This window comes from Streptomyces sp. APSN-46.1, from assembly GCF_022815725.1.
Lineage (GTDB): Bacteria > Actinomycetota > Actinomycetes > Streptomycetales > Streptomycetaceae > Streptomyces.
This window is the reverse complement of sequence record NZ_JALGRF010000004.1, coordinates 88,133-143,415: the sequence shown is the minus strand read 5'-3', so window position 1 is coordinate 143,415 and position 55,283 is coordinate 88,133. Positions and strand designations below refer to the sequence as shown.

Below are 55,283 nucleotides of genomic sequence, written 5' to 3'. Positions count from 1 at the left end.
GGACGGCCATGGCGGTGGCGCAGTGCTCCAGCAGCGGCACCCGGGCGAGCACCTTCGCGGCCTCGCGCAGGACGAGGCACAGGGCGATGGCGTCGAGCCCGGCCCCGCCGTGTTCTTCGGCGAGGACCAGGCTCAGCAGATCGGACGTGGCCAGCTTGGCCCACAGGGGCCGGTCGAACTCCTCGGCGACGGCCCCCGGGGTGAGCGCGGGGCTGGGCACGCCGTCGGGCGCGACATCGGCGAACACGGCCTTCGCCGCCTCGACGGCGGCCCGCTGTTCCTCGGTGAAGGTGAAGTCCACTGCCTGTCCTCCCGCGCGCACCGGATCCCGCTCTTGTCTGACGGTGCGTCAAGATAGAACACGCTCTGCGAAAAGCACAGACCCGCTCACCGGTCGAAGTCGATCTCCACTTCCTCCGTCACCGGGTGCGACTGGCAGGCGAGCACGAACCCGGCCTCCGTCTCCTCCGTCTCCAGCGCGAAGTTGCGGTCCATCCGGACCTCGCCCGAGACCAGGAACGCCCGGCAGGTGCCGCACACCCCGCCCTTGCAGGCGTACGGGGCGTCCGCGCGGTTGCGGAGCACGGCGTCCAGCAGGGACTCCCCGTCCCGCACCGGCCAGGTGCCGGAGCGGCCGTCGAGCCGGGCGGTGACCCGCCCGTGGGAGGCGGTGGCCGCGGCGGCCGGGGCCGGCGGCGCGGTGTCCTCGACGTGGAAGATCTCCTCGTGCACGCGGGACCGGACGACGCCGAGCGCGCGCAGGGCCCGCTCCGCGCCCAGCACCAGCCCGTACGGGCCGCACAGGAACCAGCCCGTCACTTCGGCGACCGGCAGCAGCGCGGGCAGCAGGGCCCCCAGCCGGGCCTCGTCGAGGCGCCCGGACGGCAGCCCGGCCTCCTGCTCCTCGCGGGAGAGCACCGTGACGAGCTGGAAGCGGTCCGGGTAGCGGTCCTTGAGGTCGGCGACCTCCTCCAGGAACATCGTCGAGGCGGCCGTACGGTCGCTGCGCACCAGGCAGAACCGGGCCTCGGGGCGGGCCCGCAGCAGGGTGGCGGCGATGGACAGCACCGGGGTGATCCCGCTGCCGCCGACGATCGCCGCGTAGTGCCCGGTGGCGGGGGCGGCGGCCGGCTCCAGCACGAACCGCCCGGCCGGGACCATCACGTCCAGGACGTCCCCGACGGCGATCTCCTTGTGCGCGAACGTGGAGAACTCGCCGCCCTCCACCAGCCGTACTCCGACCCGCAGCTGGGCCGGGCCCGTGCCGTCGGGGTCCGGGGCGGGCGAGCAGATCGAGTAGGTACGGCGGATCTCCTCGCCCCCCGGGGCGATCCGGCGCAGGGTGAGGTGCTGGCCGGGCGCGTGCAGGTACTCGGCGCGCAGCTCCTCGGGCACGTCCAGGGTCAGGGCCACCGAGTCGTCGGTGAGCCGGTCGACCGCCGTCACGGTGAGCGCGTGGAACGCGCCGTGGCGTACGGGGCGCGGGGTGACCAGCGCGGCTGACGGTGTGGACGGCGAGGGCGCGGCCATCTACAGCTCCTTGAAGTGGTCGAACGGTTCGCGGCAGGCGACGCAGCGGCGCAGCGCCTTGCAGGCGGTGGAGGAGAACCGGCTGAGCAGCTCGGTGTCGGTCGATCCGCAGTGGGGGCAGCGGACCGACAGCGTCAGCGGGACCGGTCCGCCGGCCGCGTGCGGGCGCGGCGGGGCGATGCCGAACTCGGCGAGCTTGCGTCGGCCTTCGGCGCTGATGTCGTCGGTGGACCAGGCGGGGGAGAGCACGGTGGTGACCCGCACCTCGGGTATGCCGTGCTCGGTCAGCGCCCGCTCGATGTCGGCGGACATGGCCTCGATGGCCGGACAGCCGGTGTAGGTGGGGGTGAGGGTGACCTCGGCGTGCCCGTCCTCGAACATCCGCACCCCGCGCATGACGCCGAGCTCGGCGAGGGTGAGCACGGGCAGCTCGGGGTCGGGGACGGAGCCCGCGATCCGGGCCAGCTCCGCCTCCAGGCGGGTCATGTCGGTGCCGGCGGTCACCATGACGCCCCCGGATGGCTTCGGTGCAGGTGCTGCATCTCGGCGAGCAGCCGCCCGAACGGCTCGGTGTGCAGACCCTGGCGCCCGGCTCCGGCCGCCCAGGCCCCGGTGCGGGGCCCCTCGGGCAGCGCGAGCCCGGCCCGCTCCAGTACGCCGGTCAGCGCGGCCAGCCAGCGCCGCTCCAGTGCGGCCCAGTCCACCTCGACCCCGTCCACGGGCTGGAACATCTCGCCCGTGAACTTCCACAGCCCGTCGAGGGCGGTGCGCATCCGGCGCCGGCTCTCCTCGGTGCCGTCGCCGAGACGCAGGGTCCACTGCTCGGCGTGGTCGCGGTGGTACGCGGTCTCCTTGACGGCCTTGGCCGCGAGGGGCCCGAACGGGCCGTCCCCGGCGGCGAGTTCCGCGTAGAGCTCGTGCTGGTAGAAGGAGAAGTACAGCTGTCGGGCGATGGTGTGCGCGAAATCGCCGTTCGGCTGCTCGACCAGCTGGAGGTTGCGGAAGGAGCGCTCCTCGCGGAGGAACGCCAGCTCGTCCTCGTCGCCCGCCATGGAGAGCAGGACGCGGGCCTGGCCGAGCAGGTCGAGCGCGATGTTGGCGAGGGCGACCTCCTCCTCCAGGACGGGCGCGTGACCGGCCCACTCGCCGAGGCGGTGGGAGAGGATCAGCGCGTCGTCCCCGAGGGCGAGGGCGGCTGACGTACGGACGACATCGCTGCCGGTGCCGGTGCTGGTCACAGGTGGCGCACCCCCTCGGGGATCTCGTAGAAGGTGGGGTGCCGGTACGGCTTGTCGGCGGACGGAGCGAAGAACGGGTCCCGCTCGTCCGGGGAGGAGGCGGTGATCTCGGTGGAGGGCACGACCCAGATGGAGATGCCCTCGCCGCGCCGGGTGTAGAGGTCGCGGGCGTTGCGCAGGGCCATCTCCGCGTCCGGGGCGTGCAGGCTTCCCGCGTGCGTGTGCGAGAGGCCGCGCCGCGAGCGGACGAACACCTCCCACAGGGGCCAGTTCTGCGTCATACCCGTGCCTCACTTTCGGTACGTACAGGGTTTTCGGTGCGGGCGGCCTTTTCGGCGGCAGCCGTCTTTTCGGCATACGCCGCGGCGGCCTCGCGGACCCAGGCGCCTTCCTCATGGGCGGCGCGCCGCTGGTTGATGCGCTGTTCGTTGCACGGGCCGTTGCCCTTGAGCACGTCCCAGAACTCCGCCCAGTCGATGGCACCGAAGTCGTGGTGCCCGCGCTCCTCGTTCCACTTCAGGTCCGGGTCGGGCAGGGTCAGCCCCAGCGCCTCGGCCTGCGGGACGGCGATGTCCACGAAGCGCTGGCGCAGCTCGTCGTTGGAGTGCCGCTTGATCCGCCAGGCCATCGACTGCGCGGAGTGCGCCGACTCGTCGTCCGGCGGGCCGAACATCATCAGCGAGGGCCACCACCAGCGGTCGACCGCGTCCTGCGCCATCGCGTGCTGGGCCTCCGTGCCCTTGGAGAGGGCCATGAGGAGCTCGAAGCCCTGGCGCTGGTGGAAGGACTCCTCCTTGCAGATCCGGACCATGGCGCGCGCGTACGGGCCGTAGGAGCAGCGGCAGATCGGCACCTGGTTGGTGATCGCCGCGCCGTCCACGAGCCAGCCGATCGCGCCGACGTCGGCCCAGGTCAGGGTGGGGTAGTTGAAGATCGAGGAGTACTTCTGCTTGCCCGAGTGGAGCTTGTCGAGCAGCTCGTCCCGGCTGGTGCCGAGGGTTTCGGCGGCGCTGTACAGGTACAGGCCGTGGCCGGCCTCGTCCTGGACCTTGGCCATCAGGATCGCCTTGCGGCGCAGCGAGGGCGCGCGGGTGATCCAGTTGGCCTCGGGCTGCATGCCGATGATCTCGGAATGGGCGTGCTGGGCCATCTGGCGGACCAGCGAGGCCCGGTACTGCTCGGGCATCCAGTCGCGCGGTTCCACGCGCTCATCGGCCGCCACGGCGGCGTCGAAGGCCGCGGCGAGCTGCGCGCCGAGGTCGGCGCCGTCTGCCACGGCTGTCCCGGGGGCCATGTTCGGCCCCGTCTCCGGGGTCACTGCCACCATCACGGCCCCCTGTCAGAGTGTGTGTCGCCGGACGGTCGGTCCACCCGACCGACCGATCGTTCGGTTCGTGCTCTTCAATGGTGAGTCGGCGGCCCGTAGGGTGTCAACCTCTGTGGTCAACCCTGTGGATAACGGATGAGCGGGGCGGGATGGACGCGAACGAGCGCGAGCGTGCGGAAGAGGGCCTTCCAGCCGGCGCTCCGCCGTCGCCCCGGGCGCCCGGAATCGCCGGTCTGTCCACCCCGTACCGGGTCGTCACGGCCCTCGCCCTGGGCGTGGTGGCCGTCGCTGCCTGCTGGCACCTGGCACTCGTCTTCCTGCACGTCGCCCCGTCCAACACCCTGAGCAAGCGGTACTCGGCGGCCGTCGACGGCTGGATCTATCCCGAGTTCGAACAGAACTGGAAGCTCTTCGCGCCCAACCCGCTCCAGCAGAACATCGCGGTCGAGGCACGCGCGCAGGTACGGACGGACGCCGGCGAGCTGGTCACCTCCGACTGGCGGGACCTGTCCGCCGAGGACGCGGCCGCCATCCGGCACAGCCTGCTGCCGAGCCACACGGAGCAGAACGAGCTCCGCAGGGCCTGGGACTTCTACGCCGGCTCCCACGACGATGACAACAAGCCGGGCGGCGAGCGTGGCGAGCTCTCGGAGCGGTACCTGCTGAGGATCGCGGTGAACAGGCTGGCTCCGGCCCACCGGGACGGCCGGATCGTACGGATCCAGCTGCGCTCGGCGACGAGGGCGGTGGCCGCGCCGGAGTGGTCGACGGAGCGGACCGACACGCAGACCTACTACCGGGAGCTGCCGTGGTGGACGGTGTGAGCGCGGTCGGGCGGGTGCGGGCGGCCGCCGGGCGGGGGCTGGCGAAGGTCAGCGGGCAGGCGCTGGGCCCGTACCAGAGCGCGGTGGTCCGCATAGGTTTCGCCGCGACCTGGCTGTTCTTCCTGCTGCGGGAGTTCCCGCACCGCCGCGAGCTGTACGGGCCCGACGGGCCGTGGAGCTGGGAGCTGGCGGAGCGGCTGACGGCCTCGAACGAGGCGTTCACGGTGCTGATGTGGTCGGACTCCACGCTGTGGTTCGAGACCGTCTACGCCGTGTCCGTGGCGGCGAGCGTGCTGCTGATGCTGGGCTGGCGGACGCGGGCGATGTCCGTGGTGTTCATGGTCGGGGTGCTGTCGCTGCAGAACCGCAGTGTGTTCATGGGGGACGGCGGGGACAACGTCATCCACCTGATGGCGATCTACCTGGTGCTGACGCGGTGCGGGCAGGTGTGGTCGCTGGACGCGCGGCGGGCGCGGGCGTCCGGGCCGGCGGCTACGTCGGCGGGGGCGGCGGGGCCGGTGCTGTGGGGTGTGCTGGGCGCGGTGTGCGCGTACGGGGCGGTGGCCGGGCGGTTCACGACCGGGTGGCTGGTGGCCTTCGCGGCGGGGTGGGTGGTGCTGGGGCTGTGGTGGGCGGTCGACCGGTTCGAACCGGAGGGTGAGGGGCGGGCGGTACTCGACGTCCTGGCGAACCTGCTGCACAACGCGGGGATGCTGGTGATCATGGCGGAGGTGTGCCTGATCTACGCGACGGCGGGGTGGTACAAGATCCAGGGGTCGCGGTGGCAGGACGGGACCGCGCTGTACTACCCGCTGAAGCTGGACTACTTCGCCCCGTGGCCGGGGCTGTCGGGCGTGCTGGTGGGCAGCGGGGTGGTGGTGATGCTGCTGTCGTACGGGACAGTCGCGGTGCAGGTGGCGTTTCCGTTCACGCTGTTCAACCGGCGGCTCAAGAACGTGCTGCTGGCGGTGATGATGCTGGAGCACGCGGGGATCGCGGTGTTGTTGGGGTTGCCGTTCTTTTCGATGGCGATGATCGCCGCCGATGCGGTGTTTTTGCCGACCGGGTTTTTGGTGTGGGCCGGTGCCGTGGTGGTGGGGCGGAGGCGGGTCGTGGCGCCGGGCGCGCCGGTGGCTGGTCCGGTGGCCGGTTCTCCGGAGCCCAGCCCCGCCGCTGCTCCGCGCTGACCAGTCGCGGGCCGGCTCCCCTGCGGGGGGCCTCTCCCCGCCCCGCCCTTCCTCCGTTCCCCGGGGCGCCGCCCCGGACCCCGCGCCTCAAGCGCCGGCGGGGCTGGAGATGCGGGCTCCGCCCGGGACCCGCGCCTCAAGCGCCGGCGGGGCTGGAGATGCGGGCGCCGCCCGGGACCCGCGCCTCAAACGCCGGCGGGGCTGGAGATGCGGGCGCCGGCGGGCTGGAGAGGTGAATGCCGGGGGGCTGGAGATGCGGGCTCCGCCTCGGAGCCGCGCCTCAAGTGACGGCGGGGCTGAAAAGGCGGGCGGGGGCGGGGCTAGGGTCGCGGTATGAGTGAGTACCAGGGGGTTCAGGAGAACGCGCGGCGGTGGCGGGAGGCTGTTGGGCGGGGGGATCTCGTGCTGCTCGACGGGTTTCACGCGCTGAAGCACGCGCTGCGGTTCGGGGCCGACGTGCGGGCGGTCATCGCCGATGACCCCGATGCCGTACGGGCGCTCGCCGCCGAGCTGGCGCCGGATGTGGAGGGGGACGTGGCGCGGCTGGTCGGCAAGGCGGAGCTGCGCGCGCTGCTGGCCCGGGTGCATCCCACCGGGGTCGCGGCCCTCGCGGTACGGCCCGACCGGGCCGAGGGGCGGGCCCGGCTGGACCGGCGGCCCCGGACCGCGCCCGTCGTCGTGCTCGACAACCCCCGCAACCTCGGCAATGTCGGCGCCGTCGTCCGGCTCGCCGCCGGCTTCGGCGCGACCGGCGTGGTGACCCGCGGCGACCTCGACCCCTGGCACCCGAACGTGGTCCGGGCCGGGGCCGGGCTGCACTACGCCACCACCGTGGACCGGGTGGAGATCGACACCCTCCCCGCCGGGCCGCTGTACGCGCTCGACCCGGAGGGTGAGGACATCCGCGCCCTCACCCTCCCGGACGACGCCCTGCTCGCCTTCGGCTCGGAACGCCACGGCATCTCGCCCGAGCTGCGCGCCCGCGCCGATCACCTGGTGTCCCTGCCGATGCGGCCACAGGTCTCCAGCTACAACCTGGCGACGAGCGTCGCGATGGCGCTGTTCCACTGGGGTGGGCCCCACCAGGACTGACTAGGCCTGGCGGCGGACCTCCACCACGCGGAAGCGGTTCGAGACGAACGCGCCGTCGCACAGTGCCGCGTTCGCCGCCGGGTTGCCGCCCGAGCCGTGGAAGTCCGAGAAGGCCGCGGTCTGGTTGACGTAGACCCCGCCGGTCAGGTTCAGCGACAGCTGCGCCGACTCCTCCAGGCAGACCTCCTCGATCGCCCGCTCGGTGTCCGGGGAGGTGGTGTAGGCGCCTACCGTCATCGCGCCCTTGTCGCGGACCGTGCGGCGCAGGAGGTCCAACGCGTCCGCCGTGGAGTCCACGGCCACCGCGAAGGAGACCGGGCCGAAGCACTCCGAGAGGTACGGCGCCTCCGGGTCCGGCTTGGCGGCGTCCAGCTTGACCAGCACCGGAGTGCGGACGACCGCGTCGGGGAATTCGGGGTTGACCACTTCGCGGGACGGGAGCGCGACCTCGCCCAGACCGGCCGCGGCCTCCAGGCGGGCCTTCACGGCCGGGTTGACCAGCGCGCCGAGCAGGGCGTTGGCCCGGGCGTCATCGCCCAGCAGGCCCCCGACCGAGGCGGCGAGATCGGAGACGACCTCGTCGTACGTCTTGTGGCCGGCGTCCGTCTCGATGCCGTCGCGCGGGATCAGCAGGTTCTGCGGGGTGGTGCACATCTGGCCGCTGTACAGGGACAGCGAGAAGGCCAGGTTGGAGAGCATGCCCTTGTAGTTGCCCGTGGAGTCGATGACGACGGTGTTGACGCCGGCCTTCTCCGTGTACACCTGCGCCTGGCGGGCGTTGGTCTCCAGCCAGTCGCCGAACTCCGTGGACCCGGTGTAGTCGATCAGCTTGATCTCGGGGCGGACCGCGAGGGTCTTGGCGATGCCCTCGCCCGCCCGCTCCACGGCCAGCGCGACCAGGTTCGGGTCGAAGCCCGCCTCGGCGAGGACCTCGCGCGCCACCCGCACGGTCAGCGCGAGCGGGAGTACGGCGCGCGGGTGGGGCTTGACCAGCACCGCGTTGCCCGTGGCCAGGGAGGCGAACAGGCCGGGGTAGCCGTTCCACGTCGGGAAGGTGTTGCAGCCGATCATCAGCGAGATGCCGCGCGGGACCGCCGTGAAGCTCTTGCCCAGCTCCAGCGGCTCCTTCTTGCCCTGCGGCTTGGACCAGTCGGCCTGGCCCGGGACCCGGGTCTGCTCCTCGTACGCGTAGGCCACGGCCTCCAGGCCGCGGTCCTGCGCGTGGGGGCCGCCCGCCTGGAACGCCATCATGAACGCCTGGCCGCTGGTGTGCATGACCGCGTGCGCGAACTCGTGGGTGCGGGCGGAGATGCGGGCCAGGATTTCGATGCAGACCAGGGCGCGCGCCTCGGGCCCGGCGTCGCGCCAGGAGGCCATGCCCGCCTTCATCGCGGGCAGCAGTACGTCCGGGTCCACGTGCGGGTACTCGATGCCCAGCTCCGGGCCGAACGGGGACACCTCGGCGCCGGCCCAGCCGTCGGTGCCGGGCTGCCCGAGGTCGAACCGGGTGCCGCGCAACGCCTCGAAGGCGGCGAGGCCGTCGGCCGGGGCGGTCTCCCCGTAGGCCTTGGGGTGCTCGGGGTGCGGGGACCAGTAGGCGCGGCTGCGCAGGGCGGCCAGGGCCTGGTCCAGGGTGGGCCGGTGCTTGGCGGACAGCTGGGGGACGGTGAGCGCGGCGGCCATCAGGGACCAACTCCTCGTTGAGCCGGGCAAGATCAGGCTGGTTCGCAGACTGAGATCAGGCAGGGGCGGGTGAAGAAGAGCAGACTGGAGTTAGAGTAACCGAACGATCGGTCGGGACAAGAGGGCCCGGCAGACCTGTGGATAAGTCGGTGCGGGAGGATCGGGTCATGACAGCAATCGAGCGGTCCCGCACAGTGGCGGTCATCGGCGCCGGCACCATGGGGCAGGGCATCGCCCAGGTCGCCCTCCTCGCAGGTCACCGCGTGCTGATCTACGACATCAGCCCCGCTCTCGCCGCCGACGGCGTCGGCCTCGTACGGGACCGGGTCGAGCGGATGGCCGCCAAGGGGCGCCTCGACCGCGCCGAGGCGGAGGACGCGATCGGCCGGATCGACTCGGCCGGGGAGCTGGAGGACCTCGCGGACGCCGCCCTCGTCATCGAGGCCGTCGTCGAGGACGCCACTGTCAAGCGCGCGCTCTTCGCCGCACTCGAAGAGGTGGTTTCGCCGGACGCGCTCCTGGCCACCAACACCTCCTCCCTCTCCGTCACCGAGCTCGCCGCCGGTCTCGCGCACCCCGGCCGCTTCCTCGGCCTGCACTTCTTCAACCCGGCCCCGCTGCTCCCGCTGGTCGAGGTGGTCAGCGGGTTCGCGACCGACCGGGCCGCCGCCGACCGCGCGTACGGCACCGTCCTCGGCTGGGGGAAGACGCCCGTCCGCTGCGCCGACACCCCCGGCTTCATCGTCAACCGGATCGCCCGCCCCTTCTACGCCGAGGCCTTCTCGGTGTACGAGGAGCAGGGCGCCGACCCGGCCACCATCGACGCCGTGCTCCGCGAGAGCGGCGGCTTCAAGATGGGCCCGTTCCAGCTGACCGACCTGATCGGGCAGGACGTGAACGAGGCGGTCACCCGCTCCGTCTGGGACTCGTTCTTCCGGAGCCCGAAGTTCACGCCGTCCCTCGCGCAGCGCCGGCTGGTCCAGTCGGGCCGGCTCGGCCGCAAGTCGGGGCACGGCTGGTTCCCGTACGGCCCGGACGCGCGGGTGCCCGGCCCGCACACCGCGGGTCCCGAGGACGCCCCGGCCAAGGTCACCGTCGTCGGCGACCTCGGTCCGGCCGCGGGCCTGGTCGAGCTCCTGGAGGAGGCCGGGATCGCCGTGACGGCCACCGAGCACGGCGGCCCGTACATCCAGCTGCCCGGGGAGGGCCAGCTCGTCCTCGCCGACGGCAAGACCTCGATCGAGTTCGCGGACGTCGTCTACTTCGACCTCGCGCTCGACTACCGCGGTGCCACCCGCATCGCGCTCTCGGCCAGTGAGGACACCAGCGAGCGGACCCTCTCCGAGGCCGTCGGGCTCTTCCAGAAGCTCGGCAAGAACGTCTCGGTCATCGGAGACGTCCCCGGCATGATCGTCGCCCGGACGGTCGCGATGCTGATCGACCTCACCGCCGACGCCGTCGCGCGCGGGGTGGCGTCCGCAGAGGACATCGACACCGCGATGCGGCTCGGCGTCAACTACCCGCTGGGGCCGGCCGAATGGCACGACCGGCTCGGCCGCGACTGGGCGTACGACCTGCTGCACCACCTGGACGAGCGCTGCCCGGGCGGCCGTTACGCGCCCTCGCTGGCGCTGTTCAAGCTGGGTTACGCGGCCGGGGACGACGAGGGGGACGAAACGGAATGACCACCGCCAGGCGGGACACGTACACCCCGGAGACGCTGCTGACCGTAGCGGTCCAGGTCTTCAACGAGCGCGGCTACGACGGCACGTCGATGGAGCACCTCTCCAAGGCCGCGGGCATCTCCAAGTCCTCGATCTACCACCACGTGGCGGGCAAGGAGGAGCTGCTGCGGCGCGCGGTCAGCCGGGCGCTGGACGGGCTCTTCGCCGTCCTGGAGGAGCCGGGCGCGATACGCGGCCGGCCGGTCGAGCGGGTCGAGTACGTCACCCGGCGCACGGTCGAGGTACTGCTCACCGAGCTGCCGTACGTCACGCTGCTGCTGCGGGTGCGCGGCAACACCCGTACCGAGCGCTGGGCGCTGGAGCGGCGCCGCGAGTTCGACCACCAGGTGGCGGACCTCCTGAAGGCCGCCGCCGCCGACGGGGACCTGCGGGCGGACGTGGACATCCGGCTCGCCACGCGACTGCTGTTCGGCATGGTGAACTCGCTGGTCGAGTGGTACCGGCCGCACCCCGGCGCGGATCACGACGCGGATCACGGCCAGCTCGCGGACGCGGTGGTCCACATGGCGTTCGACGGGCTGCGCACCGCGCCGTAGCCTCCTTCCCCCTGGAGCCCCTGCCCGGAGCCCCTGCCCTGGGGCCCGTCCCGCCCCCCGGACGGCCTACTGCTCCTCCGCGATCGGTGGGGCGCCGCCCGGGCCCGGGGCCAGGAGATCCGTTTCCTCGAACACCAGCAGCGTGCGCGTGGACAGCACCTCCGGAATGGCCTGGAGGCGGGTCAGGACCAGCTCCCGCAAGGTCCGGTTGTCCGGGGTGTGCACCAGCAGGAGGACATCGAAGTCCCCGCTGACCAGCGCGATGTGGGCCGCGCCCGGAAGCTCGCGGAGCTTTTCCCGGACCGTCCGCCAGGAGTTCTGGACGATCTTCAGCGTGATGTACGCCGATGCGCCCTGACCTGCTCTTTCGTGGTTGACCCGGGCCGTGAAGCCCCGGATGACCCCGTCGTCGATCAGCCGGTTGATCCGGGCGTAGGCGTTCGCCCGCGACACGTGCACCTGCTCCGCCACCGACCGTATCGACGCACGGCCGTCCGCCTGGAGCAGGCGCATGATCGACCGGTCGATCGGGTCGAGCGGCCGGGCCGGTGCGGATCCCGCCGCGGCCATTTGTTCATCCGGCATTGCCCACTGCCTCCCTCTCCTGGACGTCCTGCATCCATCCCACGGTCCCGGCGCCACTTTGTCCACAGCCTGGAGCCGCCTGTAGCCAAATTGCGTAAACAACCGAACAATCGGTTGGTGAGGGGCCTCACACCCGAGGTGCTCCCCTGCCCGCTTCCCATGAGGAGGTGTACGCCGCCATGACGGTCCAAGAGCTGCCTGGTGCCGGTGCGTCCCACCGATCGACCCCGCCGCCCGCCTGGAGGCCCCGTATGGATGCCGCCCCGCTGCTCCCGGACCCCGAGCCGTACCGGGTGCTGGGCACGGCGGCGGCCGACAAGCTCGACCCGGAGCTGATGCGCCGGTGCTACGCCGAGCTGGTCCGCGGCCGCCGCTACAACGCCCAGGCCACCGCGCTGACCCGGCAGGGCCGCCTCGCCGTGTACCCCTCGACGGTCGGGCAGGAGGCCTGCGAGATCGCGGCCGCGCTGGTCCTGGAGGACCAGGACTGGCTCTTCCCGTCCTACCGCGACACCCTCGCGGCCGTGGCGCGCGGGCTGGACCCCGTACAGGCCCTGACGCTGCTGCGCGGCGACTGGCACACCGGGTACGACCCGCGGGAGCACCGGATAGCCCCGCTGTCCACCCCGCTCGCCACCCAGCTGCCGCACGCGGTGGGACTGGCGCACGCGGCCCGGCTGCGCGGGGACGACGTGGTCGCCCTGGCCATGGTCGGCGACGGCGGCACCAGCGAGGGCGACTTCCACGAGGCGCTGAACTTCGCGGCCGTCTGGCAGGCCCCCGTGGTCTTCCTCGTCCAGAACAACGGCTTCGCGATCTCCGTCCCGCTCGCCAAGCAGACCGCCGCCCCGACGCTGGCCCACAAGGCCGTCGGGTACGGGATGCCGGGCCGGCTGGTCGACGGGAACGACGTGGCCGCCATGCACGAGGTGCTGTCCGAGGCGGTCCAGCGGGCCCGCTCGGGCGGCGGTCCGACCCTGATCGAGGCGATCACGTACCGCGTCGAGGCCCACACCAACGCCGACGACGCGACCCGCTACCGCGGTGACGCCGAGGTCGAGGCGTGGAAGGCGCACGACCCGGTGGAGCTGCTGGAGCGCGAGCTCACGACGCGCGGTCTGCTGGACGAGGCGGACATCCGGGCCGCCAAGGACGCGGCCGAGGTGATGGCGGCGTCGCTGCGCGAGCGGATGAACGCCGAACCGGTGCTGAACCCGATGGACCTGTTCGGACACGTCTACGCGGAGCAGACCGGCCGGCTGCGCGAACAGGCGGAGATGCTGCGCGCCGAGCTCGAAGCGGAGGAGCAGTCTTGAGCACGGTGGCGGTGAAGCCGGTCGCCAAGCCGGCGACGATGGCGCAGGCGCTGGGCCGCGCGATGCGTGACGCGATGGCGGAGGACCCGACGGTCCACGTCATGGGCGAGGACGTCGGAACGCTGGGCGGGGTCTTCCGGATCACGGACGGTCTCGCGAAGGAGTTCGGCGACGACCGCTGTACGGACACCCCGCTCGCGGAGGCCGGGATCCTCGGCGCCGCGGTCGGCATGGCCATGTACGGGCTGCGGCCGGTGGTCGAGATGCAGTTCGACGCGTTCGCGTACCCGGCGTTCGAGCAGCTGATCTCGCACGTGGCGAAGATGCGGAACCGGACGCGGGGCGCGATGCCGCTGCCGATCACCATCCGGGTGCCGTACGGCGGCGGGATCGGCGGCGTCGAGCACCACAGCGACTCCTCCGAGGCGTACTACGTGGCCACGCCCGGGCTGCATGTGGTGACCCCCGCGACGGTGGAGGACGCCTACGGGCTGCTCCGCGCGTCGATCGCGAGCGACGACCCGGTGGTGTTCCTGGAGCCGAAGCGGCTCTACTGGTCGAAGGCGGACTGGAACCCGGAAAGCCCCGCCGTCGTGCCGGGGATCGGCAAGGCGCTGGTCCGCCGGGCGGGCACGGGCGCGACGCTGATCACGTACGGGCCCTCGCTGCCGGTGTGCCTGGAGGCGGCCGAGGCGGCGCGCGAGGAGGGCTGGGACCTGGAGGTCGTGGACCTGCGCTCGCTCGTCCCCTTCGACGAGGAGACGGTCGTCCAGTCCGTACGCCGGACCGGGCGCGCGGTGGTGGTCCACGAGGCCGGAGGCTTCGGCGGGCCGGGCGCGGAGATCGCCGCACGCGTGTCGGAGCGGTGCTTCCACCACCTGGAGGCGCCGGTGCTGCGGGTGACGGGCTTCGACATCCCGTATCCGCCGCCGATGCTGGAGAAGCACCATCTGCCCAGTGTGGACCGGATCCTGGACACCGTGGCCCGCCTGCAGTGGGAGAACTGATGCCGCAGGTACTGGAATTCAAGCTGCCGGACCTCGGGGAAGGACTGACCGAGGCCGAGATCGTCCGCTGGCTGGTGGCGGTGGGCGATGTGGTCGAGGTCGACCAGCCGGTCGTCGAGGTCGAGACGGCCAAGGCGATGGTGGAGGTTCCGTGCCCCTACGGCGGTGTGGTCACCGCCCGTTTCGGGGAGGAGGGCACGGAACTTCCCGTCGGCGCCCCGCTGATCACCGTGGCGGTGGGGTCGGCGCCGGGGGCGGGGACGCAGCCGCAGCCGGAAGCGGAGCCGGCGGGGTCGGGGAACGTGCTGGTCGGTTACGGCACGGACCATTCGCGGCCGGCGCGGCGCAAGCGGGTCTCCCGTCCTGCGGCTGCCGCTGTGCCGGTGGCTGCTGCGGCTCCGGTGGCTGCGGCTCCGGTGGCTGCTGCTCCCGCTGCTCCCGTGGCTGGTGCTGCTCCCGTGGCTGCCGCGGCGCCCGTACGGGACGCCGGGCCGGTGCCGGTGATCTCGCCGCTCGTGCGGAAGCTGGCCCGGGACAACGGGGTGGACCTGCGCGCGCTGCACGGGTCGGGCCCCGAGGGGCTGATCCTGCGGGCGGACGTGGAGGCGGCGCTCCGCGCGCCCGTCGCGGCCGTACCGGTCGCGGCGTCCGTGGCCGCGCCGGAGGGTGCGACCCGGATTCCCCTCAAGGGGCTTCGCGGGGCCGTGGCCGAGAAGCTGTCGCGCAGCCGGCGGGAGATCCCGGAAGCCACCTGCTGGGTCGACGCGGACGCCACGGAGCTGATGGCGGCCCGGGCGGCGATGAACGCCGTGGGCGGACCCAAGATCTCGGTACTCGCGCTGCTGGCCCGGATCTGCACGGCCGCGCTCGCCCGCTACCCGGAGCTGAACTCCACGGTGGACCTGGCGGCGAACGAGATCGTCCGGCTCCCGGCGGTGCATCTGGGCTTCGCCGCGCAGACCGAGCGGGGCCTGGTGGTCCCTGTGGTCCGGGACGCGCAGACGCGCAACCCCGAGTCGCTATCCGCCGAGTTCGGACGGCTGACGGAGCTCGCCCGGACCGGCAAGCTGTCCCCGGCCGACCTGACGGGCGGCACGTTCACCCTGAACAACTACGGGGTGTTCGGGGTCGACGGCTCCACGCCGATCATCAACCACCCCGAGGCCGCGATGCTGGGGGTGGGCCGGATCGTCGACAAGCCGTGGGTCCACGAGGGGCAGCTGGCGGTCCGCAAGGTCGTCCAGCTCTCGCTGACCTTCGACCACCGGGTGTGCGACGGCGGCACGGCGGGTGGCTTCCTCCGCTACGTGGCCGACTGCGTCGAATCCCCGGCGGTGCTCCTGCGCAGCCTGTAGCCGTCCGGCGGGGAGCAGGGGCGCTGCGCGGGCTTCTCCCCGCCCCGCCCCTTCCCGAAACCGGGCACCGCCCGGACCCCGCGCCTCAAACGCCGGCGAGGCTGGATCTTTCAGCCTCGCCGGCGTTTGAGGCGCGGGGTCTGGGGCGGAGCCCCAGCAGCAGGCCCGCGGGTCAACGAGGCGGCAGCAGCGGCGGGGTCCACGCCGCATGGCGGCGAGACGGCCCCCGCCGCCCTCAGGTGGTGAGCAGCAGCTTGCCCACGTGCGTGCTCGACTCCATGACCCGGTGCGCCTCGGCCGCCTCCCGCATCGGGAACGAGGCGTGCACGACCGGGCGGACCAGGCCCGCCGACACCAGGGGCCACACGTGCTCGCGTACCGCCGCCACGATGGCGGCCTTCTCGTCCAGCGGCCGGGCCCGCAGCGAGGTCGCGGTGATCGCCGCCCGCTTGGCCAGCAGCGCGGCCAGGTTCAGCTCCCCCTTCACCCCGCCCTGGAGACCGATCACCGCGAGCCGCCCGTTCACGGCCAGCGCGTCCAGGTTCCGCCCGAGGTACTTCGCGCCCATGATGTCCAGGATCACGTCCGCCCCCGCGCCGCCCGTCGCGGCCTTGAGCTCCTCGACGAAGTCCTGCTCGCGGTAGTCGATCAGGATGTCCGCGCCCAGCTCCTCGCAGCGCGCCAGCTTCTCCGGGCCGCCCGCCGTCACGGCGACCTTCGCGCCGACCGCCTTGGCCAGCTGGATCGCCATCGTGCCGATGCCGCTGGACCCGCCGTGCACCAGCACGGTCTCGCCCGGACGCAGGTGCGCGACCATGAACACGTTCGACCAGACCGTGCACACCACCTCGGGCAGCGCGGCCGCCGTCACCAGGTCCACGCCCGCCGGGACCGGCAGCAGCTGGCCCGCCGGGACGGCCACCCGCTCCGCGTACCCGCCGCCGCCCAGCAGCGCGCACACCTCGTCGCCGACCGCCCAGCCGGACACGCCGGGGCCGATCGCGGCGATCCGGCCCGAGCACTCCAGTCCGGGATAACGCGAGGCGCCGGGCGGCGGATCGTAGAACCCCTGCCGCTGAAGGAGGTCGGCGCGGTTCACGGCGCTCGCCACGACCTCGACGACCACCTCGCCCTCGCCCGCCACCGGATCGGGTACCTCGGCCCAGACGAGGGCCTCGGGGCCGCCGGGCTGCTCGATGGTGATTGCATGCATGGCCCGGACGCTACGCGAACAGGGCGCCGCCGGACCACAATCCGCCCGACACTCCCTACGAGGCCGAGCCCGGCGTCCGACGTGGGGCCGTCGGCGGGGTCGTCGGCGGGGCCGCCCGGACGATGGTGATCAGGCGGTCCGTCAGTTCGAGCGGGCTCGCGTGCGGATCGTCGTACGGGAGCAGCCGGTGGCCGCGCAGCACGCTCACCACCAGGTCGCTGGTGTCCCGTACCGACGTGCCGACCTCGTCCTTCCTGACGGGCCGTTCGATCAGGTCGAGGCCGCTGCCCGACTGGATCAGGTCCTCCATCACGGTGCCCGCGCTGGGGCTGAGTACCGACAGGCCCAGCAGCCGGCCCGCCGCGCTCGCGCTCGTGATCACCGCGTCCGCGCCGGACTGCTTCAGCAGGGGCGCGTTCTCCTCCTCGCGGACCGCCGCGACGATCTTCGCGCCCCGGTTGAGCTGCCGCGCCGTCAGTGTCACGAGGACCGCCGTGTCGTCCCGCTGTGTGGCGATGATGATCTGACGGGCCTTCTGGAGCTCGGCGCCGAGCAGGACATCGGAGCGGGTGGCATCGCCCACCACCCCGGTGAGTCCCTCGGAGTTCGCCATGTCGATCACCTTGGTGCTCGGGTCCACGATGACCACCTGCTCCCTGCGGAGGCCGGTGGCCAGCAGGGTCTGCAGGGCCGACCGGCCTTTGGTGCCGAAGCCGATGACGACCGTGTGGTCACGCAAGTTCTTCCTCCAGCGGCTCAGCCGCCACTCGTCACGGGTCCGCTCCGTGAGCACTTCCAGGGTGGTGCCGACCAGGATGATCAGGAACAACACGCGCAGCGGCGTGATCAGCAGGATGTTGATCAGCCGCGCGCTGTCGCTGTACGGGACGATGTCGCCGTAGCCCGTGGTCGAGAGGGTCACGGTCGCGTAGTAGACGCAGTCGAGGAAGTCCACTTGCCCGTCGGCGTTGTCGTGGTAGCCCGCGCGGTCCAACCACACGATCAGGACCGTCAAGAACATCACGAACAGGGCCATCATCAGACGCCGGGCGACCTGACGCAGCGGCTTCTTCACCACGCGCCTGGGCAGTTTGAGGCGCTGCGCGACGAGCTTCTCGTCAGCGCCCCGCGCCATCGCGTCCGAGCCGTCGAGTTTCACGTGAAACATCCCCCCGCCGCCCACGGCAGGTCGAGGATCTCCAGCTCCTGCCCGGCCCGCGCGCCGTGCGGCGGTACGACGGCCAGCGCGTCGGCGGCCGCCACGCCGCGCAGCATCGCCGGGCCGTGGAAGCGCAGCGGGACCGCGAGCTCGTCGCTCAGCAGGACGGGGACGAGCCGGGTGTCGTACGGGTGGCCGGATACGTCGTCCTGGACCGGCGCCGCGTACCGGGGCCGCTGGCGGCGTCCCGCGAGGGCGCGCAGCAACGGCTCGGCGAGGGTCAGCAGCCCGGAGACGGCGGCCAGCGGGTTGCCGGGCAGGCCCACCAGATGGCGGACCGGGTCCTGGCCGGGGCCCCCGGCGCCGCCGCCGAGCCGGGCCAGCAGCATCGGGTGCCCGGGACGTACGGCGACCCCGTCGACGAGGAGTTCGGCGCCGGCCCTGAGCAGCACCGGGTGGACGTGGTCGCGGGGGCCGGAGGCGGTGCCGCCGGTGGTGATGACCAGGTCGGCGTCCGAGCCGGTGACGGCCTTGAGCAGGGCCTCCGCTCCGGCGGGGTCGTCGCCGAGGCGCCGGGTGCCGATGACGTCGGCGCCGAGCCGGGTGAGCCAGGGGGCGAGCATCGGGCCGAGGGCGTCGCGGATCAGGCCGTCGTGCGGGAGGCCCTCGGTGAGCAGCTCGTCGCCGAGCACCAGGATCTCCACGCGGGGGCGGTGCCGGGTGGTCAGCTCGTCGTAGCCGGCGGCGGCGGCGAGGCCGAGCACGGCCGGGGTGACGAGGGAGCCGGCGGGCAGCAGCAGGTCGCCGGAGCGGCACTCCTGGCCGCGCGGGCGGATGTCCTGGCCGGGGCTGACGGGCCGGTCGGCGAACAGCTGGGAGCCGGTCTCGCGGCAGTGCTCGCGGCGGATCACGGCGGTGGTGTCGGCGGGGATCCGGGCGCCGGTGGCGATCCGTACGGCCTCGCCGTCGGCGAGCGGCTCTGGGCGGTCGGAGCCGGCCAGCACCCCGGCGCCGGGGCGGGTGCTCCAGGGGCCGGGGCCGGCGACGGCCCAGCCGTCCATGGCGGAGGTGTCGAAGGACGGCAGGTCGGTGAGGGCTTCGAGGGGCGCGGCCAGTACCTCGCCGAGGGCGTCGGCGAGGGGCACCCGGTGGGTGCGGCCGCGGACGCCGGAGCCGGCGCGGGCGGCGATCTCCCGGGCGCGGGGCCAGTTGCCTCCGGCGGTGGTGGTGGTGGCGGTGGCGTCGGCGGTGGCGCCGGTGCCGCCCGCGCCGCCCGTGGCGCCGGTGGCGTCGGCGTGGCCGGTGGCGGCCCGGGGATCGCGGCTGACCAGGGCGAGGGCCTCGTCGAGGGCCTGCTCGGCGGTGGCCTTCGGCGGCGGTGCCGGGGTGCCCGCCGGGGAGGAGGCCTGCGCGTGGTCGGCGTCGGTGGGGGTCATCCGGAGCCGTTCTCTTGAGCGTCGGTGGGGGCGGCGTCGGTGCGGCGGGCGTCGGTGGGGGCGGCGTCGGTGTGACGGGTGTCGGTGGGGGTGGCCTCGGTGGGAGCGGCGTCGGTGGGGGTGGGGTCGGCTTCGGCTTCGGCGGCCCAGCGGAGGGCGAGGCCGGCGGCCTTCCGGGAGGCCTCGGCGACGGCCCGGGCGGGGTCCGTGCCGGTGCCGGCGGCCTGCGCGGCCGCGTAGCCCACCAGGAAGGTGGTCAGCGGGGCGGCGGGCCGGGCGACGCCGTGGGCGGCGTCACGGGCGAGGTCGAGGAGGGTCTTGATGTCGACGTCGAGGTCGATGCCCAGCTCGTTCTTGACTGCGGTCATCCATTCGTCCAGCACGTTCCCATGCTCCCTGATGCGGGCGCGGGCGGCCGCGAGATCCTCCCAGGTGTCGCAGTCGAACGAGGCGAGCGGGGCCTTCGCGGTGACCGCGGCCAGATCGAGCTCGGCGGTGAGCGCGCGCAGCGGAAGGCCGTACAGGGTGCCGTGTTCGGTGGCGAGGAGGGCGATCTCGCGGCGCAGCGGCTCGGCGCGGTAGGCGGCGACGAGGGGTTGGTCCCGGCCGCCCGGGTCGCGGAGCACGGCCCCGTCCGGGCCGTCGGCGGCCAGCAGGGCGTGGACGGTGTCCCGGTCCAGGAACGGCAGGTCGGCGGAGAGTACGAGGACCAGTTCGGCGGTGGTTTCGCGCAACCCGGCGTCGAGGGCGGCGAGGGGGCCGCCGCCCGGGGGGTGTTCACGGGTCCAGTGGACCGGGCGGGGCGTGGGGCGGCGGCCGCCGACGACGACGGTGGTGCGGGCGTCGGCGCAGGCGTCCAGGACGCGGTCGAGGAGGGAGCGGCCGCCGACGCGGAGGGCGGGTTTGTCGGCCCCGCCGAGTCGCTGCGCGGCGCCGCCGGCGAGGACGATCGCGTCGTAGGTCATACCCCCGAGTATGAGGCGGCCATGCTTCCGCCGGGGAACCGCTCCCCTGGCCGGGGTTCCACCATGACCTCACCCGGCTACCGCCGGGACCTTGCCCGGCTACGGCCGGGGTTCCGCCCGGCTGCGGCCGGGGCCTGGCCTGGCTACGGCCGGGGTTCCGCCCGGCTGCGGCCGGGGCCTGGCCTGGCTACGGCCGGGGTTCCGCCCGGCTGCGGCCGGGACCTGGCCCGACTACGGCCGGTGTTCCGCCCGGCTGCGGCCGGGGCTTTGGGCCGGCTGCTGCCGGGACTTGCCCGGCTACGGCTGGGGTTCCGTCCGGCTACCGTCGGGGTTCCGTCCGGCTGCGGCCCGGGACGTTGCCCGGCTACGGCCGGGACTTTGGCCGGCTGCCGCCGGGACCTTGCCCGGCTATGGCCGGGGTTCCGTCTGGCTGCCGCCGGTGTTTCGCTCGGCTGCGGCCGGGATCTCGTCCGGCTGGGGTCGGGACGTTGCCCGGCTGCCGCCGGGGCCTTGCCCGGCGATGGCCGGTGTTCCGCCTGGCTACCGCCGGTGTTCCGCTCGGCTGAGGCGGGATCTCGTCCGGGTGGGGCCGGGGCTTTGGCCGGGTGCCGCCGGGGGCCTGCTCGGTTGCCGGCGGGAAGTCGTCCTGGCGTACGTGCCGGTGGGGCGTGGGGGAACGGGGTGGGGGCCCGGATCGCCAGGGGCGAGCCGGGCCCGGGGGGTTGGGGGTTCCGGCGCTGCGGGGTTACAGGTAGGGGCCCGAGCGGATGGCGCCGTGGGGGCCTTCGTCGTCGTCGTGGGGAGCGCCGGCCGGGAGGGCGCGGCGCATCTGTTCCAGCTGGGCCCGCGCTGCCATCTGCTGTGCGAACAGGGCGGTTTGGATGCCGTGGAAGAGCCCCTCCAGCCATCCGACCAACTGGGCCTGCGCGATGCGCAGTTCCGCCTCGGACGGAATGGCCTCCTCCGTGAAGGGGAGCGAAAGGCGTTCCAGTTCCTCGACCAACTCCGGTGCCAGGCCGTCCTCCAGCTCCTTCACCGACGCGTGGTGGATGTCCTTGAGCCGGACCCGGCTCGCCTCGTCGAGAGGAGCGGCACGTACCTCTTCCAGGAGTTGCTTGATCATGCTGCCGATCCGCATGACCTTGGCGGGCTGTTCGACCATCTCCGTCACCGGGACCTCGCGCGACTCGTCATCGGCGCCGCCGACCGCCATCCCGTCCTGTCCCACGATCAGGACGTGCGGGGGACTGTCCTGCGACCGTTCACTCCTCGGCATCTCCATGCCGCCATTCTCTCGCACACCTTCGGTCTCCCACGGTGTGCCCCCGTACAGGCGTGATCCACCCTGTACGGGGGCGTGAGGATGACTCCGCGGATACCCGGCGGATACCCCGCGTTACCCGGCGGCGCGGCGGGCCAGGGCGCCGCTGGACTTCGTGACCAGCGCGGCCAGCAGCGCCGCGCCCAGCGGGACCACGATGAGCAGTCCGCCCAGCGTCTCCCACGGCACCGCGATCGGCACGTACGGCGCGATGGCCGACTCCGCCAGGTTCCCCTGCGCCACGCCCTCGTCGTAGAGCGCCTGCATCTCCCGCCGCTCGGTGAGCCGCAGCCCGACCGCCGGCAGGATCCCGGCCGCCGTGCCGAGGACGACGCCCATCAGGGCCACCACCCCGCACTGGAAGCCGCTCAGCGTCCGCCGCACCCTCGGCGGCGCCCCGACCGCCGCCAGTGTCTTCAGGTCGGCCTCGGCGTCCGCCTGCGCCAGTCCGGTGGCGATGCCGGCCGCGCCGATGGTGACCAGGCCCGCGAAGACGGTCAGGGCCAGCAGGGCCACGCCGCCTCCGCCCTGGTAGCCCGCCTCGATGGTGACCACGGTTTCCAGGCCCATCGTGTCGAGCGCCCCGTCCAGCTTCTGCCGCTGCTCGGAGGTGGCCGTCCCGTCGAGGGTGAAGTACGAGCCGAACGGAGCGGTGGTGAGTCCGGCCGACGCGGCGGCCCTGGCCGGCAGTACCAGCCGCAGGCCGTAGCCGTCGGCGCCGGCGGGCGCCTGGTAGGCGGCGAAGACCTTCTCCTCGCCGGGCGGCTCCTGCCCGGACGGCACGCTCATGGCGGCCTTCGGGTCGGTGATCAGCCGGATGGTGACCTTGTCGTCCTTCACGATCCGCTTGTCGAAGGAGACGGCCTTGCCCGCCTTCAGCGCGGACGCCGCACCCGGATCGGTGACGGCGAGCACGGTCAGCAGCTTCTCGTCCGCGACGACCGCATCGAACTCCGTGCCGTGCCTGCCCTCCTGGCACCGCCAGTCGGCGCGCAGCGCTTTGCGCCGCTCCACCGAGAAGGAGTCGGAGCCGTCCTCGTAGAGCGGGCAGCGCTGATCCTTCGGAGTGATGACCTCGGCCCGGCCGCAGCCCGGTTCGTCGGACCAGGAGTCACAGCCCGGCTTGCCGACGACGAGCCGGTCCACGTCCGCCCGCAGCGCCAGCGGAAGATGGTGTGCCAGTGCCTCGCGGACGGCGGGCACGTCCTTGTGGGCGGAGTTCTCGGTGACTTGGGCCAGCCCGCTGCCGAGGGGCAGCGAGGCGGTGTAGTCGCGCTTGTCCTGGAGTTCGTCGCTGTGCTGGAACGTGGCCACCGCGACCGTGCCGGCGACTGCGGCCAGTACGGCCGCCACGGCCGGGGCCGTACGGCCCCGGTTGCGCACGGCGTCGCGCAGCGCGAGCCGCGGCGACAGCGGCAGCCACCGCCCTATCCGTCCGAACAGGCCGACCAGCACCGGGGTGAGGGCGACGATGCCCAGCTCGGCTATGGCACTGCCGCCCGCGACGACCACGGAGCCCATGTCGGAGACGCTGCCGAAGAGGGCGATGGCGGCGCCCGCGCCGACGGCGACCAGGCCGATGACGGGCAGCACCCGGTTGGCCCGGCGGATCCCGCGGCGGCCGGTGAGCGAGGCCAGCACCGTCTGCCGCGAGGCGGTGACGGCCGGGGCGACGGCGGCCAGCAGCCCGGTCAGCACGGCGAGCAGACCGATCCCGAGGAGTTCCAGCGGGCGGACGTCGAAGTGGCCGAAGCGGTTGCCGATGCGTTCCTCCAGCACCGGCTGGAGCCCGAGGGTCAGGGCCACGCCGACGGCGGTGCCGATGACGGCGGACGCGGCGCCGATGACCAGGCCGCCCGACAGCACGATGGCCCGGATGTGCCGCCGGTCGCCGCCGTTGGCGCCGACCAGGCCGAGCTGGCGGCGCGAGCGCCGGGCCCCCACCGCGAAGGCGGGTCCGGCCAGCAGGCAGATCTCCAGCATGGCCAGGCCCACCACGGTGGCCAGGATGGCCAGTTCGGTGGCCCGCATGGCCGCCGTGTTGCCCGACGGGTTCTCCGCCAGGTCCCGGTACAGCGGCACGTCGGAGTTGGCGGGCGGGTCGAGCATCACGGCGTGGGAGACGACGACGACCCCCTTGGTGTTCGCCTCCTTGACCATGTTCCACGTGAAACCATCGCCGCCGACCTTGACGAGGTAGCTGTCCTCGGCCCGCACGCCGGAGTTCCCGGCGGCCGTCAGGGCCTTCTCCAGCGGTTCCAGCAGAGTCCCGGGCGGTGCGGTGATCTGGGCCTGCCCGAGGCCGTCGGGCAGTTCGTACGCCCCGACGATCTTGTACGAGGTCGTCCCGCCGCGCGGAGTCACGGTGGACCCGACGAAGTACCCGGCTTTCTCCAGGAAGGCGTTGGTGGCGATGGCCTCGCCGGCCGCCTCCGGCAGCCGGCCGCGGTCGAGCGTCAACATCCCCTTGACCTGCGGGCTGTGCGTGTCCAGTTCGCGCAGCTCGGTTTCGAGCAGCCCGTGCGAGGTGCGGACCTTGGCGTGGCCGACGCTGTCCTTCAGGGCCTGGGCGCCCGCCGGGAGCGCGGAGCTCAGCTGCTTCGGATCCGTTTCCTTGGGGGGCTGGTACTTGTCGTACCCGCCGGCGGGCGCGTACCCGTTGCCGTCGGGGCGCTGGTAGATCGCCGCCCCCATGCCGGAGGCCGTCAGCTTGGCGTCGGAGGCGCCGAGTACCCGCTCCATCTTCTGTTCGGTGGAGAGTTCGGCGCTGCGCAAGGTGAGGTCGGCGGCGCTCACTCCGACGATCGGCAGGGCGATCATCGCGAGGACGAGGGCGCTGCGGCCCTTGGCGCGCCAGGCGTCGCGGCGGGCGATCCGGATCGCGGCGACCCAGGAGTGGTACCAGCCTTGGAGCGAAGAGGTCACTGGCCGGCCGCCCGCCCGGTGAGCAGCGAGTCGGCGTGGCTGCGCAGGGTCTCGTCGACGACGCTGCCGTCGCGCAGGAAGACGACCCGGTCGGCCCATGCGGCGAACCGCGGTTCGTGCGTGACGAGGATGCCCGCGGCGCCCGCGTCGCAGCGGGAGCGCAGCAGGGCGAGGACGGATTCACCGGTCTCGGAGTCGAGGGCGCCGGTGGGTTCGTCGGCGAGCACCAGGCGCCGGTCGCCGACCAGGGCTCGGGCGATGGCCACGCGCTGCTGCTGGCCGCCGGACATCTCGTCGGGGAAGCGGTCGGCGAGGTGGCCGAGGCCCATCTCCTCCAGGGCTTCCAGCGCGGAGACACGGGCCTTGCGGGCGGATATCCCGTCGAGTTCACGGGGCAGGGCCACGTTCTCGGCGGCGGTGAGGGCCGGGATCAGGTTGTAGTCCTGGAAGACGTAGCCGATGCTTCGGCGGCGCAGCGCGGCCAGCTGCTTGCGGCTCGCGGTGGTGATGTCGGTGCCCTCGACGATCACCCGGCCGCTGCTGGGGGTGTCGAGGCCGCCGGCGAGGGTGAGCAGCGTGGATTTGCCGGACCCGGAGGGGCCCATGACGGCGACGAGTTCGCCGGGGTGGACGGTGAGGTCGATGCCGCGCAGGGCATGCACCTCGGTCGCTCCGCTTCCATGGGTGCGGACGAGCTTGTCCAACTGCAATACGGGCTGGTCGGGCATGAAGGGTCCCCCCTGGGACGGTGGTTCAGCCCCGCCGTGTGCGGGCGGTGCGGGGCCGGTCGGTGGCGGAAGTGGCTTCGGACGTGGTCGAGGCGGTCGCAGCGGCAGTCGTTACGGCGCCGGGGCGGGCGCCGGCGGCGGGGCGGGCGCCGGCGCCGGTGGCCGGGGGCGGCTCGGGCTCGGCTCTCCCGTCGGCCGGCCGGGAGAGCCGGACGAGCCGGGACTCGCAGTGGTCGAGCCAGCGCGCCTCGGCCTCGGTCTGGAAGATGAGCTGTTCCAGCACCAGCAGCCAGGCCAGGTCGTCGCGTTCGCGGGACCGGCCGCTCTCGATGGCGGCGAGGGCCTGCGCCTTGAGGCGGGTGTAGTCCTGCATCGCCTTGATCGTGGCGTGCCGCTGGGACTGGATGACGGCGCGGATGTCCACGCCGGGGGCGCCCACGGCCATGGCGAGCTTGATGGACAGCTCGTCACGGGGCGGGTTGGTGCGGTCGACGGGGCGCTCGTACCACTGGCGCAGTTCGGCGCGTCCGGTGTCGGTGATGGCGTAGAGGGTGTGCCCGGCGTCGTCCTCGCCGCCGGGGGCGACGAGTCCGTCGCGCTCCAGGCGGGCCAGGGTGGTGTACACCTGCCCGACGTTGAGCGGCCAGGTGGAGCCGGTGCGGGATTCGAACTCGGTGCGCAGCTGGGAGCCGTACCGAGGACCCCGTTCCAGCAGGGCGAGAAGGCCGTGACGGATCGACATACTCAGTATGTATACCGAGTATGCAGGCCCCCGCAACCATCTCTGGGCGTACATCCGGAGGGGGATGCCCGAGGTCGCGTCCGCCTCAGGGGTCCCTCCGGCACCCCCTACGGCCCGCGCCGCAGCCGCATTCCCATGAAGCCGAGACCCAGCCCCATCAGGGCGAATCCGGTGCCGAGGGGCAGTATGTGGGCGGCCAGATCGGCGGCCCGGTCGTTCGGCTCGGTGCCGAGGGCGGCGACCGGGTGCGGCACGGCCTGCGAACTCGGCGCGGCCTGCGAACTCGGGAAGGTCAGCGAACTCGGGGCGCCCGGCGGGCTCGGGACGGCCGGCCGGCTCGGGGCGACGGGGCGCGCCGGGTCGGCGGGGCGCGCCGGGTCGGGGGGCTCCTGGCGCGGCCGCAGCCGCAGCGGCCGGGAGGCCAGCACAGTCTCCGGGTTGGCGGGCTCGGCCGCCGGCCGCCCGGGCCGCTCCCGCCCGACCCCGGCGACACTGCCGGCCAGTTCCTCGTAGGCCTCCTTCGGTACGTCGTCCCCGGGTACGTCATCCCCCGGCGCGGCATCGGCGGGCGCGGCATCGGCAGGCTCGGCGTCGCCGGACGCCGGGGCGGGCGCCGCCACGGCGCGGGCCGTGAGAGGCGTCAGGGCGATCCGCCCCGGGGCGGCGGGCGCGAGGGTCCAAGCGGTCGCGGGCGCGAGGGCCCAAGCGGTCGCGGGCGCGAGGGCGCAAGCGGGCGCGAGCACCGCGGCGGCCAGCACGGCCCCGGCCAGCCAGTGCGGCGCACGCGGGCGTCGAGTCACCGGGTGCCCCTCCCGTTCCTGGAGGTCCCCCCGGACGGAGTCAGGGGAGGCCGAGGTGCGCGCTTCCATGCACTACGCGCTCAGGTTCACATGGTGGGGCAAAAGCGGCATCCCGGGCGGCCCATCAGGGCGGCCCGGGATGCCGGAGTCTCAGAAGTACCGCGAACGGCTCCTACTGGGGGTCGCCGGTCGAGACCGTCAGCGTGAACTCGGTCCCTTCCTTGTCGACCTTCGAGCCCGCCTCCGGGTTCTGCTGGATCACGATGTCCTCGCCGTAGACGCCCTCGTCCTGCTCCACGACCTTGTACTTCCAGCCGGCGGCCTGGATGCAGGCCTTGACCGACAGGATGTCCTTGTAGCGGAAGTCCGGGGCGTTGTACTTCGTGGCGTCACTGAAGTGCTTCGACGGGTTCTTGCACTTCGTGTCCTCTATCGTGCGCGTGCGGTCCGGCCCCTTGTGGCCGGCCTTGGCCGACACCGACGCGGACGCCGAGGGCGAGGTCCCCCCACCGCCCTGGTTCCCGCCCTTGTCGCCTCCGCCGTTGATCGCCCAGATCAGACCGCCGACGGCCAGCAGGGCCACCGCGATCGCGCCCACGATCACCGGCGTGTTCCGCCCGCCGCCACCGCCCGCGCCGGAGACCCCGGACGAGGCCGGGGCCGGCGTCGGCGAGATCGTGTACGGCGGCGGGGTCTGCGGCGCCTGGTACGGCTGCTGGTGGTGCTGCTGGGGCTGCTGGTGCGTCTGGTGCTGCTGCGGCACCGGCGGCGGCGTGTGCTGCTGCTGCTGCGGGTACGCGTAGCCGCCCTGCGCGTGCTGCTGCTGTTGCTGCGGCGGCGCGTACGGCGACGGAGCCGGGGTGTGCGGCGCCTGGTACGGCTGGTGGAGCGACTGCGGCGGCGGCGCCTGGAACCCGGAGTCCACCGGCGGGAACACGGCCGAGCCCACGCCCGCACCGCTGCTCACCGGGCCGCCGCCCTGGACGATCAGCGGAGCACCGGTCTGGCCGGCCGACATCACCCGCGCGACCTCGTCCCGCATGGCCGCGGCCGTCGGGAAGCGCTCGTTCGGGTTCTTCTTCAGGGCCCGCGCCACCAGCGCGTCCATCGCCGGGCTCACCGACCGGTTGATGGAGGACGGCGTGACCGGCTCCTCCTGTACGTGCGCGTACGCGATGGCCAGCGGCGAGTCCGCCTCGAACGGCAGCCGTCCGGTCAGCAGCTGGAAGAGCATGATGCCGACCGAGTAGAGGTCGGAGCGGGCGTCCACGCCGCGCCCCAGCGCCTGCTCGGGCGACAGGTACTGCGGGGTGCCGACGACCATGCCGGTCTGCGTCATCGAGGTGACACCGGACTGCATCGCACGGGCGATACCGAAGTCCATCACCTTGACCACGCCGCGCTTGGTCATCATGACGTTGCCGGGCTTGATGTCGCGGTGGACCAGGCCCATCTCGTGGCTGGTCTCCAGGGCGGCCAGCACATCGGCCGTCACCTTCAGCGCCTTGTCCGCCGGCATCGCCCCGTACTGGGTGATGTCCGCCTGGAGAACGGAGCCGAGCGGCTTGCCCTCGACGTACTCCATGACGATGTACGGCATCAGCGCGCCGTCCAGTTCGCCTTCGCCCGTATCGAACACCGAGACGATGTTCGTGTGCGACAGTTTGGCAACAGCCTGCGCCTCACGGCGGAAGCGCTCGCGGAAGGACGCCTCCCGCCCGAGTTCACTGTGCAGCGTCTTGATCGCGACCTGTCGGTCGAGCGCGGAGTCGTACGCGAGATAGACGGACGCCATGCCGCCCTCGCCGAGCAAATCCCTTAGTTGGTAACGGCCACCGGCCAGGGAGCCGCCTGCGTACCGGCCCTGAGTGCCGTCCTGGCTCATGACTGTTGCTTCCCCTCGGGATGTGTCCCTACGCCTCTGGCTGAGCGCATGTCGCGCCCAGTCTGCCGGAGGGCAAGCACACGTCAAGCCGGGTACCCGTTCCGTGACCACAAGGCCACCGGGCGCCATTGTCCGAACGGTGAGCGGTTGCGAGGCTGTAGCGTTCACCGCAGAACCCTGGAAAGGCCCTTGCGGAGGGCCCACCGCTAGTGCGGACGAGAGAGACGACGGCGAGGACTGATGGCACCCGAACCCGACGGAAACGGCGCCGGGATGGGCGACGGTCCTGAGCACTGGGGCGCGGGCGGCCTGGTGGGAGACGGCCGTTACCGGCTGACGCACCGGCTGGGCCGCGGCGGTATGGCCGAGGTCTTCGCGGCCGAGGACGTCAGGCTGGGCCGCACCGTGGCCGTGAAGCTGCTGCGCGCCGACCTCGCCGAGGACCCGGTCTCCAAGGCCCGCTTCACCCGTGAGGCACAGTCGGTCGCCGGGCTCAACCACCACGCGGTCGTCGCCGTGTACGACTCGGGCGAGGACCGGGTCGGCCCGAACGTCGTCCCGTACATCGTCATGGAGCTGGTCGAGGGCCGGACCATCCGCGAGCTGCTGCTCAGCGCGGAGGCCCCGGGTCCCGAACAGGCGCTCATCATCGTGTCGGGCGTGCTGGAAGCCCTCGCGTACTCGCACCAGCACGGCATCGTGCACCGCGACATCAAGCCGGCCAACGTCATCATCACCAACACCGGCGCGGTGAAGGTGATGGACTTCGGCATCGCCCGCGCCCTGCACGGCGCGCAGTCGACGATGACTCAGACCGGCATGGTCATGGGCACCCCGCAGTACCTGTCGCCCGAACAGGCCCTCGGCAAGGCCGTGGACCACCGCAGCGACCTCTACGCGACCGGCTGCCTGCTGTACGAACTCCTCGCGCTGCGGCCGCCCTTCACGGGCGAGACCCCGCTGTCCGTGGTCTACCAGCACGTCCAGGACATCCCGGTGCCGCCCTCGCAGCTGCCGGAGGGCGGCAGCATCCCGGCGGAACTCGACGGCATGGTGATGCGTTCACTGGCCAAGGACCCGGACGACCGGTTCCAGAGCGCCGAGGAGATGCGCGGGCTGGTCCAGTACGCGCTCCAGATGCTCCAGGAGCAGGGGCCCAACACCGGTACCTGGAACACCGGCCCGGTCACCATGGCGCTGCCGCACGGCCGCGGTGCCTCCCCGACGGCGGCGATGCCGACGGGCGGGACGGGCGGTCAGCAGCAGTACCCCTCGCACGCCACGACCTCGCAGTTCCAGCGGCCGATGGTGCCCCCGCTGAACCCGGACGACGGCTCGGCCTTCTCCGGCGGGGGCGGGTCCGGCGGCGGCCCGGGCGGTCACGGGGGCCACGGCGGTCACGGCGATTACGACGGCTACGACGACCGGGGCGGCAACGGCCGCTGGAAGATGTGGCTGTTCGCCGTCCTCGCGGTCATCGCGATCGCGGGCGGTGTGGCGTACGCCGTCAGCAACTACGGCGACAACAACCAGAACGGCGGCGGCGGTGGTGGCGCGACCACCCCGGCCCCGACGAAGAGCAGCCAGAGCAGCCAGCAGAGCACTCCGACCACGCCGGAGACCTCGCAGTCGCACCGGACGCCGGAGACCTCGCGGTCGTACGAGGAGAGCTACACGCCGGCCCCGAGCCGCAGCAAGAACTCGCCGAGCTCGACCCCGTCGACGAGCCCGTCGGGCTCCCCGTCCGCCTCGAAGTCCGGCTCGCCGAAGCCCTCGGGTTCGGTCACGCCGCCGCCGACGAAGACGCCCGTCGTGCCCCCGATCACGGGCGGCCCCGGCGGAGGCGAGGGTGTTCCCGGTGGCGCCGCCGGCGGCACCGGGACGCAATAGCGTGGATGTCCGAAAAGGGGCCCGGAGGAAGTAATTCCGCCGGGCCCCTTTTCGTATGCGCACAGTTATATCGGCTGATCAGAGCCCCCAGCCGGGGAAAGGAACCCGGGAAGGGGCGTCAGCCGCGCTTCTCGGCCTGGAGGCGGGCCACGTACGCGGCGGCCTGGGAGCGGCGCTCCATGCCCAGCTTGGCCAGCAGGCTGGAGACGTAGTTCTTGATGGTCTTCTCGGCGAGGTGCAGCCGCTCGCCGATGACGCGGTTCGTCAGGCCCTCGCCGATCAGGTCGAGGATCTTGCGCTCCTGCTCGGTGAGGTGGGCCAGGCGGTCGTCGCCCTTGCCGTTCTTGCCGTCGCGCAGCCGCTCCAGCACCCGGGCGGTGGCGACGGGGTCGAGCAGGGACCGGCCGGCCGCGACGTCGCGTACGGCGCCGAGAAGTTCATTGCCGCGGATCGCCTTGAGCACGTAGCCCGAGGCCCCGGCCATGATCGCGTCGAACAGCGCCTCGTCGTCCGCGAAGGACGTCAGCATCAGGCACTTGATGTCCTCGTTCCGGGAGCGGACCTCGCGGCACACCTCCACGCCGCTGCCGTCGGGCAGCCGCACGTCGAGGACCGCCACATCGGGGCGGGTGGCGGGGATCCGGACCAGTGCGTCGGCCGCGGTACCGGCCTCGCCGACGATCTCGATGTCGTCTTCCACCGACAGGAGCTCGTAGACGCCCCGACGGACCACTTCGTGGTCGTCCAGGAGGAATACCTTGATTTTTCCGTTTTCACGCACGTCGTCAGTTTCACACACTCACCCCTTCCCTGCCGGGGTTACCCGGGATAACGTGCCGTTGTTCCGGCCCCCTGCAAGGCTGTGACCAGTGGTTGTTCCCGCTTCCCCGGATTTACTTGGAAATCCAAGCAAAATCCCAGGTCAAGCTAGGTCCAGCAAGGTTTCGCAGTCATGCGGAGCACTGGGTAACGTGCATTGCGCAGGGCACTCGCCGGGGCACCTGTCACGCCTGGATCCCGTACGAGCCGCGCACCCACCCCGTGCGCGGGTACGGATGCAGGTGAGCCGCACTGGACCCCGGAGAACCCGGGTTCCGGACCGACGGAGGAGCACACGTGACCGTGGAGAGCACTGCCGCGCGCAAGCCGCGACGCAGCAGCGGCACCAAGCGGGCGGCAGGCGCGACGAGCGCCGCACAGGCCGCCGCCGCCACCGCGCAGAACGCCGAGCCCCAGCTCGTACAGCTGCTGACGCCCGAGGGGGACCGGGTAGAGACCGCGGAGAACGCGGAATTCGCCCCCTTCGTCGCCGACATCACCACCGAGGACCTGCGCGGGCTCTACCGCGACATGGTCCTGACCCGCCGTTTCGACGGCGAGGCGACCTCGCTGCAGCGCCAGGGCGAGCTGGGCCTGTGGGCCTCGCTCCTCGGCCAGGAAGCCGCCCAGATCGGCTCCGGCCGGGCGCTGCGCGACGACGACTACGTCTTCCCGACCTACCGTGAGCACGGTGTGGCCTGGTGTCGTGGCGTCGACCCGACCAACCTCCTCGGCATGTTCCGCGGTGTGAACCACGGTGGCTGGGACCCGAACACCAACAACTTCCACCTGTACACGATCGTGATCGGCTCGCAGACGCTGCACGCGACCGGTTACGCGATGGGTGTGGCCAAGGACGGCGCCGACTCGGCGGTCATCGCGTACTTCGGTGACGGTGCCTCCAGCCAGGGCGACGTGGCCGAGGCGTTCACCTTCGCGGCCGTCTACAACTCCCCCGTGGTGTTCTTCTGCCAGAACAACCAGTGGGCGATCTCCGAGCCGACCGAGCGCCAGATGCGCGTGCCGCTCTACCAGCGCGCGCAGGGCTTCGGCTTCCCGGGCGTCCGCGTGGACGGCAACGACGTGCTGGCCTGCCTGGCCGTGACCCGGTGGGCGCTGGAGCGGGCCCGGCGCGGCGAGGGCCCGACGCTGGTCGAGGCGTTCACGTACCGCATGGGCGCGCACACCACCTCCGACGACCCCACGAAGTACCGGCGGGACGAGGAGACGGCGGCCTGGGAGGCGAAGGACCCGATCCTGCGCCTGAAGGCCCACCTGCTCGCGACCGGCGGCGCCGACGAGGCCTTCTTCGAGGGCCTGGAGGCGGAGAGCGAGACCCTGGGCAAGCGGGTGCGCGAGGTCGTGCGCGCCATGCCCGACCCGGACACCATGGCGATCTTCGAGAACGTCTACGCGGACGGGCACGCGCTCGTCGACGAGGAGCGCGCCCAGTTCGCCGCCTACCTCGCGTCCTTCGAGTCTGCCGAGGAGGGTCACTGATGGCTGTGGCAAAGATGTCGATCGCGAAGGCGCTCAACGAGTCGCTGCGCAAGGCCCTGGAGACGGACCCGAAGGTCCTGATCATGGGCGAGGACGTCGGCAAGCTGGGCGGTGTCTTCCGCATCACCGACGGCCTGCAGAAGGACTTCGGCGAGGAGCGGGTCATCGACACCCCGCTCGCCGAGTCCGGCATCGTCGGCACCGCGATCGGCCTCGCGCTGCGCGGCTACCGGCCGGTGGTGGAGATCCAGTTCGACGGTTTCGTCTTCCCCGCCTACGACCAGATCGTCACGCAGCTCGCGAAGATGCACGCGCGGGCGCTGGGCAAGATCAAGCTGCCCGTCGTCGTGCGCATCCCCTACGCGGGCGGCATCGGCGCGGTGGAGCACCACTCGGAGTCCCCCGAGGCGCTGTTCGCGCACGTCCCGGGCCTCAAGGTGGTCTCCCCGTCGAACGCCTCGGACGCGTACTGGATGCTCCAGCAGGCGATCCTCAGCGACGACCCGGTGATCTTCTTCGAGCCGAAGCGGCGCTACTGGGACAAGGGCGAGGTCGATGCCGAGGCCATCCCGGACGCGCTGCACGCCGCGCGCGTGGCCCGTACGGGTACGGACATCACGCTCGCCGCGTACGGCCCGATGGTGAAGGTCTCCCTGGAGGCGGCCGCCGCCGCGGCCGAGGAGGGCAAGTCGGTGGAGGTCGTGGACCTGCGCTCGATGTCCCCCATCGACTTCGACGCACTGCAGGCCTCGGTGGAGAAGACCCGCCGGCTCGTGGTCGTCCACGAGGCGCCGGTGTTCCTGGGCGTGGGCTCGGAGATCGCCGCTCGCATCACGGAGCGGTGCTTCTACCACCTGGAGGCGCCGGTGCTGCGCGTGGGCGGCTTCCACGCCCCGTATCCGCCGGCCCGCCTGGAGGACGAGTACCTGCCGGGCCTGGACAGGGTGCTCGACGCCGTCGACCGCTCGCTGGCGTACTGAGGAGAGCCCTGTGACGATCCGCGAATTCAAGATGCCCGATGTGGGCGAGGGCCTCACCGAGGCCGAGATCCTCAAGTGGTACGTCCAGCCCGGTGACACCGTCACCGACGGGCAGGTCGTCTGCGAGGTCGAGACGGCGAAGGCCGCCGTGGAACTGCCGATCCCGTTCGACGGTGTCGTGCAGGCCCTGCGCTACGAAGAGGGCACCACGGTCGACGTCGGCCAGGTCATCATCGCCGTGCAGACGGCCCCCGGCGGCGCCGACGAGGCGGAAGCTCCGGTCCAGGAGGCGGCCCCGGCCGAGGCGGCGGAGGCAGCCGAGGCTGCGCCCGCCGCCCGCCAGCCCGTCCTGGTCGGCTACGGCGTCTCCGAGGCGTCCACCAAGCGGCGCCCGCGCAAGGCGGCGCCGCAGGCCCCGGTCGCCGGCCTGGCCGGCGTCCCGGCGCAGCCCGCGGCGGCCGCCCTGGCTCAGGCGGCGCAGAACGGCACGGCCACCCAGGTTCCCGGTACCCAGAACGGCACGGCTACCCGGGTTCCCGGTTCCGGCGCGGCCCGCGCACTGGCCAAGCCGCCGGTGCGCAAGCTCGCCAAGGACCTCGGCATCGACCTGGCCTCGGTGGTTCCCACCGGGGAGGGCGGCGTCGTGACCCGCGAGGACGTGCACGCCGCGGCCTCCGCGGCGCTCGCCCCGCAGGCCGCGGCTCCGGCCCCGGTGGCGGCCCCCGCTCCGGCTCCGGCCGAGGCGGCGGTCCAGGCTCCGGCCGCCGCGAAGGCCACGGCGGCGGAGCGCGAGACCCGGATCCCGGTCAAGGGCGTCCGCAAGGTCACCGCCCAGGCGATGGTCGGCTCCGCCTTCACCGCCCCGCACGTCACCGAGTTCATCACGTTCGACGTGACCCGGACGATGAAGCTGGTCCAGGAGCTCAAGGACGACCCGGACCTCGCCGGTCTGCGGATCAACCCGCTGCTCCTCATCGCCAAGGCCGTCCTCGTGGCCATCCGCCGCAACCCGGACGTCAACGCGTCCTGGGACGAGGCGGCCCAGGAGATCGTCCTCAAGCACTACGTCAACCTCGGCATCGCCGCGGCCACCCCCCGCGGCCTGATCGTCCCGAACATCAAGGACGCTCACGCCAAGACGCTGCGCGAGCTCTCCGAGGCCCTGTCCGGTCTGGTCGCCACGGCCCGCGACGGCAAGACCTCCCCGGCCGACATGCAGAACGGCACCATCACCATCACCAACGTCGGCGTCTTCGGCGTCGACACCGGTACGCCGATCCTGAACCCCGGCGAAGCCGCGATCCTCGCGGTCGGCGCGATCAAGCTCCAGCCGTGGGTGCACAAGGGCAAGGTCAAGCCGCGCCACGTCACCACCCTGGCGCTGTCCTTCGACCACCGCCTCATCGACGGCGAACTCGGCTCCCGCTTCCTGGCCGACATCGCGGCGGTCCTGGAACACCCGCGCCGCCTCGTCACCTGGTCGTAGCGGGCGGTACGCCCCGCGCCGATGGCCGGTCCCCCTCCCGGGAGCCGGCCATCGGCCGTATGACCCGACCCGACCTGACCTGCCCGGAGTCCAAAATCCCTGGCCGGGGCCGTCGCGCCGTGTGATCATCGCCGGGATGATTTTTCGCGCTGCCACAGCAGACCCCGCAGACCTGGACCGCGCCGTCGCCTACCCGGCCGACGGACCCGTCCCCGCCCTGACCACCGAGAAGATCCGCGAGGAACTCTCCGCGCACCGGTTCCGGCCCGAATGGACCTGGTTCGCCGAGGACGAGGACGGCGAGATCCTGGCCCGCGCCCTGTGGTGGGGCCGCGCCGACAGCGAGCGGCCCATCGCGCTCGACTGCCTCCAGGTGCGGTCCACCGTGGCCGACCCGGCCGCCCTGGCCGCCGGGCTCCTCGCCGCCGGGCACGCCGCCTTCGGGAACCTTCCCGTCTACAACATCTCGCTGCCCCGCGGCTGGCGGACCGACCCGCGGCTCGCCGCCGCCGTCGCCTGGCGGCAGGAGGCGGCGTACCGGACCGGCCTGACGCGCGAGATCGAGCGCCTGCGCTACGAGTGGACCCCGGCCGTCGGCACCGCCGAGCCCACCGGGCGGCTCGTCTTCCGCGAGGGCACCGACGAGGAGTTCCTCGACGCGTTCGTCCGCCTCTCGTCCGGGAGCCTCGACCTGCACACGCAGACCGAGCTCCAGTCGATGGACCCCGAGCAACTGGCCCGCGAGGACGTCGAGTTCTACCTCGACTGCCCCGGCGAGCGTTCCTGGTGGCGCCTCGCCGAACTCCCGGACGGCACCCTGGCGGGAATGGCGATCCCCTCGGCGACCCCGTACCACCGCAATGTCGGCTACCTGGGCGTCGTACCCGAGCAGCGCGGCAAGGGCCTGATCGACGAGGTCCTCGCCGAGATCACCCGCTTCCACGCGGCCGAGGGCGCCGAGCGCATCACCGCGACCACGGACACCGTCAACACCCCGATGGCCGCCGCCTTCGACCGCGCGGGCTACGAGGTCACCGAGATCCGCCTCGTCCTGGAACAGCCCCAGGCCTGAGCGGTCACACCGGCGCGGCTGCCTCAGCCCCCGGCTGCCTCAGCCCGCGGCCCGGGCGGCGTTGCCGAGGACCTTCCGCGGGGTGATGCGGACGACCATCCGTACCTCCTCCGGCGGGGCCTGCCCGTACTCCTTGGCGCCCTCCGGGCCCAGGTACTCCTCGGTGATGCGGGTGGCCACCGCCCGGCCGGCGTCCTCGGACAGGAGGGCGGTGCCGCGGATCTCCACGTAGAGGAAGGGGTTGGCCAGGTCGAAGACGGTCAGGCCGACCCGCCCGTCCCGCAGGATGTTCCGCTCCTTGCGGCGGCCCCGCACCGTGGACACCAGCAGCTCACCGCCGTCCCGCGTCACCCAGACCACCGAACTCTGCGGGCTGCCGTCGGGGTTGAGCGTGGAGAGGACCGCCGGGTGCGGGGAGTCGAGGAGCTTGCGTACGGTGTCGTTCAGCTCAACAGTCATGCCACGCAGGCTAGTTGGCCGACGGGTGCGGTAGCGGGGGTTCCCCGCTCCGAGGTGCCGACTACGGGAGGTCCCGGGCATCTTCGTCAGGTCTACATGATCTACATGATCTGCCCGGTCCGCACGGTCTACACCGGGGACCAGGGGATGTTCCGCCACGGACTGCCGGGGTCGGCCATCAGCGCCTGGTGGGTGGTCGCCATGCTCTCGTACCAGTGCCCGAACTCCTCCTCGTCGAAGTGCAGGCAGCGCCCGAGGATGTACCCGACGGAGAGGTCCTCCCACGAGCGGTACGCGAGTCGGCAGGCCTGGCCGGCGCGGATCACGGCGTCCTCGGTCTCCGCGAGCGTCCCGAACCGGGCGCCGAGGCCCCAGCGGGCCATCTGGGAGGCCCGTCCGTAGTCCCAGGCCTCCACCGACCGGATGAACTTGCCCTCACCGAGCAGTCCGTCGGCCCGGAACCGCTGCTCGTAGCGGGTGATGCGCCCGATGAGCCGCTGCACGCCCGCGATCTCTCCCTCGACCTCGGCGGTCGGCCGGGGCGTGGCCACCGTGACCCCCTCGGGGGTGAGCTGCGGCTCGGCGGCCTTCCGGGCGCTCACGCGCAGGCTGTACTCGGCCGCGTGCCGCCAGTGCTCCACGTCCACCGGGCCCGCGAAGTCCTGGGCGAGGGCGCGGCGCACGCGCAGCGCGTACTCCCACACCGAGCTGACCATGTCGGCGGCCAGCAGACTCCGGGTGGTGCTCAGCCAGTCCTCGCGGGTGGTGACGCCCCACCACTTCTCCAGCTTCTCGCGCTCCTTGGTGTAGCCCTCGCCGTGGTAGCCGAGGGCGTTCCAGAACAGCCCGTTGTGGACGGAGAGGTGCGCGCCGCAGGCCAGCCCGAAGGCGACGGGGCCGTGCAGCGCGCCGCCGACGTGCAGCGAGTGGACCTTGTCCTGCTCCAGGCCGACGTAGCGCGGCTTGCGGCGGTAGTGGAAGTCCCAGGTGGCGCGGTGGGCGGGCGAGGCGGGCAGGAAGACCTCGAAGGGGGTCCCGGGATTGACGGCCAGGTACGCGGCCCCGTCGGACGGGAAGTGGTCGACGAACCAGGCGAGGGTTTGGCCCTCGAAGACCAGCTCGGGCGTGGGGACGGGCAGCATCCCGGCCGTGAACACGGAGTAGGCGCGGGCGCGGACCTGCGGGAAGTACGAGGGCTCCAGCCGCACGCGGGTGGGGTTGGCGTCCTGGTAGGCGCGGGACTGCGGGACGAAGAGCTCGGCGAGGGCGAGGGCGTCGAAGAAGGCCGGCCAGTTTCCGGCCGCCTTGGCCTCTTCCAGCTCTCGTTCTATGGCGCTCGGCGCGGTCCAGTTCCCCATGCGGAAACCCTAACCGGGCCCGTTCACGGCCGGTCCGGCCCCCGGCCCCCACGGGGTCCGGGTCCGTTACGCGGTGACGCCGCCGTCGGCGACCAGGTCGTGGCCGACGACGAAGCTCGCCTCGTCGGACGCCAGCCACAGCACCGCGGCGACGACCTCGTCCGTACCGCCGACGCGCCCGATCGGCACGACGCCCGCGAGCCGCTCGGCGCGGTCGGCCTCGCTCTCGCCCGGGCGGAAGGACATGGCGGTGTCGGTGGCGCCGGGGCTGACCGAGTTGATGCGGATGCCGTCCTTGATGTGGTCGAGCGCGGCCACCCGGGTGAGGGTGCTCACGGCCGCCTTGGAGGTGGCGTAGGCCGCCAGGCCCGGACGGCGGCCGTGGGAGCCGATGTTGGAGGAGGTGTTGACGATGACGCCGCCGCCGTTGGCCCGCATGTGGACGATCTCCTGCTGCATGGAGTGCAGCACGCCGTTCAGGTTCACGTCGAAGGTCTTCTTCCAGACGTCCAGGTCGATGTCCCCGACCGGGGCGGGCTTGGTGAAGATCCCAGCGTTGTTGTGGGCCACGTGCAGCGCGCCGTGCTCGCGCACCACGGTCTCCACCAGGCGGGCCATGTCCTCGGGGCGGGAGACGTCGGCGGTGACGGCGCTCGCCTTGCCGCCCTCCTCCTCGATCAGGCGGACGGTCTCCGCGATCGACTCGGGCCGGACGCCGGAGGCCACCACGGTGGCGCCTTCACGGGCGAAGGCCAGCGCGCTGGCCCGGCCGATACCGGCGCCCGCGCCGGTGACCAGTACGACCTTGTCCGCAAAGCGGTTCGACATGACGAGAACCCCTCACACGGGCCATGGAGCCCCGACGACGGGTGCCGCAGGACTTCGTCAGGTGTCGGTGAAGGGCGGGCACCGCACAGGGGGCGGTGCGCCGCGTCCTGACGGAGCACCGCGTCCGGGTGATGAGGTTTCCGCAGGTCAGACGGGTGACCACGGCAGATGCCCGGCGTGTCGTACGGGACGCAACTCGGCCCCGGGTTGCGGGAGCTGACGGGGTGTCGGTCAGTGGTCTGGGGCACGTCCCATGCCCCCTCACACACATCGCTGTCACCCCTGGACAGGAGAGATCCGTTGCGCCGCTTCACCCGCTACACCGTCCCCGCCGTCCTCTGTGTCACCCTGCTGGCCGCGTCCCCCGGCCTCGCCGGGGCGGCCGGCGCGCCCGAGCGACCGCCGGCCCCCGCGGCCGGGAAGGCCATCCCCGGCACCGAGGCGCTGCTCGCGCAGGTGCAGTCGCTGGGGGCCGTGGGCGGGGTGCTCAAGCCCGTCACCGACCTCCTCGCGGCGATCCTGAAGTCGCCGGACGGGAAGCTCCCGGAGGCGGATCTGGCCGCGTTGAAGGAGAAGATCGACGCGGCACTCGCCGACCTGAAGAAGAGCCTCCCGGCCGCCCCTGCCCTGCCCGTGCCGGCGCCCGATCCCAAGCTGCCCGTACCGGCGCCGGAACTGCCCGTGCCGGCGCCCGAGCTGCCGGTGCCCGCCCCGGAGCTGCCCGCCAAGCCTCCGGTGGACCTCCCCGTACCCGCCCCGGCGCTGCCGGCCCCGGCGCTCCCCGCGCCGAAGCTCCCGGTGGCGGCGCCCAAGCTGCCCGCCGCCGCCAAGACGGCGCCGCGCGCCGCGTCCGGCCCGCTCGATGTGCTCACCGGGGCCATCGACAAGCTCAAGGCGTCCGTGGACGGCCTCACCAAGGCGGCCGGCCCCTGCGGCTGCTCGACGGACGCCAAGGCCAAGGCCACCGACGTCGTCGCCGACCTCGTCGCCACACTGGTGGCCCTGCTCACCGGGCTCGGCCTGCCGGGCCTCCCGCCGCTCCCGGTCCCCGCGCCCCCGCTCCCCATCGAGTAGGCACCCCCCATTCCCCCGCGCCCCCGGCGACCGCCCCTCCGCCGGGGGCTTCCGTACGGCCCCCTATACGGGCTATACGGGCGGCCTGAGCGCCAGCTCCGCCCATTCGGTTTTGCCGACGACGCGGTCCGAGGCACCCCACCGCTCCGAGAGCGCGTTCACGATCTGTAGCCCCCGCCCGTACTGCTCGTCGTCCGCCACCACCGCTCGCGGTTCGGGCCGCCGCTCACCTTTCGGATCGGTGACCTCAATGCGGAGCACTGCTCCCGCGAGGTGCAGTCCGACCCTGAGGTGCCGGTCGCGCAGCGAGCCGTGCAGGAGTGCGTTGGTGGTCAACTCGCTGGTCAGCAACGTGACATCGCCCGCCAGATCCGGGTACCCCCATGCCACGGCCAGCCATGCGGCCCGCGCCGCCGGTACCGAGTCCTGCCGGGGCGGGTAATTCCGTACGTCATGGCGGGTGAGCTCGTCCATGTCCGTGCACCTCCTGTGCGGGCGGTGGCATGCCGGCGCCCTGCGGGCAGCCCGGTGCACTTCCGCCACTGACGCTCTGCGGCGAGCGGTTCGTCACCGACGGTAGGAGCCCGGCTACTCCCGAGGCAAGCGGTACGGGGAAGATATTCCCCGTACGAGTTACGGGTGTGTACGTCGGCTCGCACGAGCGAGAGACTGACCCGGTGAACCGCGGAACACGTGAGAGCCAAGGCAACCGGATGTCGACGGTGCTGGGGCGCCGGCTGGGTGGAGAGCTGCACAAGCTGCGCACAGCGGCGGGCAAGACCCAGCTCCAAGCCGCGCAGGTAATCAGCGCTACGTCGACGAAGATCGTGAAGATGGAGAGCGGCTGGGTCCCCATGCGGGACCCGGACATCCGCGTGCTGTGCGAGTTCTACGGTGTGACGGACGCGCAGTTCGTGAACGGACTGCTCGACCTGGCCCGGCTGGACCGGGATCGCCGCAAGGCCAAGGGCTGGTGGCAGCAGGTGCGCCTCGTCGGTGGACTGGGCGAATACATCGCGATGGAGGAGGTCGCTACGCGTATCCGCACATTGCAACTCGCCCTCATCCCGGGGCTGCTCCAGACTCCTGAGTACATCAGGGCGCTGGGCGTCAGGTCCGAATGGTCACACCCGGATGAAATCGAGGTGCTGGTTGCCTCGCGAATCAAGCGGCAGGCGCTGCTTTGGAGCGATGAGCCGCTGGAGTTCCATGCGGTGCTGTGGGAGGCCGCGCTGCGTCAGCAGATCGGCAGTCCCGAGGTGATGCGCGCACAGCTGAACCACCTGGTCGAGATGGCCAGACTGCCCCACATCCACGTGCAGGTGCTGCCCTTCCGGGCGGGGGCGAACGCTTTGGGCGCCTTCAACCTCGTCTCGTTCGCCGAGCCTGGAGCACTGGATGTGGCCTACGCCGAGAACCTCGCATCTACTGTGTGGGCGGAGGGGCCAGAAGCCACCGAGGTGTATACCCGGGCGTTCGCCCGAGTGTCCCGCCAGAGCCTCTCGCCGCACGACTCCGTAGACCTGATCGACGTCATCAGTAAAGGTATGTAGCCCGTGAACGAGTTCGAGTTCGTGAAGTCCAGCTACAGCAACGACAAGGCCGACTCCGAGTGCGTAGAGGTGGCCACCAACATCGCCGGCGCGGTCGCCCTCCGGGACAGCAAGCAGGCCGACGGGCCGGTCATCCAGGTCACCGACACCGCCTGGGCGGCCTTCGCGTCGGCCCAGTGAGCCCGATCGGCAGCATCGAACGCGGCACGGAGCCGAGGCAGAGGCGAGAGTGATGTGCCGGTGCCATGCCGTCCAGTGCCTCACCTGGTAGTGGTCCACCGCACCCGGGTGGAGCAGGCGACGGCCAGGGCGTAGCCGGTCCGCGTGCTGTCTGTAGGCACCTCCGTCGGGACCACGGTTCCGGGGTGTTGTGGTACCACCCTCGAACCGAAAGCCGACGACTCACCCGAGGCTCCGACGGCCTCTTCTCGCAGGTCACGCCTGTGCATCAGCCCATTACCGGCCCGGCGGTCGACGGGCGTCGGAGCCAAAGAACTTGGAACTCTGGTGCCAGCGAAGCCGGCCGGGCCTGATCTGGATGGATCGTGGTCGTGAACCTTTCCGGCGTGGGTGCCGACTGTTCTGGTGATGCTGGGACGCGAGGACAGGGAGGTGCGGTGAGCGAGGACGAACGCTCCGGACTGCTGGTGGTGCGCTGCCAACTCGGGGAGCGGAAGGCGTTCGGCGAGTTGGTGCGCCTGTGGCATGCCCCGCTGTGGCGCTATGTGCGGGGCATGGTCGGCTCACCGCACGTCGCAGATGATCTTACCCAGGATGCGTGGGTCGCCGTGGTGCGCGGACTGCCGCGCCTGCGAGAGCCGGACCGATTCGCTCCCTGGCTGTTCACCATCGCGCGGCGAGCGATAGCCGACCACCTGCGGCAGGCGTACAAGGCTCCGGAGACCTCCGTGGAGGAGGCAGAAGTCGTCGACGACGACGCCCTGAGCAGCGTCCTGACCACGATGGAGATCGAAGGCGGCCTTGGCGAGCTGCCGCCGCTGGAGCGCGAGGTAATGATCCTTTTCCACTTGCAAGACCTGCCGCTGGCCGCCTGCGCCGAGGTGCTCGGCGTACCGCCCGGCACGGTCAAAAGCAGGTTGCACCGTGCGCGTCGCACGCTGCGCAAGATCCTTACTGAAAGGGGTTACGAGACATGAGTGAGCAGGACTACGGAGCGCCCCGGGGCCTGCCCGAAGAGCTGGAGCGCGCGCTGGCGGCGGAAGTCTCGCTGCGTTCCCGGATGCGATACGTGGCTGTGGGACTGGCGGGGGGGTGCGCGGCGGTACTGATCGCTGTGCTGTGGGCGACCGAGCCACAGCCCCTCCCTGCACGCGCCCAGGCTGTCTTCTCCGGATTGATCGCCGTCGGGCTGGCGTGGGCCGCCTTCGCCGGCTGGGTCCTGAGCAGGCGCCGACCGTTGTACGCACGGGATCGGGTACTGGGCGCCCGGATTGCACTTGCGGTGACCACGGTGACGGGAATCGCCGGGACAGCTCTGGCCGTGGCACGCGGCACAACCGCCGCGGCACTGGCCACCGCCCTGGTCGGCATCGTCCTCATCGCCACGGCAGGGCTGCTCCTGGCCCGGGCTCAATCCCGCCGCCGCGAGCTGCTGCGGCTGCGCGATGCGCTGCGCGGGGATGCCTCCTGAGAGTGCGTGACGAAGCGTGACCATGGCTGCGAGCGGGGCCCTCATCTGGCCGCCAGTGGGGAAGATGAGCCGCATGGACGGCGAACCTCTGCAGATCCCACTCGACCAGCTCCGGCAGGCCTTCGAGCTGGCACTGCGACACATCGAAGCCTCAGCAGGCAGCAGCACAGTGGCACTTGAACGCGACTACTTCTGGTCCGTCCCGGTCGACGAACTCTACGACGTCCTCAACGAACCGAGAACGATCACGATCGGGCAGCTCTCCGAGTCATGGCAGCACCTTGAGGACCTACTCGCCGACCCGGACCGGGCCGTGGGCCACCACCTGGTCTGGCTTGCCGATGTCCTCCGCGCGATCGGGCAGGACACCGCCCGGTAGTCACGTGATGCGCGGTGGCAGACGGGTCGGCGCGCTTCGACATAAAAGCGACGATCACGACATATAGTCCACAACCGTCATCGTTTGAGCAAATCAAGCAAATGCGACAATGAGGAAGGGAATGTCATGCGTAAGCTTCGCAAGGCTGTTCTTGTGGCTGCCATGATCGGGAGCCTCGGCGTGGTCGGGGCGGGAGTTGCCACCGCCGACGGCACCGACACGAACGGTGCCGGCAGGGAGTGCACTCAGGCAGCTGCTGCCAGCAACTCGTCCTACACGGTCAATGTCCCGGTGAACGTTGCAGTCTCCGTCTTCGGCGACGTGACGCAGTCGAACACGCTTCAGTCGAACTCGACGCAGTCGAACTCGCTCCAGCAGATCTGCATCAACGGGGACAACAGCTCCGCCGCGAATGTCTCCAGCAGCGAGGTGACGCAGTCGAACGTCTTCGCCTTCCTGGACGGGTTCTGAGCGTCGAGACTGGGACGGCTCCGGGATCCGAAGCTTCGGCTCGGCTCCCGGAGCCGCCTTGCGTCACGATCAGGGCCTGACGGTAGTGGCGTGGCATGGTCGCCTGAAGTTCGTGTGAAGCCTTCTCGTCGAGGCGTGCTCAAGGACTGCGCCGCCTTCGTCGGCGGACCTGGGCGGGCCCACGGCCGGACCTGCCGTGACGTTTGGCCATCCTGGGCGTTGGGCTTGTCGATGCGCCGAGCCGTCCCCCGGCTCTCCGTGGGCGCCGGGCCCCGCTTCCTCCCGGGTTCCCGGCGCCCCGCCAGGAGGCACGGCTACGCAGGGACCAGCCAGCTCTGTTCCCTGGCCACGCTCCGCCGCCGCATCGCCCGCACCCGCCAGGACCGGGACGAGACCATCACCGACAACACCACCCTGATGCGCGTTTCGCGATCGACCTCCTGCTGCAACCTCCTGCTGGATGCCAGCGATGATGCGCGGTAGCCGTGCTTCGGCGTCCGGGCACGGGTGTCACGGACGCGAGCGGACAGATCCTCGACCGCGCGCTCGGGTGGACGTACCCGGCTCGCGAGACGTGCCGAGCGAGGCAGCGGGCAGCGGGCATCGGATGCGAAGGAGCGAGTCGATGGCTGTTCAAGGAACGGTGAAGTCGTTCAGCGCCGAGGAGAGCTTCGGATACATCACGCCTGACAACGGAGGGTCAGACGTCTTCGTGCACTACAGCGAGATCCAGAGCGACGGCTACCGAACCCTGGAAGAGAACCAGAGGGTCGAGTTCGAGATCGGCCAAGGGCAAAAGGGGCCGCAGGCTCAGACGGTAAGGCCTCTATGACATCGTACGCCGACGCCGAGGGCGTCCTCTTACGGATCGACGGCACTCGCCCGGTCGGCGACATCCTGATCACCCATCAGCCGAACCGTCAGTCCAGCACGCCCCGACCTCGATTGCCGACCACGTCGTTAGGCATCACGGGTGATGGGGGACGGCCGATGGGAGTATTGGGCCGGGTCACTCGGGGGGCGGCGCGGGGGCGGTCGGCACGGTAGGGCAGTGAACAGATCTCTGATGCTGCGCCCGGCCAAGCTCCTCGGTCCCGCCGCGGCCGCTCTCTCCCTCGTCATGCTGGCCGCCGGTCCGGCGGCGGCGGCTCCCTCTCTCGCGCAGCGTGTGGGGTCCGAGGTCCACTGGGCCGCGCTGCCCGCAACCTCCAACGAAGTCTTCGTCGTCAACAACTCCGGGGAGATCTCGATCTTCGACGCGGCCGGGATCATTCCCGGGTTCGGCTGCCGGACCAGCGGAAGCAATCAGGTCAACTGTGGGCCCCTCGCCACGACGACGAGGCTCAGGATGTCGGCGGGCGACGGGAACGACTCCGTCACACTCGGGTTCTTCACCGCGCTGCCGGTTCCGGGGGTCATCGACGGCGGCTCCGGGCAGGACCGGATCCGTGGCGGTAGCCGTGGTGACCGGCTGTCCGACCCCAACGGCTGGCCCAGCCCGCAGTCACAGGACACGTTCGTAGGGAACGCCGGCAACGACACGATCCTCAGCCGAAACGGCGGCTACGACCGGATCGACTGCGGAGACGGCTTCGACACGGTGATCGCGGACTCGGCCGCCCGCGACGTGGTCCTGAACTGTGAGAACGTGATCCGCTTCTAGACCGCCAGGCCGCCACCTGGGATTGGGGCCGAATCGCGTAACGAGGGCGGCCACTCGGGCGAAAGCCGGCCCCGTCCGGTCCATCGCCCATAACCGGGCGCTGCGGGTTGCGTTGGGGCGTTCATGGCTCACCTCACTGTCGCCCGCGTCGTGTCGGGGGCAGCCCTCGCGATCACCGTCGGGCTCGTTTCCGCTCCCACCGCCCAGGCCGCTCCTGCCGCCGAACGCCCGAGCGTCGGCGCCCTGGCCGGTCCCCTCAGCCTCGACAACCTGCTGTCGCTCCGTTTCCTCACCCCGACGGTCCGGGACGCGAAGCGCCAGATCACCGGCCTCGCCTCCGGGCTGTCCCCGGCGCCGGCCAATGCCGTCGGCCTCGGCCACCTGCTCAAGTAGCCGACGAAAGGAAAGTCCAAGTGACACTCAAGAAGAGGCAGACGCTGGCGGCTGTCGCCAGTACCGCGATGGCCGCTCTCCTCCTCGGTGCGGGCGGCGCACACGCCGCGGACGACGGATCGCTGCTGTCGCTCCTCAACCTGCCCTCGGTCACCGTCGCCTGCTTCCCGGCGGGACAAGTCGGCCAGGGCAACACCTTCACCGGCACCCAGAACGTCAGCTGCAGCCAGAGCGCCGAGGCAACGACCCCCCACTCCCCCCACTCCCCCGGCCAACAACAGCCAGTGCAACGACATCGACGCCTACAACCCTGCCTCGGGCACAGGGGCCCCCGACCCGGAGCAGACAATCAAGGCCGCACTCAACAACGGAACGGCATACGTCGGATTTCGGAACACCGGAAATGACCCATACACCTGGTACGACCTGACCGACCCGGTGGAACACCCGAACTATCCCGAGGACGCCTGCTCCATCTCCGTAGCCGGCGTTGACGCCGATCCGACGGCTAGCGAAGAGAACGTCTCCATCCAGGTGCAGACGACCACCGGGCAGGTCTGGGAAACACGCTGTGAGCCGCTCCTGGACTCCAGCCATGACATCGTGCGACTCGACTGCGTCGGCCAGGCGGACGACGAGTTCGGCCCGTGGGTGCAGCGGACGACACCGATGCCGGGAGATCCGGCACTCACCACAGCTCAGCGCCGCCGCTGACCTGTTGGTACCGCTGTCGGAGCCTGTCCCTGACGGACAGGCTCCGTCCCATGAGCGGCGCCGGAAGAGGTCTTGATGTCTGTGTGCTCAGCCGCGTACGTGCGAATGCGCTCAGCCGGTGTGCCGCGCGTTGCCGATCCAACGCCGTACGGTGGGGCGATCGCGCGCTGGTGTCGGCATCACCGCAGCGTGATCGCCTCGCCGATTGACTGCTCGCGGGCGGACGTCATGACCAGGGCCGTGGCCGCGGCGTCCTGCACTGCCACGCCGACCGACTTGTAGAGGGTGATCTGGTCCGGCGCGGTGCGTCCCGGTTTGCGGCCGGCGATGAGTTCGCCCAGCTCGGCGTGCACGTGATCCGCTGTGATGAGGCCATCGCGGATCGGCAGGAGCAGGTCATTGCTGCCCGCGGGGAGCGGGGCAAGCACGGCCTGGCGCGATTCGACGCACACCAGCGCCTCGGCCACCGTGGCGTCGTCGATCTCGCGGCCGGCCGGGTTGTACCCCACGGACGTGATGTGCACCCCGGGTGTCAGCCAGGAGCGGCGGATCACGGGTTCGACGGCGTGCGTCGTCGCGGCGGCGATGTCCGCGCCGTCGAGCGCCTCGGCGTAGCTGGACACGGCCTGGACTTCGGCCTCCAGTACGGCTGAGAGTTCCCCGGCCAGGGCAGCGGCTTTCGCCGGATCCCGGCCGGCCACGCGGATGTGCCGGATCGGGCGGACCCGGCAGATCGCGCGGGCGTGGGACCGGGCCTGCACGCCGGTGCCCAGCACTGCCAGCACGGTCGAGTCCTCGCGGGCCAGCAGTCGCGCCGACAGCGCGGAGCAGGCGCCGGTCCGCGCTGCGGTGATGGCCGTACCGTCCAGCAGCGCGGCGGGCTCGCCGGTGTCCGGATCGAACGCCACGATCAGCGCCTGATGGGTAGGCAGCCGTGCCCCGTCGTTGTGCGGGAAGAGCGACACCAGCTTGGTCATGAGCACCCCGGCCGACGGCAGGAAGCCCGGCATGGCCGCCAGGAATCCATCGCGTTCGGGCACCAGGGCGGCGACGCGGTCGGGTACCGAGGCGCGGCCCGCACTGAGGTCTGCCATCGCCGGGGCCAGGGCGTCGATCAGCGAGTCCACGTCGAGCAGGGCCTCGACCTGCGAGCGGCCCAGAACAAGCATGTGCCTCAACCTCCTATGCCGGTCGTCCGGCCGGCGACCGCACAGCCAAAGCGTCAACCGCAGCCCCCCGTTGCCCCGGCTATGACACGCCGTCCTTCCTGAGCACGTTCATCCGTCATCCGTACGCGCCTGAGCACATCAGCGTGTAGGCCGACACCTCCGGGACAGCAAGCAGGCCGATGGCCCGGGCATTCAGGTCACCGACACCGCCTGGGCGGCCTTCGCGGCGGCCCAGTGAGCCCGATGGCCTCTTGACCGGCACGATCCGGCCCACCTTCCCGGTTTCCCGTTCCCTCAACTGTGATCCCTTGACCCTCCCGCCGCGTTCTCGGGAGCATGAACGCGGCGGCACGGAGCCGAGGCGGCACAAGGCAGAGGGGATGTTCTCCATGCAGGTGACCAAGCTGGTCAGCACGTGTGACATCACGGACTGCCCGACACGATCTACGCGACCGATCGGGGTACGTTTCTCGTACAGGGCGAGACACCGACCGACCACGGTCTGAAGATTCCCGCTCACGAAACACTCGTCGAGATCCCCATGGACCTGGTCAAGAAGGCCATCGCTGATGGCCTCATCTAGGACCATCGGGGACCTCTTCGACACCTTCGAGCGCGACGCGTTCCGACTGGAGACGCTGGACGACTACAGCCGGTCCGGCAATGTGGACGCCTATCGCGCGTTCCAGGCCGGCCAGCCACAGCCGGACGATTACAACGCCGATTGGGTGGCGGAGTTGCGATCCCGTACAGGCCAGGGCAAGCGCGTGTACCGCGTACATGTCCTCGCTCGTCCCCTCACGGACTATCTCCGCTTCGAGCTTGGCTGGGGGTACCGGAAGAACATGACCGGCGGGGAAGAGTTCTTCATCCTCGACATCACCAACGCGCCGAACCCGCTCGACGGCGTGCCTGACTTCTGGCTCTTCGATTCGACCGACACAGCTGTCATGAGCTACGACGAGCATGGCGCATTCACGGGTGCGAACGTGTTGCCCGCGGCCGAAGCAGAGGAATTTGTCTCCTACCGGGAGATGGCCCTCGCTCACGCCGTGCCGTTTACGGAGTGGTGGGCGAAGCACGGCGAGTGAACAGGGCACAGCTTGGGGCCGCGCTGCGGGCTCTGCGAGTGGCATCCGGAAAGGAAGCCAAAGCGGTAGCCCGTAGCGCGCTCATGTCACCATCCAAGCTGTCGAAGATTGAGAACGCCAACCTTCAGCCCAGCGCCACCGACGTCGAGCGCATTCTGACGGCCCTCGGGGTCTCGGACGCGATCAAGACCGAGTACACGGAATCAGCACGCGCAGCCACCACGGAGGCAACGGCTTGGCGGCTCCTCAAGCGAGCCGGCATCCACAAGGGCCAGCAAGCAGTCAAGGCCCTTGAGCCCCGATGACCACGCTGCGCCTGTTCCAGCCGGCCCTGGTCCCGGGTCTGCTCCAGACTCCTGAGTACATTCGGGCGATTCTCCAACGGCACGAGCTGAGCGAGGACGCACTCACACGCACGATGAGCGGCAGGCTTGAGCGACAGGCCGTCCTGTTCGACAGCTCCAAGGCGCTCCGCTTCGTCATCACCGAGCCTGTCCTTCGGTGGCGGATCGTTCCGCCAGCGATGATGGCTGCCCAGCTTGACCGCATCGTCTCCATGTCTCGACTCCCGCATGTCGATATCCGAGTGGTGCCATTGGGGGCTCAGCAGAGCGATATAGCGAACCATGCGCGCCCGGGGTGGAGTGGCCGCGGCTGTGGCAGATGGCCCGGAGCATGTGCCGCGCCGCTGACCGCGACCTCGACCACGCGCAGTGGATCCTGATCCAGGCCTCGCGGTCGTTCATCTGCGGAAGCGACCGGATCGCCCAGTTCGACCGGTCGGAGTGGAAGCTTGAGCCGGGTGGCAAGCGCGTGGCGTTCGGAGCGGCCTTCTGCAACCGCGACCACCTGTGGACGGGAACCTGACGGTGGAGTAAGCCACACCCCGGCAGGTGGCGGCCCCGCCTTCCCGCTACCGGGTGTAGGGGCCCCTCGTCACCGGGTGTAGGGGGCCTTCGTCCATCGCGGCGCCGTACGACCCCCGTGCCGCCGCGCGACCGTGCGGACCCCCTTGACGCCCCCTCCCGGCAGGTGGAAGCTCCCGGGTCTCGCTCGCATCGGGACGGGCGATCGCACACATCGCACACTGGGGGGCCGGTATGCCGGAGGAGTATGTCCAGACCGCGGGGGAGTTGCGGGCGGTGCTCGCGGAGCGGGGGGCCCGGTGGTCCGTGAGCGAGCACCTCGCGGACGGGGACCCCGTACCGCGTCCTTCGCTCGGCATGGAGCCCGGGGCGAACCTGACGACCGCCGAGGAGGCGGGGGCTGTCGATCTGCGGGGGCTGATCGGGCGGGCGAGCGGCAATCCGGACCTCACCCGGCGCAGGGCCGCGCACGGTCTGCTGCCCGGGGCGGCGGGGGCCGCCGGGGCGCGGGCCGGGGCGGCGGGGGTCGTGGGGGCGGCGCGGCCGGCCGCCGTGGACTGGCGCGACCGGTGGGGCCGGCCCTGGATCACCAAGATGAAGGACCAGAACCCCTGCGGCTCCTGCTGGGCGTTCGGCGCCGCCGGGCTGGTGGAGTCCATGGCCCGGATCGAGCACAGCGTATGGGCCGTGCGCTCCGAGGGGGACGTCCACGACGGCCTGCGGTTCAGCTGCGGCCAGGGCAGCAACCCCGAGACCGCGCTGGACTGGATCAAGGCCAACGGCGGTCTCGCCGACCCCGACTGCTGGCCGTACAACACCCCGCCCGCAGGCCTGCCCGCCGACCGGCGCGACGCGTGGCGCGCGGAGTACACCCCGAGCTGGGACCGCTCCGGCCGGACCGTCCGGATCACCGACTACGTCCGGCTCGGCGACGTGGAGCAGCAGAAGGTGTGGCTGGACACGGTCGGCCCGCTGACCGCCTGCTTCGACGTGTACGACGACTTCTTCGGCCTCGGCTCCGGCGTCTACCACCGCACCAGCGACCGGCTCGCGGGCGGCCACTGCGTGCTGATCGTCGGCTATGACGACGCGGCCGGCTGCTGGCTGTTCAAGAACTCCTGGGGGACCGGCTACCACGTCGGCGGCTACGGCCGGATCGCGTACGGCGAGGTCAACATCGACTACTGGGCCAAGTGCGGCCTGCGCGGCACCAACATCGACCCGTGGAGCAAGCGCCGCCTGCACGCGGGCAGCGTCTACGAGAGCGGCAACGGCCGCGCCCACCGCAACTTCGAGCTGGCCGCCACCGCCGGCGGCGGCCGCCTCCAGCACTGGTGGCGCGAGGGCGACCCGCCCTTCGCGTGGGCCCGCGCCGCCACGTTCGCGACCGACGCCTCCGGGCAGCCCGCCTTCACCGGGACCACGTACAACCGGAACATGGAGTCCCTGCACGTGACCACGGGCGGGCGGCTGCGCCACTGGTACTTCGAGCAGTCGGCCCGTGTCTGGCGCGACGGCGGCGCCTTCGGGCCGGGCGACGCGGCGATCGGCTCGACCCCGGGGTTCCTCCAGAGCGACTACGGCAAGCCGGGCAACTTCGAGGCGGTCGTCCGCACCGCCGACGGCCGCCTGAACCACTGGTGGCGCATCAACGGCGCCCCCTGGACCTGGAACGACGGCGGCCGCTTCGCCTCCGGCATCGCCCACTACGGACCCGCGCTCGTCCAGACCCGCTCCCGCCACCTCGACCTCGTCGCCACCCGCACGGACGGCCGGATGCAGCTGTGGTGGCGGGACGACCCGAACGGCTTCGCCTGGCGGGCGGGGGAGGTCTTCGGCAGCGGGATCACCTCCGCGCCCTGCCTCATCGAGGGGCAGTACGGGGCCGCCGACGAGGACACCGCCGGGAACTACGAGCTGTGCGTGGTCGGCGCCGGCGGGCGCATCGAGCACTGGTGGCGCGGCAACGCGGGCGGCTCGCCCTGGCGGCGCGGCGCGGTCTTCGGGCACGACGCGCTCACCGTCACCGGGATGCTCCAGGGCAGTTTCGGGTTCAACCTGGAGGTCATCGCCCTGCGCACGGACCGCCGGCTCCAGCACTACTGGCGCGACGGCGCGGGCTGGCACGAGGGGCCGGTGATCGGCCTCGCCTGAGCGAAGGGGCCGCGCGGGTGGAGGTACGGGAGGTCGTGCTGCGGGCCGGGGAGTCGTACGAGTTGCGGCTCGCCGGGCGCGGGGCGCGCGGGTACGTGTGGACCTGGCGGGTGACGGGCGACGCGGACGCGGTCTCGGTGGCGGAGGGCCCGGCGGCCCCCGCCGGGGCCCTGCCGGGCGCGACGGTGGAGCGGACGTACGTGGTCCGGGGCCGCTGCCCGGGCGGGCGGGCCCGGATCCGCTTCGCGCAGATCCGGCCGCCCTACCCGGACGAGACCCCGTACGACGAGTTCGTCCTGGACGTGGAGGTCAGGAACCGCCCGTGAGCAGGCGCCCCCGCCGATTCAGCCTCGCCGGCCAAATCCAGCCTCGCCGGTGTTTGACCGGGGGTCCGCCAACTCCAGCCTCGCCGGCGAGGCTGGATCTGACCGGCGCTCGCCCGCTGTGCTCGCCCGCCGCGCCGGGTGGGGTCGTTGACTCGGGGGAGCGGGCGTGATGGCCTCCGGCCATGGGAAATCGAGAGAGGTATGCCCGGGTTGCCGGGTTCGTCCTGTCGGCGGCGGTCCTCGCCGCCCTGACCGTCGCGGCGCCCCTGCCCGCCTTCGCCGCACCGGACGGGCGCGCGGTGTCCGTCCCGCCGGGGGACGGCGACCCGGCCGACGGCCGCCCGTACATCGTCACCGTGGCACCGGGCGTGGACCCGGCCGACGTGGCCGGGCAGGTCGAGGGCGTCGAACCCCTGTACTTCTTCCGGTCCACGATCAACGGCTTCGCCGCGCGGCTCAGCCCCGGCCAGTACGCCGCGCTGGCCGCGCTGCCGGAGGTCGAGGCCATCGAGGAGGACGGCATGGCGTCCGTGCCCCACGTCCCCGAGACCGCTTAGCGGCGGCGTCCGCATGGTGGACCGCAGCTCAAGTTGTACCCCTCATGTATCTATCCTGTGCGCATGCCAGCCCCCGCCCCCGCCGCCGCCCCCACCACCGCGGCCGACCGCGTCTACCTCCACGTCAAGCGGGGGGTGCTCGACCGCCGTTACGCAGGCGGTGTCCTCCTCACCGAGGGAGAGCTCGCCGAGGCCGTCGGGGTGTCCCGTACGCCGGTGCGCGAGGCGTTGCTGCGGCTGGAGACCGAGGGGCTGCTGAAGCTGTACCCGAAGAAGGGCGCGCTGGTCCTGCCGGTCTCCGCGCAGGAGATCGCCGATGTGATCGAAACCCGGCTGCTGGTCGAGGAGTTCACGGTACGCCGGGCCGTCCCCGCGCCGCCCGGACTGCTGGACCGGCTCACCACCCTGGTCGAGGAGCAGCGCCGGCATGCCGCCGAGGGCGACCTCGCGGCGATGATGGCCGCTGACCGCGGCTTCCACGCGGAGATCGTGCGCAGCGCCGGAAACCAGATCCTGTGCCGCCTCTACGACCAACTCCGCGACCGGCAGCTGCGGATGGGCGTGGCCCTGCTGCACGCGCACCCCGACCGGATCGAGCGGTCGCTCGCCGAGCACGCCGAGATCCTGGACGCCCTGCGGGCCGGGGACGCGGAGACGGCGGCCGCATCCGTACGGGCGCACGTGGGCCGCGTCGAGGCGCTGGTGCGGGGGTCGGCCCGATGAGTTCCACGCCCGCCACGCCCGCCGTGCCCGCCGCCGCACAGGCCCCGCTCCCCCAGGACCCCCCGGGCGGTCGGCGGGCCGTGGCCGTCTGGTCGATCGGCGTCGCCGTGTACTTCGTCGCCGTGATCTTCCGTACCAGCCTGGGCGTGGCCGGACTGGAGGCCGCGGACCGCTTCCACGTGAACGCGTCGGCGCTGTCCACGTTCTCCCTGCTCCAGCTGCTCGTCTACGCGGGGATGCAGATCCCGGTGGGCCTGATGGTGGACCGGCTGGGCACGAAGAAGGTGCTGACGCTCGGCGCGGTCCTCTTCACCGCCGGGCAGGTCGGCTTCGCGCTGTCCCCCTCGTACGGGACGGCGCTGGCGGCCCGGGCGCTGCTGGGCTGCGGTGACGCGATGACCTTCATCTCCGTACTGCGTCTGGGCACCCGGTGGTTCCCGGCCCGGCGCGGGCCGCTGATGGCGCAGCTGGCCGGGCTGGTGGGGATGGCGGGCAACCTGGTCTCCACCCTGGTGCTGGCGCCCGTACTGCACGGGGTCGGCTGGGTCGCGGCGTTCGCGGGGAGCGCGGTGGCGGGGCTGGTGGTGCTGGTCCCGCTCGTGCTGTTCCTGCGGGACCACCCGGAGGGCCACGGGCCGGCGCCCCGGCCGCGCGGGGCGGGGGCTTCCGGCGCTTCCGGGGCTTCCGGGGGCTTCGTCCGCCGCCAGATAGCGGAGTCCTGGCGCGAGCCGGGCACCAGGCTCGGCCTGTGGGTGCACTTCACGACGCAGTTCCCGGCCATGGTGTTCCTGCTGCTGTGGGGCATGCCGTTCCTGGTCGAGGCGCAGGGGCTGTCGCGGACCACGGCGGGCGGGCTGCTGACGCTGGTGGTGGCCTCCAACATGGGGTTCGGCCTGGTCTACGGGCAGCTCGTCGGCCGCCGTCAGGCGTCGCGGATCCCGCTGGCGCTGGGCACGGTCGCCCTCACGGCCCTGCTGTGGGCCTCGGTCCTCGTCTGGCCGGGGGGCCGGGCTCCGATGTGGCTGCTGGTCACGCTGTGCGTGGTCCTGGGGACCTGCGGCCCGGCGTCGATGATCGGCTTCGACTTCGCCCGGCCGGCGAATCCGGCGGAGCGTCAGGGGACGGCGTCCGGAATCACCAACATGGGTGGTTTCATCGCGTCGATGACGACGCTGCTGGTGGTGGGCGTGCTGCTGGATGCGACGGGGGACGACTACCGCGTGGCGTTCTCGTCGGTGTTCGTCCTGGAGCTGCTGGGCATCGCCCAGATCCTCCGGCTGCGGGGCCGCGCCCTGGCCCGGGAACGGGAGCGGGAGCGCCTGACGCCGGTTCGGATCCCGGCGGCCCCGGCCCGGTCCCGGGCGTAGCCGGACTCCGGGCCACATCCAGCCTCGCCGGCGTTTGAGGCGCGGGGTCTGGGGCGGAGCCCCAGGAAACCCGGCTCCGCCGGGCACCGGGCGCCGCCCGGCCCCTCCCCCCGTCTCTGTCCGGGGGGACCCCCACTCAAA

56 protein-coding genes and 3 pseudogenes (1 of these 59 cut by a window edge) are annotated in these 55,283 nt (G+C 72.0%); 35 read left to right on the top strand and 24 right to left on the bottom strand.

The genetic code is table 11. The annotated features are described in order from the left end of the window. The 6 genes from MTF65_RS15030 to paaA form a co-directional block, all read right to left on the bottom strand. Positions 1–301, bottom strand: the 5' portion of a protein-coding gene (locus MTF65_RS15030; protein WP_243629199.1) for an acyl-CoA dehydrogenase family protein. Its footprint begins 842 nt before the window's first position; 301 of the gene's 1,143 nt are visible here — the first part of the coding sequence; the start codon lies at positions 299–301; the stop codon falls past the left edge of the window. An 86-nt stretch (positions 302–387) separates the two neighbouring features. Continuing rightward, positions 388–1,530 (bottom strand): 2Fe-2S iron-sulfur cluster-binding protein, encoded by a 1,143-nt coding sequence (locus tag MTF65_RS15025; protein ID WP_243629198.1) that lies wholly within the window; start codon positions 1,528–1,530, stop codon positions 388–390. Further along, a complete protein-coding gene (paaD, locus tag MTF65_RS15020) occupies positions 1,531–2,037 on the bottom strand; it encodes a 1,2-phenylacetyl-CoA epoxidase subunit PaaD (RefSeq protein WP_243629197.1) in 507 nt (168 codons plus the stop codon). It abuts the gene before it with no gap. After that, on the bottom strand, positions 2,031–2,768 hold the full coding sequence (gene paaC / locus MTF65_RS15015; RefSeq protein ID WP_243629196.1) for a 1,2-phenylacetyl-CoA epoxidase subunit PaaC: 738 nt from the start codon (positions 2,766–2,768) through the stop codon (positions 2,031–2,033). The genes paaD and paaC overlap by 7 nt, the downstream gene beginning before the upstream one ends. Then, the gene (gene paaB / locus MTF65_RS15010; RefSeq protein WP_243629195.1) at positions 2,765–3,049 is read right to left on the bottom strand and encodes a 1,2-phenylacetyl-CoA epoxidase subunit PaaB; all 285 of its coding nucleotides are present in this window, start codon (positions 3,047–3,049) and stop codon (positions 2,765–2,767) included. Before paaB ends, paaC begins: the two co-directional genes overlap by 4 nt. Beyond that, a complete protein-coding gene (gene paaA / locus MTF65_RS15005) occupies positions 3,046–4,095 on the bottom strand; it encodes a 1,2-phenylacetyl-CoA epoxidase subunit PaaA (RefSeq protein ID WP_374207233.1) in 1,050 nt (349 codons plus the stop codon). Before paaA ends, paaB begins: the two co-directional genes overlap by 4 nt. A 149-nt stretch (positions 4,096–4,244) precedes the next feature. Between paaA and MTF65_RS15000 the strand changes: the two genes are divergently transcribed. From MTF65_RS15000 to MTF65_RS14990, 3 genes are all read left to right on the top strand, one after another. After that, on the top strand, positions 4,245–4,919 hold the full coding sequence (locus tag MTF65_RS15000) for a DUF5819 family protein (RefSeq protein ID WP_243629194.1): 675 nt from the start codon (positions 4,245–4,247) through the stop codon (positions 4,917–4,919). Beyond that, complete coding sequence (locus MTF65_RS14995; protein WP_243629193.1) at positions 4,904–6,106, top strand: HTTM domain-containing protein; 1,203 nt, start codon at positions 4,904–4,906, stop codon at positions 6,104–6,106. The genes MTF65_RS15000 and MTF65_RS14995 overlap by 16 nt, the downstream gene beginning before the upstream one ends. Before the next feature lie 333 nt (positions 6,107–6,439). Continuing rightward, the gene (locus MTF65_RS14990; RefSeq protein ID WP_243629192.1) at positions 6,440–7,198 is read left to right on the top strand and encodes an RNA methyltransferase; all 759 of its coding nucleotides are present in this window, start codon (positions 6,440–6,442) and stop codon (positions 7,196–7,198) included. Here MTF65_RS14990 and paaN read toward each other — a convergent pair whose 3' ends face one another. Further along, on the bottom strand, positions 7,199–8,881 hold the full coding sequence (gene paaN / locus MTF65_RS14985; RefSeq protein ID WP_243629191.1) for a phenylacetic acid degradation protein PaaN: 1,683 nt from the start codon (positions 8,879–8,881) through the stop codon (positions 7,199–7,201). A gap of 167 nt (positions 8,882–9,048) precedes the next feature. Here paaN and MTF65_RS14980 point away from each other — a divergent pair, with 167 nt between their 5' ends. Next, positions 9,049–10,566 carry a 3-hydroxyacyl-CoA dehydrogenase gene (locus tag MTF65_RS14980; RefSeq protein ID WP_243629190.1) on the top strand — a complete coding sequence of 506 codons (1,518 nt, stop codon included), beginning with the start codon at positions 9,049–9,051 and terminating at the stop codon, positions 10,564–10,566. Beyond that, positions 10,563–11,162 carry a TetR/AcrR family transcriptional regulator gene (locus MTF65_RS14975; RefSeq protein WP_243629189.1) on the top strand — a complete coding sequence of 200 codons (600 nt, stop codon included), beginning with the start codon at positions 10,563–10,565 and terminating at the stop codon, positions 11,160–11,162. Before MTF65_RS14980 ends, MTF65_RS14975 begins: the two co-directional genes overlap by 4 nt. 66 nt (positions 11,163–11,228) lie before the next feature. Here MTF65_RS14975 and MTF65_RS14970 read toward each other — a convergent pair whose 3' ends face one another. Beyond that, positions 11,229–11,747, bottom strand: coding sequence for an Lrp/AsnC family transcriptional regulator (locus MTF65_RS14970; protein WP_243629188.1), 519 nt, complete (start codon positions 11,745–11,747; stop codon positions 11,229–11,231). A gap of 179 nt (positions 11,748–11,926) precedes the next feature. Between MTF65_RS14970 and pdhA (MTF65_RS14965) the strand changes: the two genes are divergently transcribed. Genes pdhA (MTF65_RS14965) through MTF65_RS14955 form a run of 3 tightly spaced genes read left to right on the top strand, consistent with a single transcriptional unit; the run spans position 11,927 to position 15,425 of the window. Beyond that, positions 11,927–13,063 (top strand): pyruvate dehydrogenase (acetyl-transferring) E1 component subunit alpha, encoded by a 1,137-nt coding sequence (gene pdhA / locus MTF65_RS14965; RefSeq protein ID WP_243629187.1) that lies wholly within the window; start codon positions 11,927–11,929, stop codon positions 13,061–13,063. Between the two features lie 38 nt (positions 13,064–13,101). Beyond that, on the top strand, positions 13,102–14,070 hold the full coding sequence (locus MTF65_RS14960) for an alpha-ketoacid dehydrogenase subunit beta (protein WP_243629409.1): 969 nt from the start codon (positions 13,102–13,104) through the stop codon (positions 14,068–14,070). Further along, positions 14,070–15,425, top strand: a complete 1,356-nt coding sequence (locus MTF65_RS14955) for a dihydrolipoamide acetyltransferase family protein (protein ID WP_243629186.1) — start codon at positions 14,070–14,072, stop codon at positions 15,423–15,425. The genes MTF65_RS14960 and MTF65_RS14955 overlap by 1 nt, the downstream gene beginning before the upstream one ends. 235 nt (positions 15,426–15,660) lie before the next feature. Here the strand turns inward: MTF65_RS14955 and MTF65_RS14950 are convergent, their stop codons facing one another. The 10 genes from MTF65_RS14950 to MTF65_RS14905 all read right to left on the bottom strand — a co-directional run bounded on the left by MTF65_RS14950 (position 15,661) and on the right by MTF65_RS14905 (position 28,599). After that, positions 15,661–16,638, bottom strand: coding sequence for an NAD(P)H-quinone oxidoreductase (locus tag MTF65_RS14950; RefSeq protein WP_243629185.1), 978 nt, complete (start codon positions 16,636–16,638; stop codon positions 15,661–15,663). Positions 16,639–16,693: 55 nt separating this feature from the next. Continuing rightward, positions 16,694–17,806: a TrkA family potassium uptake protein gene (locus tag MTF65_RS14945; protein WP_243629184.1), complete on the bottom strand. Its 1,113-nt coding sequence runs from the start codon at positions 17,804–17,806 to the stop codon at positions 16,694–16,696. Next, on the bottom strand, positions 17,794–19,233 hold the full coding sequence (locus MTF65_RS14940; RefSeq protein WP_243629183.1) for a molybdopterin molybdotransferase MoeA: 1,440 nt from the start codon (positions 19,231–19,233) through the stop codon (positions 17,794–17,796). The genes MTF65_RS14945 and MTF65_RS14940 overlap by 13 nt, the downstream gene beginning before the upstream one ends. Continuing rightward, a complete protein-coding gene (locus MTF65_RS14935) occupies positions 19,230–20,198 on the bottom strand; it encodes an NTP transferase domain-containing protein (protein ID WP_243629182.1) in 969 nt (322 codons plus the stop codon). The genes MTF65_RS14940 and MTF65_RS14935 overlap by 4 nt, the downstream gene beginning before the upstream one ends. Before the next feature lie 745 nt (positions 20,199–20,943). Then, positions 20,944–21,480: a bacterial proteasome activator family protein gene (locus tag MTF65_RS14930; RefSeq protein WP_243629181.1), complete on the bottom strand. Its 537-nt coding sequence runs from the start codon at positions 21,478–21,480 to the stop codon at positions 20,944–20,946. Positions 21,481–21,594: 114 nt separating this feature from the next. Beyond that, complete coding sequence (locus MTF65_RS14925) at positions 21,595–24,339, bottom strand: FtsX-like permease family protein (protein WP_243629408.1); 2,745 nt, start codon at positions 24,337–24,339, stop codon at positions 21,595–21,597. Positions 24,340–24,440: 101 nt separating this feature from the next. Next, complete coding sequence (locus MTF65_RS14920) at positions 24,441–25,172, bottom strand: ABC transporter ATP-binding protein (protein WP_243629180.1); 732 nt, start codon at positions 25,170–25,172, stop codon at positions 24,441–24,443. Positions 25,173–25,197: 25 nt separating this feature from the next. Then, positions 25,198–25,914: a PadR family transcriptional regulator gene (locus MTF65_RS14915; RefSeq protein ID WP_243629179.1), complete on the bottom strand. Its 717-nt coding sequence runs from the start codon at positions 25,912–25,914 to the stop codon at positions 25,198–25,200. Between the two features lie 107 nt (positions 25,915–26,021). Continuing rightward, a complete protein-coding gene (locus tag MTF65_RS14910; RefSeq protein WP_243629178.1) occupies positions 26,022–26,714 on the bottom strand; it encodes a hypothetical protein in 693 nt (230 codons plus the stop codon). Positions 26,715–26,886: 172 nt separating this feature from the next. After that, positions 26,887–28,599: a protein kinase domain-containing protein gene (locus MTF65_RS14905; protein ID WP_243629177.1), complete on the bottom strand. Its 1,713-nt coding sequence runs from the start codon at positions 28,597–28,599 to the stop codon at positions 26,887–26,889. 240 nt (positions 28,600–28,839) lie between these two features. Here MTF65_RS14905 and MTF65_RS14900 point away from each other — a divergent pair, with 240 nt between their 5' ends. Then, positions 28,840–30,489, top strand: a complete 1,650-nt coding sequence (locus MTF65_RS14900; protein ID WP_243629176.1) for a protein kinase domain-containing protein — start codon at positions 28,840–28,842, stop codon at positions 30,487–30,489. 118 nt (positions 30,490–30,607) lie between these two features. Here the strand turns inward: MTF65_RS14900 and MTF65_RS14895 are convergent, their stop codons facing one another. Beyond that, a complete protein-coding gene (locus MTF65_RS14895) occupies positions 30,608–31,270 on the bottom strand; it encodes a response regulator transcription factor (protein WP_243629175.1) in 663 nt (220 codons plus the stop codon). Positions 31,271–31,605: 335 nt separating this feature from the next. Between MTF65_RS14895 and pdhA (MTF65_RS14890) the strand changes: the two genes are divergently transcribed. The 4 genes from pdhA (MTF65_RS14890) to MTF65_RS14875 all read left to right on the top strand — a co-directional run bounded on the left by pdhA (MTF65_RS14890) (position 31,606) and on the right by MTF65_RS14875 (position 36,346). Next, positions 31,606–32,808 (top strand): pyruvate dehydrogenase (acetyl-transferring) E1 component subunit alpha, encoded by a 1,203-nt coding sequence (gene pdhA, locus MTF65_RS14890; RefSeq protein WP_243629174.1) that lies wholly within the window; start codon positions 31,606–31,608, stop codon positions 32,806–32,808. Next, positions 32,808–33,788 (top strand): alpha-ketoacid dehydrogenase subunit beta, encoded by a 981-nt coding sequence (locus MTF65_RS14885; RefSeq protein ID WP_243629173.1) that lies wholly within the window; start codon positions 32,808–32,810, stop codon positions 33,786–33,788. Before pdhA (MTF65_RS14890) ends, MTF65_RS14885 begins: the two co-directional genes overlap by 1 nt. A 31-nt stretch (positions 33,789–33,819) precedes the next feature. Beyond that, complete coding sequence (locus tag MTF65_RS14880) at positions 33,820–35,274, top strand: dihydrolipoamide acetyltransferase family protein (protein ID WP_243629407.1); 1,455 nt, start codon at positions 33,820–33,822, stop codon at positions 35,272–35,274. A 136-nt stretch (positions 35,275–35,410) separates the two neighbouring features. Continuing rightward, positions 35,411–36,346, top strand: coding sequence for a GNAT family N-acetyltransferase (locus MTF65_RS14875; RefSeq protein WP_243629172.1), 936 nt, complete (start codon positions 35,411–35,413; stop codon positions 36,344–36,346). Positions 36,347–36,385: 39 nt separating this feature from the next. Here MTF65_RS14875 and MTF65_RS14870 read toward each other — a convergent pair whose 3' ends face one another. The 3 genes from MTF65_RS14870 to MTF65_RS14860 form a co-directional block, all read right to left on the bottom strand. Further along, positions 36,386–36,805 carry a PPOX class F420-dependent oxidoreductase gene (locus MTF65_RS14870; protein WP_243629171.1) on the bottom strand — a complete coding sequence of 140 codons (420 nt, stop codon included), beginning with the start codon at positions 36,803–36,805 and terminating at the stop codon, positions 36,386–36,388. A 128-nt stretch (positions 36,806–36,933) separates the two neighbouring features. Further along, complete coding sequence (locus MTF65_RS14865) at positions 36,934–38,163, bottom strand: DUF1266 domain-containing protein (RefSeq protein WP_243629170.1); 1,230 nt, start codon at positions 38,161–38,163, stop codon at positions 36,934–36,936. 66 nt (positions 38,164–38,229) lie between these two features. Then, the gene (locus tag MTF65_RS14860; protein ID WP_243629169.1) at positions 38,230–38,991 is read right to left on the bottom strand and encodes an SDR family NAD(P)-dependent oxidoreductase; all 762 of its coding nucleotides are present in this window, start codon (positions 38,989–38,991) and stop codon (positions 38,230–38,232) included. Positions 38,992–39,291: 300 nt separating this feature from the next. Here MTF65_RS14860 and MTF65_RS14855 point away from each other — a divergent pair, with 300 nt between their 5' ends. Then, positions 39,292–40,065 (top strand): hypothetical protein, encoded by a 774-nt coding sequence (locus MTF65_RS14855; protein WP_243629168.1) that lies wholly within the window; start codon positions 39,292–39,294, stop codon positions 40,063–40,065. A gap of 72 nt (positions 40,066–40,137) precedes the next feature. Here the strand turns inward: MTF65_RS14855 and MTF65_RS14850 are convergent, their stop codons facing one another. Continuing rightward, complete coding sequence (locus MTF65_RS14850) at positions 40,138–40,539, bottom strand: ATP-binding protein (RefSeq protein WP_243629167.1); 402 nt, start codon at positions 40,537–40,539, stop codon at positions 40,138–40,140. Between the two features lie 239 nt (positions 40,540–40,778). Here MTF65_RS14850 and MTF65_RS14845 point away from each other — a divergent pair, with 239 nt between their 5' ends. From MTF65_RS14845 to MTF65_RS14795, 11 genes are all read left to right on the top strand, one after another. After that, positions 40,779–41,618 (top strand): helix-turn-helix transcriptional regulator, encoded by an 840-nt coding sequence (locus tag MTF65_RS14845; RefSeq protein WP_243629166.1) that lies wholly within the window; start codon positions 40,779–40,781, stop codon positions 41,616–41,618. Between the two features lie 3 nt (positions 41,619–41,621). Continuing rightward, a complete protein-coding gene (locus tag MTF65_RS14840; RefSeq protein ID WP_243629165.1) occupies positions 41,622–41,798 on the top strand; it encodes a DUF397 domain-containing protein in 177 nt (58 codons plus the stop codon). Between the two features lie 437 nt (positions 41,799–42,235). After that, complete coding sequence (locus tag MTF65_RS14835; RefSeq protein WP_243629164.1) at positions 42,236–42,775, top strand: RNA polymerase sigma factor; 540 nt, start codon at positions 42,236–42,238, stop codon at positions 42,773–42,775. Continuing rightward, positions 42,772–43,269, top strand: coding sequence for a transmembrane transport protein (locus MTF65_RS14830; RefSeq protein WP_243629163.1), 498 nt, complete (start codon positions 42,772–42,774; stop codon positions 43,267–43,269). Before MTF65_RS14835 ends, MTF65_RS14830 begins: the two co-directional genes overlap by 4 nt. A 73-nt stretch (positions 43,270–43,342) precedes the next feature. Further along, complete coding sequence (locus MTF65_RS14825; RefSeq protein WP_243629162.1) at positions 43,343–43,648, top strand: hypothetical protein; 306 nt, start codon at positions 43,343–43,345, stop codon at positions 43,646–43,648. Positions 43,649–43,774: 126 nt separating this feature from the next. Further along, the gene (locus MTF65_RS14820) at positions 43,775–44,119 is read left to right on the top strand and encodes a hypothetical protein (RefSeq protein ID WP_243629161.1); all 345 of its coding nucleotides are present in this window, start codon (positions 43,775–43,777) and stop codon (positions 44,117–44,119) included. A gap of 225 nt (positions 44,120–44,344) precedes the next feature. Beyond that, positions 44,345–44,602, top strand: coding sequence for a hypothetical protein (locus tag MTF65_RS14815; RefSeq protein ID WP_243629160.1), 258 nt, complete (start codon positions 44,345–44,347; stop codon positions 44,600–44,602). A gap of 142 nt (positions 44,603–44,744) precedes the next feature. Continuing rightward, positions 44,745–44,951, top strand: coding sequence for a cold-shock protein (locus MTF65_RS14810; protein WP_243629159.1), 207 nt, complete (start codon positions 44,745–44,747; stop codon positions 44,949–44,951). 219 nt (positions 44,952–45,170) lie between these two features. Continuing rightward, positions 45,171–45,782 (top strand): hypothetical protein, encoded by a 612-nt coding sequence (locus MTF65_RS14805; protein WP_243629158.1) that lies wholly within the window; start codon positions 45,171–45,173, stop codon positions 45,780–45,782. 123 nt (positions 45,783–45,905) lie between these two features. Then, positions 45,906–46,175, top strand: a complete 270-nt coding sequence (locus MTF65_RS14800; RefSeq protein WP_243629156.1) for a hypothetical protein — start codon at positions 45,906–45,908, stop codon at positions 46,173–46,175. A 438-nt stretch (positions 46,176–46,613) separates the two neighbouring features. Next, on the top strand, positions 46,614–46,889 hold the full coding sequence (locus MTF65_RS14795) for a hypothetical protein (protein WP_243629155.1): 276 nt from the start codon (positions 46,614–46,616) through the stop codon (positions 46,887–46,889). A gap of 179 nt (positions 46,890–47,068) precedes the next feature. Here MTF65_RS14795 and MTF65_RS14790 read toward each other — a convergent pair whose 3' ends face one another. Then, positions 47,069–48,058: an ornithine cyclodeaminase family protein gene (locus MTF65_RS14790; protein ID WP_243629154.1), complete on the bottom strand. Its 990-nt coding sequence runs from the start codon at positions 48,056–48,058 to the stop codon at positions 47,069–47,071. Between the two features lie 166 nt (positions 48,059–48,224). On the opposite strand from MTF65_RS14790, the pseudogene MTF65_RS30720 reads away from it, so the two are divergent. The 10 genes and pseudogenes from MTF65_RS30720 to MTF65_RS14745 all read left to right on the top strand — a co-directional run. Further along, positions 48,225–48,296: pseudogene (locus MTF65_RS30720) on the top strand (hypothetical protein); the annotation flags it as partial. Positions 48,297–48,447: 151 nt separating this feature from the next. After that, positions 48,448–48,641 (top strand): annotated as a pseudogene (locus MTF65_RS14785) (hypothetical protein). After that, complete coding sequence (locus MTF65_RS14780) at positions 48,625–49,149, top strand: DUF6879 family protein (RefSeq protein ID WP_243629406.1); 525 nt, start codon at positions 48,625–48,627, stop codon at positions 49,147–49,149. Before MTF65_RS14785 ends, MTF65_RS14780 begins: the two are co-directional and overlap by 17 nt. A gap of 32 nt (positions 49,150–49,181) precedes the next feature. Beyond that, positions 49,182–49,780 (top strand): annotated as a pseudogene (locus tag MTF65_RS14775) (helix-turn-helix domain-containing protein); the annotation flags it as partial. A gap of 44 nt (positions 49,781–49,824) precedes the next feature. Beyond that, positions 49,825–50,016, top strand: coding sequence for a hypothetical protein (locus MTF65_RS14770; protein WP_243629153.1), 192 nt, complete (start codon positions 49,825–49,827; stop codon positions 50,014–50,016). 233 nt (positions 50,017–50,249) lie between these two features. Then, on the top strand, positions 50,250–52,169 hold the full coding sequence (locus MTF65_RS14765) for a C1 family peptidase (protein ID WP_243629152.1): 1,920 nt from the start codon (positions 50,250–50,252) through the stop codon (positions 52,167–52,169). A gap of 17 nt (positions 52,170–52,186) precedes the next feature. Then, positions 52,187–52,495 (top strand): protease inhibitor I42 family protein, encoded by a 309-nt coding sequence (locus MTF65_RS14760; protein ID WP_243629151.1) that lies wholly within the window; start codon positions 52,187–52,189, stop codon positions 52,493–52,495. Positions 52,496–52,677: 182 nt separating this feature from the next. Then, on the top strand, positions 52,678–53,052 hold the full coding sequence (locus tag MTF65_RS14755; RefSeq protein ID WP_243629150.1) for a protease inhibitor I9 family protein: 375 nt from the start codon (positions 52,678–52,680) through the stop codon (positions 53,050–53,052). A 63-nt stretch (positions 53,053–53,115) separates the two neighbouring features. Next, positions 53,116–53,775, top strand: coding sequence for a GntR family transcriptional regulator (locus tag MTF65_RS14750; RefSeq protein ID WP_243629149.1), 660 nt, complete (start codon positions 53,116–53,118; stop codon positions 53,773–53,775). After that, entirely contained in the window at positions 53,772–55,142 is a 1,371-nt protein-coding gene (locus MTF65_RS14745; RefSeq protein ID WP_243629148.1) for a nitrate/nitrite transporter, read from the top strand. Before MTF65_RS14750 ends, MTF65_RS14745 begins: the two co-directional genes overlap by 4 nt. Positions 55,143–55,283: the final 141 nt, after the last annotated feature.

Coding starts and splice junctions, on each gene's coding strand:
- MTF65_RS14935 (WP_243629182.1), bottom strand. CDS start 20,198: ATGACCTACGACGCGATCGTCCTCGCCGGCGGCGCCGCGCAGCGACTC.
- MTF65_RS14945 (WP_243629184.1), bottom strand. CDS start 17,806: ATGTTTCACGTGAAACTCGACGGCTCGGACGCGATGGCGCGGGGCGCT.
- MTF65_RS14850 (WP_243629167.1), bottom strand. CDS start 40,539: ATGGACGAGCTCACCCGCCATGACGTACGGAATTACCCGCCCCGGCAG.
- MTF65_RS14875 (WP_243629172.1), top strand. CDS start 35,411: ATGATTTTTCGCGCTGCCACAGCAGACCCCGCAGACCTGGACCGCGCC.
- paaD (WP_243629197.1), bottom strand. CDS start 2,037: ATGGTGACCGCCGGCACCGACATGACCCGCCTGGAGGCGGAGCTGGCC.
- MTF65_RS14765 (WP_243629152.1), top strand. CDS start 50,250: ATGCCGGAGGAGTATGTCCAGACCGCGGGGGAGTTGCGGGCGGTGCTC.
- MTF65_RS14810 (WP_243629159.1), top strand. CDS start 44,745: ATGGCTGTTCAAGGAACGGTGAAGTCGTTCAGCGCCGAGGAGAGCTTC.
- MTF65_RS14860 (WP_243629169.1), bottom strand. CDS start 38,991: ATGTCGAACCGCTTTGCGGACAAGGTCGTACTGGTCACCGGCGCGGGC.
- MTF65_RS15025 (WP_243629198.1), bottom strand. CDS start 1,530: ATGGCCGCGCCCTCGCCGTCCACACCGTCAGCCGCGCTGGTCACCCCG.
- MTF65_RS14925 (WP_243629408.1), bottom strand. CDS start 24,339: ATGATCGCCCTGCCGATCGTCGGAGTGAGCGCCGCCGACCTCACCTTG.
- MTF65_RS14960 (WP_243629409.1), top strand. CDS start 13,102: ATGGCGCAGGCGCTGGGCCGCGCGATGCGTGACGCGATGGCGGAGGAC.
- MTF65_RS14885 (WP_243629173.1), top strand. CDS start 32,808: ATGGCTGTGGCAAAGATGTCGATCGCGAAGGCGCTCAACGAGTCGCTG.
- MTF65_RS14980 (WP_243629190.1), top strand. CDS start 9,049: ATGACAGCAATCGAGCGGTCCCGCACAGTGGCGGTCATCGGCGCCGGC.
- MTF65_RS14755 (WP_243629150.1), top strand. CDS start 52,678: ATGGGAAATCGAGAGAGGTATGCCCGGGTTGCCGGGTTCGTCCTGTCG.
- MTF65_RS14915 (WP_243629179.1), bottom strand. CDS start 25,914: ATGTCGATCCGTCACGGCCTTCTCGCCCTGCTGGAACGGGGTCCTCGG.
- MTF65_RS14750 (WP_243629149.1), top strand. CDS start 53,116: ATGCCAGCCCCCGCCCCCGCCGCCGCCCCCACCACCGCGGCCGACCGC.
- MTF65_RS14830 (WP_243629163.1), top strand. CDS start 42,772: ATGAGTGAGCAGGACTACGGAGCGCCCCGGGGCCTGCCCGAAGAGCTG.
- MTF65_RS14820 (WP_243629161.1), top strand. CDS start 43,775: ATGCGTAAGCTTCGCAAGGCTGTTCTTGTGGCTGCCATGATCGGGAGC.
- MTF65_RS14975 (WP_243629189.1), top strand. CDS start 10,563: ATGACCACCGCCAGGCGGGACACGTACACCCCGGAGACGCTGCTGACC.
- MTF65_RS14870 (WP_243629171.1), bottom strand. CDS start 36,805: ATGACTGTTGAGCTGAACGACACCGTACGCAAGCTCCTCGACTCCCCG.
- MTF65_RS14940 (WP_243629183.1), bottom strand. CDS start 19,233: ATGACCCCCACCGACGCCGACCACGCGCAGGCCTCCTCCCCGGCGGGC.
- MTF65_RS14825 (WP_243629162.1), top strand. CDS start 43,343: ATGGACGGCGAACCTCTGCAGATCCCACTCGACCAGCTCCGGCAGGCC.
- MTF65_RS14880 (WP_243629407.1), top strand. CDS start 33,820: ATGCCCGATGTGGGCGAGGGCCTCACCGAGGCCGAGATCCTCAAGTGG.
- MTF65_RS14930 (WP_243629181.1), bottom strand. CDS start 21,480: ATGGAGATGCCGAGGAGTGAACGGTCGCAGGACAGTCCCCCGCACGTC.
- MTF65_RS14900 (WP_243629176.1), top strand. CDS start 28,840: ATGGCACCCGAACCCGACGGAAACGGCGCCGGGATGGGCGACGGTCCT.
- paaA (WP_374207233.1), bottom strand. CDS start 4,095: ATGGTGGCAGTGACCCCGGAGACGGGGCCGAACATGGCCCCCGGGACA.
- MTF65_RS14905 (WP_243629177.1), bottom strand. CDS start 28,599: ATGAGCCAGGACGGCACTCAGGGCCGGTACGCAGGCGGCTCCCTGGCC.
- MTF65_RS14990 (WP_243629192.1), top strand. CDS start 6,440: ATGAGTGAGTACCAGGGGGTTCAGGAGAACGCGCGGCGGTGGCGGGAG.
- MTF65_RS14845 (WP_243629166.1), top strand. CDS start 40,779: ATGTCGACGGTGCTGGGGCGCCGGCTGGGTGGAGAGCTGCACAAGCTG.
- paaN (WP_243629191.1), bottom strand. CDS start 8,881: ATGGCCGCCGCGCTCACCGTCCCCCAGCTGTCCGCCAAGCACCGGCCC.
- MTF65_RS14745 (WP_243629148.1), top strand. CDS start 53,772: ATGAGTTCCACGCCCGCCACGCCCGCCGTGCCCGCCGCCGCACAGGCC.
- MTF65_RS15000 (WP_243629194.1), top strand. CDS start 4,245: ATGGACGCGAACGAGCGCGAGCGTGCGGAAGAGGGCCTTCCAGCCGGC.
- MTF65_RS14955 (WP_243629186.1), top strand. CDS start 14,070: ATGCCGCAGGTACTGGAATTCAAGCTGCCGGACCTCGGGGAAGGACTG.
- MTF65_RS14770 (WP_243629153.1), top strand. CDS start 49,825: ATGTGCCGCGCCGCTGACCGCGACCTCGACCACGCGCAGTGGATCCTG.
- pdhA (WP_243629187.1), top strand. CDS start 11,927: ATGACGGTCCAAGAGCTGCCTGGTGCCGGTGCGTCCCACCGATCGACC.
- MTF65_RS14950 (WP_243629185.1), bottom strand. CDS start 16,638: ATGCATGCAATCACCATCGAGCAGCCCGGCGGCCCCGAGGCCCTCGTC.
- MTF65_RS14920 (WP_243629180.1), bottom strand. CDS start 25,172: ATGCCCGACCAGCCCGTATTGCAGTTGGACAAGCTCGTCCGCACCCAT.
- paaB (WP_243629195.1), bottom strand. CDS start 3,049: ATGACGCAGAACTGGCCCCTGTGGGAGGTGTTCGTCCGCTCGCGGCGC.
- MTF65_RS14865 (WP_243629170.1), bottom strand. CDS start 38,163: ATGGGGAACTGGACCGCGCCGAGCGCCATAGAACGAGAGCTGGAAGAG.
- MTF65_RS14800 (WP_243629156.1), top strand. CDS start 45,906: ATGGCTCACCTCACTGTCGCCCGCGTCGTGTCGGGGGCAGCCCTCGCG.
- MTF65_RS14790 (WP_243629154.1), bottom strand. CDS start 48,058: ATGCTTGTTCTGGGCCGCTCGCAGGTCGAGGCCCTGCTCGACGTGGAC.
- MTF65_RS14970 (WP_243629188.1), bottom strand. CDS start 11,747: ATGCCGGATGAACAAATGGCCGCGGCGGGATCCGCACCGGCCCGGCCG.